Source organism: Streptomyces sp. NPDC088387 (assembly GCF_044753385.1).
Classification (GTDB): Bacteria; Actinomycetota; Actinomycetes; order Streptomycetales; family Streptomycetaceae; genus Streptomyces.
The window spans coordinates 340689-397598 of sequence record NZ_JBIVNC010000008.1 but is presented as its reverse complement, the minus strand read 5'-3'; the positions used below and the strand labels follow the sequence as shown (position 1 = coordinate 397598).

The 56910-nt window shown below is 73.0% G+C and carries 50 protein-coding genes and 2 pseudogenes (2 of these 52 running past the window's edge); 34 read left to right on the top strand and 18 right to left on the bottom strand.

The features are described 5' to 3' along the window. Positions 1–737 carry the final stretch of a TIGR03086 family metal-binding protein gene (locus ACIQAC_RS23525; RefSeq protein ID WP_402193895.1) on the top strand. 844 nt of this gene lie to the left of the window's left edge, so the window shows 737 of its 1581 coding nt (coding positions 845–1581); its start codon lies beyond the left edge, outside the window; the stop codon is at positions 735–737. Between the two features lie 23 nt (positions 738–760). Here the strand turns inward: ACIQAC_RS23525 and ACIQAC_RS23520 are convergent, their stop codons facing one another. Beyond that, positions 761–2257 (bottom strand): serine/threonine-protein kinase, encoded by a 1497-nt coding sequence (locus tag ACIQAC_RS23520; protein WP_402193894.1) that lies wholly within the window; start codon positions 2255–2257, stop codon positions 761–763. Between the two features lie 278 nt (positions 2258–2535). On the opposite strand from ACIQAC_RS23520, the gene ACIQAC_RS23515 reads away from it, so the two are divergent. Then, positions 2536–5805, top strand: coding sequence for an amidohydrolase family protein (locus ACIQAC_RS23515; protein WP_402193893.1), 3270 nt, complete (start codon positions 2536–2538; stop codon positions 5803–5805). Here ACIQAC_RS23515 and ACIQAC_RS23510 read toward each other — a convergent pair. Beyond that, a complete protein-coding gene (locus ACIQAC_RS23510; protein ID WP_402193892.1) occupies positions 5750–6820 on the bottom strand; it encodes a LuxR C-terminal-related transcriptional regulator in 1071 nt (356 codons plus the stop codon). The two genes, ACIQAC_RS23515 and ACIQAC_RS23510, sit on opposite strands and share 56 nt — an antisense overlap. 142 nt (positions 6821–6962) lie before the next feature. Here ACIQAC_RS23510 and ACIQAC_RS23505 point away from each other — a divergent pair, with 142 nt between their 5' ends. The 3 genes and pseudogenes from ACIQAC_RS23505 (at position 6963) to ACIQAC_RS23495 (ending at position 8390) form a co-directional block, all read left to right on the top strand. After that, on the top strand, positions 6963–7535 hold the full coding sequence (locus tag ACIQAC_RS23505) for a cupin domain-containing protein (RefSeq protein ID WP_402193891.1): 573 nt from the start codon (positions 6963–6965) through the stop codon (positions 7533–7535). Further along, a complete protein-coding gene (locus ACIQAC_RS23500) occupies positions 7532–7906 on the top strand; it encodes a nuclear transport factor 2 family protein (RefSeq protein WP_402193890.1) in 375 nt (124 codons plus the stop codon). Before ACIQAC_RS23505 ends, ACIQAC_RS23500 begins: the two co-directional genes overlap by 4 nt. A 69-nt stretch (positions 7907–7975) precedes the next feature. Further along, a pseudogene (locus tag ACIQAC_RS23495) lies at positions 7976–8390 on the top strand (VOC family protein). A 144-nt stretch (positions 8391–8534) separates the two neighbouring features. On the opposite strand, the gene ACIQAC_RS23490 reads toward ACIQAC_RS23495, so the two are convergent. Continuing rightward, positions 8535–8723 carry a hypothetical protein gene (locus tag ACIQAC_RS23490; protein WP_402193889.1) on the bottom strand — a complete coding sequence of 63 codons (189 nt, stop codon included), beginning with the start codon at positions 8721–8723 and terminating at the stop codon, positions 8535–8537. A 126-nt stretch (positions 8724–8849) separates the two neighbouring features. Further along, on the bottom strand, positions 8850–10040 hold the full coding sequence (locus ACIQAC_RS23485; protein WP_402193888.1) for a 4-hydroxybenzoate 3-monooxygenase: 1191 nt from the start codon (positions 10038–10040) through the stop codon (positions 8850–8852). A 162-nt stretch (positions 10041–10202) separates the two neighbouring features. Between ACIQAC_RS23485 and ACIQAC_RS23480 the strand changes: the two genes are divergently transcribed. The 9 genes and pseudogenes from ACIQAC_RS23480 to ACIQAC_RS23440 all read left to right on the top strand — a co-directional run bounded on the left by ACIQAC_RS23480 (position 10203) and on the right by ACIQAC_RS23440 (position 20065). After that, on the top strand, positions 10203–11918 hold the full coding sequence (locus ACIQAC_RS23480; RefSeq protein WP_402193887.1) for an IclR family transcriptional regulator C-terminal domain-containing protein: 1716 nt from the start codon (positions 10203–10205) through the stop codon (positions 11916–11918). A gap of 390 nt (positions 11919–12308) precedes the next feature. Next, the gene (locus tag ACIQAC_RS23475) at positions 12309–13424 is read left to right on the top strand and encodes a Gfo/Idh/MocA family protein (RefSeq protein WP_402193886.1); all 1116 of its coding nucleotides are present in this window, start codon (positions 12309–12311) and stop codon (positions 13422–13424) included. Beyond that, entirely contained in the window at positions 13421–14344 is a 924-nt protein-coding gene (locus ACIQAC_RS23470) for a PmoA family protein (protein WP_402193885.1), read from the top strand. Before ACIQAC_RS23475 ends, ACIQAC_RS23470 begins: the two co-directional genes overlap by 4 nt. Continuing rightward, the gene (locus ACIQAC_RS23465) at positions 14338–15114 is read left to right on the top strand and encodes a cupin (RefSeq protein ID WP_402193884.1); all 777 of its coding nucleotides are present in this window, start codon (positions 14338–14340) and stop codon (positions 15112–15114) included. Before ACIQAC_RS23470 ends, ACIQAC_RS23465 begins: the two co-directional genes overlap by 7 nt. Positions 15115–15184: 70 nt before the next feature. Beyond that, positions 15185–16468 carry an ABC transporter substrate-binding protein gene (locus tag ACIQAC_RS23460; protein ID WP_402193882.1) on the top strand — a complete coding sequence of 428 codons (1284 nt, stop codon included), beginning with the start codon at positions 15185–15187 and terminating at the stop codon, positions 16466–16468. Next, the gene (locus ACIQAC_RS23455) at positions 16465–17406 is read left to right on the top strand and encodes a carbohydrate ABC transporter permease (RefSeq protein WP_402193880.1); all 942 of its coding nucleotides are present in this window, start codon (positions 16465–16467) and stop codon (positions 17404–17406) included. The genes ACIQAC_RS23460 and ACIQAC_RS23455 overlap by 4 nt, the downstream gene beginning before the upstream one ends. Further along, a complete protein-coding gene (locus ACIQAC_RS23450; protein ID WP_402193879.1) occupies positions 17403–18263 on the top strand; it encodes a carbohydrate ABC transporter permease in 861 nt (286 codons plus the stop codon). Before ACIQAC_RS23455 ends, ACIQAC_RS23450 begins: the two co-directional genes overlap by 4 nt. A gap of 5 nt (positions 18264–18268) precedes the next feature. Further along, positions 18269–18836 (top strand): annotated as a pseudogene (locus ACIQAC_RS23445) (hypothetical protein); the annotation flags it as partial. Positions 18837–19066: 230 nt separating this feature from the next. Further along, positions 19067–20065: a pyridoxal-phosphate dependent enzyme gene (locus ACIQAC_RS23440; RefSeq protein ID WP_402193878.1), complete on the top strand. Its 999-nt coding sequence runs from the start codon at positions 19067–19069 to the stop codon at positions 20063–20065. Positions 20066–20076: 11 nt separating this feature from the next. Here the strand turns inward: ACIQAC_RS23440 and ACIQAC_RS23435 are convergent, their stop codons facing one another. Further along, a complete protein-coding gene (locus tag ACIQAC_RS23435; protein ID WP_402193960.1) occupies positions 20077–20610 on the bottom strand; it encodes a CGNR zinc finger domain-containing protein in 534 nt (177 codons plus the stop codon). 105 nt (positions 20611–20715) lie between these two features. On the opposite strand from ACIQAC_RS23435, the gene ACIQAC_RS23430 reads away from it, so the two are divergent. After that, complete coding sequence (locus tag ACIQAC_RS23430) at positions 20716–20841, top strand: hypothetical protein (protein ID WP_402193876.1); 126 nt, start codon at positions 20716–20718, stop codon at positions 20839–20841. Between the two features lie 11 nt (positions 20842–20852). Here ACIQAC_RS23430 and ACIQAC_RS23425 read toward each other — a convergent pair whose 3' ends face one another. Together ACIQAC_RS23425 and ACIQAC_RS23420 are read right to left on the bottom strand one after the other, a co-directional pair. Continuing rightward, positions 20853–21428 (bottom strand): TetR/AcrR family transcriptional regulator, encoded by a 576-nt coding sequence (locus ACIQAC_RS23425; protein WP_402193875.1) that lies wholly within the window; start codon positions 21426–21428, stop codon positions 20853–20855. A gap of 189 nt (positions 21429–21617) precedes the next feature. After that, positions 21618–22937, bottom strand: a complete 1320-nt coding sequence (locus ACIQAC_RS23420; protein WP_402193873.1) for an alpha/beta hydrolase — start codon at positions 22935–22937, stop codon at positions 21618–21620. A 380-nt stretch (positions 22938–23317) separates the two neighbouring features. On the opposite strand from ACIQAC_RS23420, the gene ACIQAC_RS23415 reads away from it, so the two are divergent. From ACIQAC_RS23415 to ACIQAC_RS23370, 10 genes are all read left to right on the top strand, one after another. Beyond that, entirely contained in the window at positions 23318–24574 is a 1257-nt protein-coding gene (locus ACIQAC_RS23415) for an ATP-grasp domain-containing protein (RefSeq protein ID WP_402193872.1), read from the top strand. A gap of 278 nt (positions 24575–24852) precedes the next feature. Then, a complete protein-coding gene (locus tag ACIQAC_RS23410) occupies positions 24853–25650 on the top strand; it encodes a Rossmann-like domain-containing protein (protein WP_402193958.1) in 798 nt (265 codons plus the stop codon). Further along, positions 25647–26741 carry a PLP-dependent cysteine synthase family protein gene (locus ACIQAC_RS23405; protein WP_402193870.1) on the top strand — a complete coding sequence of 365 codons (1095 nt, stop codon included), beginning with the start codon at positions 25647–25649 and terminating at the stop codon, positions 26739–26741. The genes ACIQAC_RS23410 and ACIQAC_RS23405 overlap by 4 nt, the downstream gene beginning before the upstream one ends. Beyond that, positions 26738–27793: a mandelate racemase/muconate lactonizing enzyme family protein gene (locus tag ACIQAC_RS23400; protein WP_402193868.1), complete on the top strand. Its 1056-nt coding sequence runs from the start codon at positions 26738–26740 to the stop codon at positions 27791–27793. The genes ACIQAC_RS23405 and ACIQAC_RS23400 overlap by 4 nt, the downstream gene beginning before the upstream one ends. Further along, positions 27790–29040: an MFS transporter gene (locus tag ACIQAC_RS23395; RefSeq protein WP_402193867.1), complete on the top strand. Its 1251-nt coding sequence runs from the start codon at positions 27790–27792 to the stop codon at positions 29038–29040. The genes ACIQAC_RS23400 and ACIQAC_RS23395 overlap by 4 nt, the downstream gene beginning before the upstream one ends. An 11-nt stretch (positions 29041–29051) precedes the next feature. Beyond that, positions 29052–29831, top strand: coding sequence for a class I SAM-dependent methyltransferase (locus ACIQAC_RS23390; RefSeq protein WP_402193865.1), 780 nt, complete (start codon positions 29052–29054; stop codon positions 29829–29831). Positions 29832–29867: 36 nt separating this feature from the next. After that, positions 29868–31445, top strand: a complete 1578-nt coding sequence (locus ACIQAC_RS23385; protein ID WP_402193864.1) for an ABC transporter substrate-binding protein — start codon at positions 29868–29870, stop codon at positions 31443–31445. Positions 31446–31447: 2 nt separating this feature from the next. Then, positions 31448–32401, top strand: a complete 954-nt coding sequence (locus ACIQAC_RS23380; protein ID WP_402193956.1) for an ABC transporter permease — start codon at positions 31448–31450, stop codon at positions 32399–32401. Next, positions 32401–33228: an ABC transporter permease gene (locus tag ACIQAC_RS23375; protein ID WP_402193862.1), complete on the top strand. Its 828-nt coding sequence runs from the start codon at positions 32401–32403 to the stop codon at positions 33226–33228. Before ACIQAC_RS23380 ends, ACIQAC_RS23375 begins: the two co-directional genes overlap by 1 nt. Further along, positions 33225–34787, top strand: a complete 1563-nt coding sequence (locus ACIQAC_RS23370) for an ABC transporter ATP-binding protein (RefSeq protein ID WP_402193860.1) — start codon at positions 33225–33227, stop codon at positions 34785–34787. The genes ACIQAC_RS23375 and ACIQAC_RS23370 overlap by 4 nt, the downstream gene beginning before the upstream one ends. On the opposite strand, the gene ACIQAC_RS23365 is transcribed toward ACIQAC_RS23370, so the two are convergent. From ACIQAC_RS23365 to ACIQAC_RS23350, 4 genes are all read right to left on the bottom strand, one after another. Next, the gene (locus ACIQAC_RS23365) at positions 34745–35698 is read right to left on the bottom strand and encodes a methionyl-tRNA formyltransferase (RefSeq protein WP_402193858.1); all 954 of its coding nucleotides are present in this window, start codon (positions 35696–35698) and stop codon (positions 34745–34747) included. The genes ACIQAC_RS23370 and ACIQAC_RS23365 overlap by 43 nt on opposite strands. A 94-nt stretch (positions 35699–35792) precedes the next feature. Further along, positions 35793–37313: an amidohydrolase gene (locus ACIQAC_RS23360; RefSeq protein WP_402193857.1), complete on the bottom strand. Its 1521-nt coding sequence runs from the start codon at positions 37311–37313 to the stop codon at positions 35793–35795. A gap of 29 nt (positions 37314–37342) precedes the next feature. After that, complete coding sequence (locus ACIQAC_RS23355; RefSeq protein WP_402193855.1) at positions 37343–39175, bottom strand: glycoside hydrolase family 15 protein; 1833 nt, start codon at positions 39173–39175, stop codon at positions 37343–37345. Between the two features lie 159 nt (positions 39176–39334). Then, the gene (locus ACIQAC_RS23350; RefSeq protein WP_402193853.1) at positions 39335–40114 is read right to left on the bottom strand and encodes a DeoR/GlpR family DNA-binding transcription regulator; all 780 of its coding nucleotides are present in this window, start codon (positions 40112–40114) and stop codon (positions 39335–39337) included. Positions 40115–40258: 144 nt separating this feature from the next. Here ACIQAC_RS23350 and ACIQAC_RS23345 point away from each other — a divergent pair, with 144 nt between their 5' ends. Further along, positions 40259–41140, top strand: coding sequence for an SIS domain-containing protein (locus ACIQAC_RS23345; protein WP_402193852.1), 882 nt, complete (start codon positions 40259–40261; stop codon positions 41138–41140). Positions 41141–41299: 159 nt separating this feature from the next. Then, positions 41300–42208 (top strand): ketose-bisphosphate aldolase, encoded by a 909-nt coding sequence (locus ACIQAC_RS23340; RefSeq protein WP_402193851.1) that lies wholly within the window; start codon positions 41300–41302, stop codon positions 42206–42208. Here the strand turns inward: ACIQAC_RS23340 and ACIQAC_RS23335 are convergent. After that, a complete protein-coding gene (locus ACIQAC_RS23335) occupies positions 42198–43331 on the bottom strand; it encodes a methyltransferase (RefSeq protein ID WP_402193849.1) in 1134 nt (377 codons plus the stop codon). The two genes, ACIQAC_RS23340 and ACIQAC_RS23335, sit on opposite strands and share 11 nt — an antisense overlap. Before the next feature lie 92 nt (positions 43332–43423). Between ACIQAC_RS23335 and ACIQAC_RS23330 the strand changes: the two genes are divergently transcribed. Together ACIQAC_RS23330 and ACIQAC_RS23325 are read left to right on the top strand one after the other, a co-directional pair. Further along, entirely contained in the window at positions 43424–44089 is a 666-nt protein-coding gene (locus ACIQAC_RS23330) for an alpha-ketoglutarate-dependent dioxygenase AlkB family protein (RefSeq protein WP_402193954.1), read from the top strand. A 27-nt stretch (positions 44090–44116) separates the two neighbouring features. Next, entirely contained in the window at positions 44117–45361 is a 1245-nt protein-coding gene (locus tag ACIQAC_RS23325; protein WP_402193847.1) for an ROK family protein, read from the top strand. A 46-nt stretch (positions 45362–45407) separates the two neighbouring features. On the opposite strand, the gene ACIQAC_RS23320 is transcribed toward ACIQAC_RS23325, so the two are convergent. The 4 genes from ACIQAC_RS23320 to ilvY form a co-directional block, all read right to left on the bottom strand. Then, positions 45408–46172 carry an SDR family NAD(P)-dependent oxidoreductase gene (locus ACIQAC_RS23320; RefSeq protein ID WP_402193846.1) on the bottom strand — a complete coding sequence of 255 codons (765 nt, stop codon included), beginning with the start codon at positions 46170–46172 and terminating at the stop codon, positions 45408–45410. Positions 46173–46294: 122 nt separating this feature from the next. Further along, positions 46295–47659 (bottom strand): MFS transporter, encoded by a 1365-nt coding sequence (locus tag ACIQAC_RS23315; RefSeq protein ID WP_402193844.1) that lies wholly within the window; start codon positions 47657–47659, stop codon positions 46295–46297. A 144-nt stretch (positions 47660–47803) separates the two neighbouring features. Next, positions 47804–48388 (bottom strand): TetR/AcrR family transcriptional regulator, encoded by a 585-nt coding sequence (locus ACIQAC_RS23310; protein ID WP_402193843.1) that lies wholly within the window; start codon positions 48386–48388, stop codon positions 47804–47806. Positions 48389–48425: 37 nt separating this feature from the next. Beyond that, complete coding sequence (gene ilvY / locus ACIQAC_RS23305) at positions 48426–49313, bottom strand: HTH-type transcriptional activator IlvY (protein WP_402193841.1); 888 nt, start codon at positions 49311–49313, stop codon at positions 48426–48428. Between the two features lie 88 nt (positions 49314–49401). Between ilvY and ACIQAC_RS23300 the strand changes: the two genes are divergently transcribed. From ACIQAC_RS23300 to ACIQAC_RS23285, 4 genes are all read left to right on the top strand, one after another. Beyond that, the gene (locus ACIQAC_RS23300; protein WP_402193839.1) at positions 49402–50871 is read left to right on the top strand and encodes a ketol-acid reductoisomerase; all 1470 of its coding nucleotides are present in this window, start codon (positions 49402–49404) and stop codon (positions 50869–50871) included. 231 nt (positions 50872–51102) lie between these two features. Then, a complete protein-coding gene (locus ACIQAC_RS23295; RefSeq protein ID WP_402193837.1) occupies positions 51103–51396 on the top strand; it encodes an SHOCT domain-containing protein in 294 nt (97 codons plus the stop codon). Then, the gene (locus tag ACIQAC_RS23290; RefSeq protein ID WP_402193836.1) at positions 51393–52139 is read left to right on the top strand and encodes an ABC transporter ATP-binding protein; all 747 of its coding nucleotides are present in this window, start codon (positions 51393–51395) and stop codon (positions 52137–52139) included. Before ACIQAC_RS23295 ends, ACIQAC_RS23290 begins: the two co-directional genes overlap by 4 nt. Beyond that, positions 52136–54697 carry an ABC transporter permease gene (locus ACIQAC_RS23285; RefSeq protein WP_402193835.1) on the top strand — a complete coding sequence of 854 codons (2562 nt, stop codon included), beginning with the start codon at positions 52136–52138 and terminating at the stop codon, positions 54695–54697. The genes ACIQAC_RS23290 and ACIQAC_RS23285 overlap by 4 nt, the downstream gene beginning before the upstream one ends. A 385-nt stretch (positions 54698–55082) precedes the next feature. Here the strand turns inward: ACIQAC_RS23285 and ACIQAC_RS23280 are convergent, their stop codons facing one another. Continuing rightward, positions 55083–55688 carry an ATP-binding protein gene (locus ACIQAC_RS23280; RefSeq protein ID WP_402193833.1) on the bottom strand — a complete coding sequence of 202 codons (606 nt, stop codon included), beginning with the start codon at positions 55686–55688 and terminating at the stop codon, positions 55083–55085. 182 nt (positions 55689–55870) lie between these two features. Beyond that, positions 55871–56194, bottom strand: coding sequence for a hypothetical protein (locus ACIQAC_RS23275; RefSeq protein ID WP_402193832.1), 324 nt, complete (start codon positions 56192–56194; stop codon positions 55871–55873). A 472-nt stretch (positions 56195–56666) separates the two neighbouring features. Here ACIQAC_RS23275 and ACIQAC_RS23270 point away from each other — a divergent pair, with 472 nt between their 5' ends. Then, on the top strand, positions 56667–56910 hold the start of the coding sequence (locus tag ACIQAC_RS23270) for a PLP-dependent cysteine synthase family protein (RefSeq protein WP_402193831.1). Its footprint extends 881 nt past the window's final position; only the first 244 of its 1125 coding nucleotides appear in the window; the start codon lies at positions 56667–56669; its stop codon lies beyond the right edge, outside the window.

The following is a 56910-nucleotide window of genomic DNA, read 5'->3' as shown; positions in this document are numbered from 1 at the left end:
CCGCCGAACCCGCCGTCGAGCGCTTCTGGCAACTGCTGTGCGTTCTCGGCGGCCACCCCGCCCCCGCCGGCATCGCCGACGAAGGACAGTGGCTGATCACCGCACTGCGCGCCAACCCCGCGCCCGGCGAGCGCGACGCCCAGCTCGAAGCCCTCTACGCCGACCACACCGACCCCTGGCCGGGCGGTGTCCTGGACGCCTTCACACGTGTCCAGGACACCGTCGCCACGCTCGTACGCGCCGCCACGCCGGAGCACTTCGGCCTGCCGACCCCCTGCGAGGACTGGACCGTACGGGATCTGCTCGACCACCTCGTGTGGGAGAACATCATCTGGGGCGGCCTCGCCCAGGGCACGCCTCCCACCGACGGGCACGCCGAGGACCACCTCGGTGACGACCACATCGCCGCCTTCGACACCGCCGCCGCCGAGGCCCGCGCCGCCTTCCGCCAACCGGGCCTGCTGGAGCGCTCGTTCGGCCCCGCACCGGGCCGCCGTCTGGTCGAGCAGCTCCTCGTCGAGCTGCTGGTGCACGGCTGGGACCTCGCGGCAGCCCTGGGCCACGACCGCGACCTGGAGCCCGCCGTCGCGCGCGCCGCCCTGCCGGTCGTCCGCGAGATCTACGGCGCCCTGCCACGCACCCCCGGCGGGTCCCTCGCCCCAGCGCGACCTACACCTGACTCCGCCCCGGCCCTCGACCAGGTGGCCGCGTTCCTCGGCCGTGGCATCCCCCACTGACCAGCGCCCGTGAAGGTCGCGGTCTACTCCCGCGTGCAGCGTCCCGTCGGGCTGGCTGCCGGGGGGCGGCACTGGAGGTCGTAGTCGGAGGCGTTGGTGCTGAGGTAGCGGCCCATGCAGTCGTTCAGGGAGGTGCGGCCGAGCTTTGCGCAGTGGTCGAGGGCGGCTCGGCCGTCGGCGAACGGGCCCGGGGCGTAGATCACCCAGAAGCCGGGGCGGAGCGAGGCGTAGTCGTCACTGCGGACGTAGACCGCCTCGGGGACCGTCTCGCGGATCAGGGCCAGGCGCTTGTCGCGGGACGCGACACCCGTGGAGGTCGGTTCCGAGAAGAGCTGGGCGACCCAGCCGCCACCACCGGGCGGCGCGGACGCCGACGGCGACTCCCCGGCAGAGGGAGAGGACGACGGGGGTGATGTGGAGTCGCCGGGGTCCTTGGACGGTGTCGGCACCGAGCTGTTTCCGGTGCCTGCCGTTGTCTCGTTGGCGTTGTTCGCGCTGTCGTCCGGCGGGAGCAGCCCGATCACGAGCGCGCCGACCGCGCCGACGGCCAGCACCGCGGCACCGGCGATCAGCGCCGGGGCACGGCGGCGGGCCGGACGGGACGGCCGAGGTGTGTCCAGCTGGGTGGGCGTCGCCGTGGGTGTGGTGGCCGGTTCCGGGACCGGTGGCGTCGGCGAGGGGGTGATCAGCGTGGGGGCGGCGGCCCAGTAGGGCGTGGCGCCGGACTCGACCTGCGCCAGCATGTCGTCCAGCCGGGCGGCGTCGGGGCGGGCCGCCGGGTCGTGCACCAGGAGGGACTGGAGTACGGGGGCGAGCGGACCGGAGCGCACCGGCGGCGGCACCGCGTCCTCCAGTACGGCCGCAAGTGTGGCGAAGGTCGTCTGGCGGCGCAGCGGGCTCACACCCTCCACGCACACGTACAGGACAAGACCCAGGGACCACAGGTCGGACGCCGGTTCGCCGTCGTTGCCGCGCAGGCACTCGGGGGCCATGTACTCGGGGGAGCCCACGAGTTCGCCCGTCATGGTCAGCGCGGACGCGCCCTGGAGCGCGGCGATGCCGAAGTCGGTGAGGACGGCGCTGCCGTCGGGACGCAGCAGGATGTTGGCCGGCTTCACGTCCCGGTGCCGGATGCCGGCGGCGTGCGCGGCGCGCAGCCCGGCGAGTACCTGCCGGCCGAGACGGGCCGCCTCCGTCGGGCCCAACGGGCCGTCGGTGAGCCGTCGTTGCAGGGTTGTGCCCGGCACCAGCTCCATCACGATCCACGGGTGCGGGTCGGCCGCGATGATCTGGTGGATGGACACCACGTGCGGGTTGCTGAGCCGGGCCAGCGCCCGCGCCTCGCGCATCACCCGCTCGCGGATCGCCGGTGTGGCCTCGATGTCCGGGCGTACGGCCTTGAGGGCGACCTCGCGGTGCAGCACCAGGTCACGGGCGCGCCACACCGTGCCCATGCCTCCGCTGCCGAGCCGCTCCAGCAGCTCGAACCGTTCGTCGACCACGTCACCCGGTGTGTTCACGCGCCATAGATTAGGCCAGGTGTACGGGGTGCCGCGCACAGCCCTACGGGCCCACGCCGGTCGCTGCCGCCGACACCTGCCGGTCGGCCCCGCACGCTCCCGCCGGTCGGCCTCGGTCGACTCCCCGCGCCCCCGCCCTCCCCCCCACCCCCCGGCCCGCCAGGGGTGAAGATCGGCCGATATCCGTCGCCACGGATCCGTGAGTACGTCCCACCCCGTACGTTGCCCCCAGTGGTCTCTCCTGTCCGGCACCGCAACCCCGTGCACTGGGAGCATCCTTGGACTTCGAAGGCAGCTCAGACGTCCCCCCAATCGGCCCGCTCTCGCGTCGCGGATTCCTCCGGGCCACCGCGTCGGCCACGGCCCTCACCGCCGCCTCGGCCACAGCGCTCGCCACCGCCGGCGCGCCGACAGCGGCAGCCGCCACCAGCGGCGCCCCCACCGCGCCCGGCACGCCCACCGCGCCCGGCACCACCGCCACGACCCTCACCTTCACCGCCGCGACCGGCGGCTCCGCGACCCTCGCTCCCGCGGGCGGGCCCCTGGTCGCCGAGGTCCAGAGCGTGCTCTGGTCCGTCCCGCGCGACGGGGGCGACGCCGTGGCGCTCACCCCGGTCGGCCTCGAACCCACTCGCCCCCAGTTCTCGCCCGACGGCCGCACCCTTGTTGTGTGCGCATACCGCGGCGGCGGCTTCCACCTCTGGACGCTCAAGCCCGACGGCAGCGGTCTCCGGCAGCTCACGGACGGTCCGTTCGACGACCGGGCGCCCGCCTGGTCCCCGGACGGCACACGGATCGCCTTCGCCTCCGAGCGCGGCGGCGACACCGTGACCGGATCCCCGTACCGCGTCTGGGTCGTGGACGTGCGCTCGGGCGGGCTGACCCGGCTCACCGGCCGCCCCGGCCAGCAGGGCCCCGGCCAGGACGGCGGCTGGGAGGACTCCGATCCCGCCTGGTCGCCGGACGGCGAGCGGGTGCTGTTCGTCCGCGCCACCGTCACCGCCACCGGCGGACTCAACGCCGGCACCGTCGCCGCGGTGGCCGCCGACGGCTCCGGACCGGTCACCACCGAGCACACGGACAGCTCCGGCGCCCAGTTGACGACCCCCGCCGTCTCACCCGGCGGACGCCTCGCCTACCTGCGCACCACGCCCGCGCCCGCCGCCTCCTGCACGCTCGTCGTGGACGGCGAACGGGTCGCCGTCGACGGAGACGTCCTCCCGGCGCCGCCCCGCTGGACCGACGACCGGCGGCTGCTGCTCACGGTCGACGGACAGTTCCGCCTCGTCGACCCCGACGCGCCCGGCGACGGCGAGCCGATCCCGTTCACCGCCGCGCTCCCGGTGGACCGGCCCCGTTACCGCGACAAGGAGTACGACTTCGCAAGCGGCGGCGCCCGCGCCGTACGGTCGCTGCACCTGCCCGCCCTCTCGCCCGACGGCGACTCCGTCGTGTTCGCCGCGCTCAACGCGCTGTGGACCGCGGACACCACCGGCGGCACGGCACCCCGCAAGGTGTTCCAGGCCCCCGCCACCCGCTATGTGCTGGCCCCGACCTGGACGCCGGACGGCTCGGGACTGGTGTACGCCGACGACCGCGACGGCCTGTTCTCCGTACGCCGCCGCGACCTGCGCACCGGCAAGGAGACCGTGCTCGCCGACGGGGGCCGGGTCTTCCCCGCCCTCTCGCCCGACGGGAGCCGGCTGGCCTGTCTGGACATGGCCGGCAGTCTGCTGGTGCGCGAACTGTCCGACGGCACCGAACGGGTCCTCGCCGCCGCCCTCGGCACCGGCGGACTCCCCGGCCGGCCCAGCTGGTCGCCCGACGGCCGGTACGTGGCCCTCTGCGACCGCAACCGCCTCAACCGGCGGTTCCGCGAGGGCTACAACCTCATCCGGGTCGTGGATACCACCACCGGCACCGACGCCCTGCACGCGCTCGCCCCGCACACCTCGCTCTCCGACCGCTACGACTCGGGACCCGTCTGGTCACCGGACGGCCGCTGGATGGCCGTCGTCGCGGAGTCGGCGCTCTGGCTGCTGCCCGTGCGCCCGGACGGCACCCCCGACGGCGAGCCGCGCCGGCTCACCACCGAACCCGCCGACCACCCGTCCTGGTCCGGCGACGCCCGCACCGTGCTGTACCTCTCGGCAGGCCGGCTGCGGCTGATCGACATCCACAGCGGGAAGGCCCGTACGGTCCGGGTCCCGTTCGACTACCGCAGGCCGCGCCCCGCCGACACCGTCGTGCACGCGGGCCGCTTCTGGGACGGCACCGGGCCGCAGGTCCGCGAGGACATCGACATCGTGGTCCGTGACGGCCGGATCGCCGAGGTTTCCCCGCACCGCAGCGGCCGCGCCGCCACCCACCGCGTCGACGCGAGCGACCGGACCGTGATCCCGGGCCTGTGGGACGCCCACACCCACCCCTGGCAGTCCACCTACGGCGGACGCCAGACCGTCCTGCAACTCGCCTACGGTGTCACCACGGCCGTCTCCCTCGGCGGATTCGCCTACGAACAGGCCCGCATCCGCGAGGCCGTCGCCGCCGGCGCCCTCGCCGGACCCCGGCTGCTCGCCACCGGCGAACTCCTCGACGGGGCCCGCGTCGCCTACAGCATGGGCCGCGCCCACCGCACCCGCGAGGGCCTGCACCGCACCCTCGCCCGCGCCACCGCGCTCGACTGGGACTTCGTGAAGACCTACGTCAGGGCGCCCGGCTGGGTGATGAAGGAGGCCGCCGAACACGGGCACCAGCGGCTCGGTGTGCGCAGCGGCAGCCATCTGTGCAGTCCCGGCGTGCAGCTCGGCCAGGACCTGACGACCCATCTCCAGGCCACCCAGCGACTGGAGTTCGGACACGCCACCTCGGCCGGCGGCCGCTCCTACCAGGACCTGAAGGAGATCTACACCGCCACCGACTTCCACCTCGTCGCCACCCCGTTCACCGCCGGACCACTGCTCGGCGCCGACCCTGACCTCGCCGACGACCCGCGCGTCACCGCCCTGATGCCGCCGTGGGACGTCGCGCTCGTGAACCAGCAGGCCGCCGTGCCCCCGACGGCCGCTCAACTCGCCACGCTCGCACGGGAGATGGACATCTACCGGCGCATCCTCGCCGGTGGTGGCCTGGTCGCCGTCGGCACGGACCAGCCGCTCGTCGCGGTCGGCCTGCACCTGCATCTGGTGCTGCGCGCCCTGCACCGCGCGGGACTGTCACCGGCCGAAGTACTGCGCACCGCGACGCTGTTGCCCGCCCGGGTCTTCGGTGCCGACGCCGACCTCGGTACCGCGGAGGAGGGCAAGCTGGCGGATCTCACCATCGTGGACGGCGATCCGTTCACCGACTTCGCCACACTCGTCCGTACGGTCGCGGTGGTCCGCGGCGGCACCGTCTTCGAACAGGCCGACCTGGTCGGGGCGTTCGAGGGAGCCGAGGGGGACACCCTGCGCAGGGACACGTCCGTGGCAGGTGCCCCGGACTGGCTGGAGGTCAGCCGTGTGATGCGACGGGACGGCTGCTGCGATCCGGAACAAACACCCGGGTGACCAGCTCCCGTCGGCTGCGCACACCCGTCTTGGCGAACACCGACTTGAGGTGCCCCTGGACGGTGTGCGGTGAGATGAACAGACGCGTCGCGATCTCGCCGGTCCCGCAGCCCTGCAACACCAGGTCGACCACCTCGCGTTCGCGCGCGGTCAGACCGTAGGCGGCGGACAGCAGCGACTTGACCGACGGGGCGGCGGCGGACTGGAGGATCACGGCGATCCTGCCCGGTCCGCCGCCGGACGCCGGCGACGCGTGCAGTTCGACCCAGGTACCGGACGCGCCCCGCACCCGTACGCTCGCGTCGGCCCCGGCGCCACGGGCGTGTTCGGCGACCATCAGCAGCGCGTACGGGAGCGGGTCCTCGGCGACAACGCCGTGGAAGCCGAGTTCGCCGAGCCAGTGGTGTGCCGGGTCGGTCGCCGACTCGACCCGCCGGTGCTCGTCGAGCAGCAGCAGTCCGGGCCAGAGCCCCGCGCTGTCGCCGCCGCTCCTCGCCCGTACGACGGCGGCCCGGAAGCCACTGCCCAGCAGCGGGGCGAGATCGTGGGCGAAGCCCTGCTCGTCCTCGCTGAAGTCGGCCGGGGCCTCCCGGAAAAAGGCGAAGTTGCCCCAGCAGACGTCGTCCACGACGCAGGAGGTGCGCAGCTCGCCGGTGATGTTGTTGGGGCGCAGCAGCTCGCGGTAACGACGGCTGCGGTCCTGGTGGCCGTCGGTCGCCGTGCTCAGGACACCGCTGTGCCGGTCGGCCCGCGCGAGCGCGACGAACGAGTTGAAGTCGTCCGGCAGATAGGCGAGTGCGGCGACCTGCGCGTCCGGCGTCTTCGGCATGTGCTCCAGGTAGAAGCCCGTCTCGATCAGCGTCGCGGGGTCCATCGTGTGCCAGCAGGCCGCGTCGTGCGGCAGGGCCTTCGCGAGCAGCGCGGACGCCTCGTGGAGGAAGGTCGGCAGATCGAGTCGCGCGCCGGTGAGACCTGCCACCCGCTCGTGGGCGCGTGCCCGGGTGCTGTGGTTCACGCCTCCATCGTGGCACGGACGGGTCCCGGGCAGAACACCAGAAAAGTGGTATGGGAAGCGGCCCGGCCCGCCCCTACGGTCGTGAGCAGGCAGTTCTTGAGGGACTTGAGAAGTCCACGGGGGACAAGAGGAGAGGAACACGATGACCGCGATCAACCACATCAACTCGGTCAACCCGGTCTACGAGGAGCAGTCGGGGGCCCGTCTGGTCCGGTCCGGCGAGGGCCGGTCGCTGTGGGTGGTGGGGGACACCTACACGATCAAGGCGAGCGGTGACACGACGAACGGAGCGTTCGCGCTGATCGAGGGTTCGGTCCCGCCCGGCGGCGGACCACCGCCGCATGTGCACGGACGCGAGGACGAGGCGTTCTATCTGCTCGACGGTGAGCTGGAGGTGCTGACGGGGGAGTCCACGCTCCAGGCCCGCGCGGGCGACTTCGTATATCTGCCGCGGGGAATCGTGCACGGGTTCACCAACCGGGGTGTGCACCCGGCTCGGATGCTGATCCTGACCGCGCCGGCCGGCTTCGAACGCTACTTCGAGGAGGCGGGCGTACCCGCGCGGCCGGGGGAACAGGCACCGCCACTGGACCCGTCGGACTTCGGCCGCCTCGCGGAGTTGACCCGGGCGTACGGGGCGGACATCGCGGGTCCCGGTCCTGGCCCCGGTCCTGGTCCTGGTCCTGGTCCCGGTCCCGGAAAGGAGATGACATGACGACCGCCGACGCCACCATCACCGCAGACGTACTCTTCTCGAAGATCGACCGTCAGCAGCTCCACGAGGTCGCCGACCTCTTCGCCGAGGACGCCACCATGGTCTTCGGCAACGGCTCCCCGCTCGTCGGCCGCGAGGCCATCCTGGCCGGCAACGCCGCGTTTATGCAGACCATCGCCGGTCTGAGCCATCACATCCTCGACACCTGGACCGTCGACGGCACGACCATCGCCGTCACCGACGTCACGTACACACGGCTCGACGCCGGGGAAGCGACCCTGCCCGCGGTGACGATATGGCGGGTCGGGCCCGACGGACGGATCACGGACCTCCGGGTCGTACTGGATCTGGCGCCGGTTTTCGCACCCTGAGCGGCGAGTACCGGTGCGGCGCGCTAGCGTCCGAGGGGACGGCTTTCAGCCACGTTCCCGGGAGGAATCATGGCCTCGCGACTCAATCCGTACATCAGCTTCGACGGCGATGCCCGTCAGGCGATGGAGTTCTACAAGGGAGGTCTTCGGCGGCGAGCTGGCGCTGAACACCTTCGGTCAGTTCGGCCAGGAGGACACTCCGGACGCCGACAAGATCATGCACGGCATGCTGGAGGCGCCGAACGGCTTCACGCTGATGGGCGCCGACACCCCGCCCGGGATGTCGTACACCCCGGGCACCAACTACTCCGTGAGCCTCAGCGGGGACGACGAGACCGAGCTGCGCGGCTACTGGGAGAAGCTGTCCGACGGCGGCACCGTGGCCGTGCCGCTGGACAAGCAGATGTGGGGCGACGTGTTCGGCATGTGCCTGGACCGCTTCGGCGTCTCGTGGATGGTCAACATCACCGAACAGAACGGCTGAGCGCGGGCCGGGTGCGTGGAGCCCGGCGGACGGCGGTGAACGGACCGGCGGCCCCGCCGCCACCCGCCGTGCCCCGCGCGCCCGTCACCTGCCGGAAGCCGCACGCGTATCCCCGGCGCCCCCGCCACCCGTGCCCGCCACCCGTCAGCTGTCGGCGTAGCCGGAGTTCGACCGCGAACGGTTGCGGCGGTTCGACTTGCGGACCAGCTCGCCCGCCGCCAGCGTCACCGTGGCCACTCCGCGTGCCCAGCGAGGGCCGCCGCGTGCCGCCCAGACAACACAGGCGCACCCTCCGGCGACGACGACGAGCACGCCGATCAGGACCAGTATCACTACACGCTCCCTCTTCCCCCGGTCTCTCGTCCGGGCCGCTCGCGGCCGCCCGTCCCTCCGGTCCGCGTCATCCTCCCAGCAGGCGGAGCGGCAGGTCGCAGCGGGGCCGGGCTCAGCACGGGATGTTCACGGCGTGCCCGGCAGCGGCACCCCGGTGTAGTTCTCGGCCAGTTCCGCGGCCGCGTGCGGTGACGAGGCGATCCGGTCGAGCTGGGAGAGCTGGAGCCGGGTCCCGAAGGGGCTCTGGTCCGGGTCCGTGTGCAGGGTCGTGGTCATGAAGTAGGAGAAGTGCTCGGCCCGCCACACCCGCCGCAGACAGGTGTCGGAGTACGCGTCCAGCAGCTCGGTCGAGCCGGTGTCCTTGAGGTGGGCGAAGGCGCGGGCCAGGACCACCACGTCGGCGGCGGCGAGGTTGAGACCCTTGGCGCCGGTCGGCGGCACGATGTGCGCGGCGTCCCCGGCGAGGAAGAGCCGGCTGTGCCGCATCGGCTCGGTCACCGAACTGCGCATCGGCAGCACCGACTTGCTCGTCACCGGCCCGCGCTTCAGCCGCCACCCGGGCTCCGCGTCGAGTGCGAAACGGGCGTCCAGCTCGTCCCAGATCCGCTCGTTCGGCCAGTCGTCCGGGTCGGTGCCGTTGGGCACCTGGAGGTAGAGCCGGCTGACGGTGGGGGAGCGCATGCTGGCCAGGGCGAAGCCCCGCTCGGAGTGGGCGTAGATCAGCTCGTCGTAGACCGGTGCCGCGTCGGCGAGGATGCCGAGCCAGGAGTAGGGGTACGTCCGCTCGTACGTCGTCCGTGCCCGCTCCGGGAGCGCGGTGCGGGCCACGCCGTGGAAGCCGTCGCAGCCGATGACGTAGTCGCAGGTCAGGGTCTGTTCGTGGCCGTCGTGGGTGTAGCGGATCAGTGGGCGGTCGGTGTCCGCGCCCTCGATGCCGTGCACCTCGGCCTCGAAGAACAGGGGCCCGCCCTCGGCGAGTTGCAGCGCGACGAGGTCCTTCACCACCTCGGTCTGGGCGTAGACCCACACACGCCGGCCGCCGGTCAGGGCCGGGAAGTCGAGGCGGTGGGCGCGGCGGCCGAAGCGCAGCTCGATGCCGTCGTGCGGGATCCCCTCACGCTCCAGGCGTGCTCCGGCGCCCGCCGCGATCAGCACGTCCGTCGTGGCCTGCTCCAGGATTCCGGCGCGCTGGCGCTGCTCGACGTAGGCGCGGTCGCGCCGCTCCAGAACCACGCTGTCGATACCGGCGTTGTGCAGCAGGCGGGCGAGCAGCAGCCCGGAAGGGCCGCCGCCGACGATCCCGACGGTGGTGTGCATGAGGCCTCTCCTCGTCGTCGAACAGCCGGACACCCACTGTTCGTATGGTGAAAAATAGTTCACACTGTACGAGGGTGAGTCTGCGCGTGGCCCTCGGCCCTGTCAACGGTCCCGCGGCCGCGTGCCGCCCGCTCGCCGCCCCGACGCCGACACGGAGATCCCATGCCGCCCAGCCACCCCCGGTCGTCGTCCCCCGCCACCGCGACACCGCCGCCTCCGGCCCCCTCGCCGTCCCCGTCTCCGGCCCCGTCCCCGGAGGCCGTCACCCCCCTGATCCGCGGCATCGCGGTCCTCCGCCGGCTCACCGACGCGGGCGGCTCCGCCGGACTCGGTGAGCTGGAGCGGGCCACCGGACTCGCGCGGTCCACCGTCGACCGGATCGTCTCGACGCTCGCCCGAATGGGTTACGTCCGCCAGGACGGCCGTGACGTCGTCCTCGCCCCGCGCCTCATGGAGCTGGGCAACGCCTATCTGGACGCGCTGCGGCTGCCCGCCCTGCTGAGCGCGCACGCCGACGCGCTCGCCGACGAACTGGACGAGTCGGTGTCGCTCGCGGTGGCGGACGGCGACGGCATCCGCTTCATCCACCAGGCGACCCGGCGCCGCGCGCTGTCCCTCAGCTTCCGGATCGGCGATCTGCTGCCCGCCGAACGCACCGCGCCCGGCCCTCTGCTGGCGGTCGAGTGGGCCCCGGCGGACTGGGAGCGCTGGCACGAGCGCCGGGCCGCCGACCCGGACGACCGCGGCTTCCCCGCCGTACCGCCGCGCCGGCACCCGTTGTCACCTGGTGACTTCGAGGCCGCGGTGAAGGAGGCGGAGGCGCACGGCTGGGCCCTCGACGACCAGTTGATCGAGCCCGGACTGATCGCCCTGTCCGCGCCGGTGCGGGCGGCGGACGGCCGGGCCGCCTGCGTGGCCAGCGTCGTGAGCCACACCAGCCGGCACAGCGCCGACTCCCTGCGCGAGACCCTGCTGCCCCGGCTGCGGACGACGGTCGCCGCCATGGAGCGCGAACTGTCCGCCGCTCGCACCCCCGCGGCCCCGCCCGCCCCCTCGGGGCTGGCCGGCTGGACGGGCGCCTCCAAGCAGGAACTGGGCCGGGAGTTCGTCGAGTCGCTGGCGCGCGGTCTGACCGTCGTGACGGCGTTCGGCGCGGGGCGGGACGAACTGACGCTCACCGCCGTCGCCGAGGCCACCGGACTCGCCCGCGCCACCGCCCGCCGCGCCCTGATCACCCTGGAGCACCTCGGGTGCGTCACCGCGCACGGCCGGACCTTCCGGCTCACCCCGCGTGTCCTCGCCCTGGGCTTCCCGTGCCTGTCGCGCACCACGCTCACCCGGGTCGCCCACCCCCATCTGGTGGCCCTCAGCAGGCGGGTCGGGGACGCGACCGCGCTCGCGGTGCCGGCCGGCGAGGACGTGCAGTACACGGCGTGGGTCACCACGGGCCGGATCATGGACGTCGACATCGCGGTGGGCGCGCGGCTGCCCGCGTACGCCACGTCCGCGGGCCGGGTGCTGCTGGCGGCGCTGCCGCCCGGGGAACGCTCGGCGCTGCTCGGACGGTCGAGCAGGGACGCGCTGACCGCCCGCACGGTCACCGGTACCGCCGATCTGGCGGCCGTCCTGGACCGGGCCGGGGCCGACGGGTTCTCGCTGGTCGACGGGGAGCTGGAGGAGGGCCTGCGTTCGATCGCCGTACCGGTCCGGGACCGTACGGGCGCCCCGGTGGCGGCCGTCAACGTCACGTTGCACAGCAGCCGGCGTACCCCCGAGCAGTGCCGCGGCGAGGTGCTGCCCGAGCTGCGGGACACCGCCGCCGCCATCGAGGCCGACCTGCACGTCGCCGAGCGCTTCACCCGCGTACCGGCCCTCTGATCGGCGGCCCCCCTCGCACGGCCCCTGCCCGAACTGGGGCAACGCAGAGCCCGCGCCCTACCTGGGGCAACGCAGAGCCCGCGCCCCACCTGGGAAAACGTAGGGCCCGCGCCCCACCCAGGGGGACGTAGAGCCCGCGCCCCATCCAGGGCAACGTACGGCCCGCGCCCAACCCGGGGAAACTCACGGCCCGCGCCCCGCCCATGGGGACGTACGGCCCCGAACCCCCAGAAGTGGTCCGCCCCGGCTGCCCGTCCGGGCAACTCCTCGTCGATTTCGCCGCACAGGGCTTGTCCTGACATTCGGTCGCGCCTATGGTCCTCGGAAGAGCTGGGAGCAAGCGCTTTCTGCCAGTTTGTGCTCTGTTCTCCGGACGTCTAGGAGTGCCCCATGTCCGTGCCCCCAGGCCGCCGCCGGGTCGCCGTCGTCGGGACCGGTTCCATCGTCAGCAGCAGCCATCTGCCCGCGCTCAGAGCCCATGCCGACCGGGTGGAGCTGGTCGCCGCCGTCGACGTGGACGAGACCCGGCTGGACGCGTTCCGGGCCGAGGCGGGCGACGGCGTCGCGGGGTACGGGTCCGTCGAGGCGATGCTCGACGCCGTACACCCGGACCTCGTGGTCATCGGCACACCCCCCTCGCTGCATCGCGAACAGACCGTCGCCGCCCTCAAGGCGGGCGCCTGGGTGCTGTGCGAGAAGCCGCTGTGTCTGTCCCTCGCCGAGTACGACGACATCGCCGCCGCCGAGGAGGCGTCCGGCGCGTACGCCTCGGTGGTCTTCCAGCACCGCTACGGCTCGGGCGCCCGGCACGCGCGCGAGCTGATCGCGAGCGGCGAGCTCGGCGCCCCGCTGGTCGCCCACTGCCAGACCACCTGGCACCGCGACACCGCGTACTACGAGGTGCCGTGGCGCGGTCGCTGGGCCAGCGAGGGCGGCGGGCCCACCATGGGACACGGCATCCACCAGTACGACCTGCTCCTGCATCTGCTGGGGCCATGGGCGGAGGTGCGGGCCATGGCCGGACGGCTGGTGCACACCACCGAGAGCGAGGACGTCTCCTCCGCGCTCGTACGGTTCGAGAGCGGCGCCCTCGCCACTGTCGTCAACAGCGTGCTCTCGCCCGACGAGATGAGCCGCATCCGCGTCGACTGCGCCCACGCCACCGTGGAGCTGACCCACCTGTACGGGCACCGCAACGACGACTGGGTCTACACCCCGGCCCCGGACGTCGACCCCGCGCGCGCCGCCGCCTGGCGCGCCCCGGCCGACGACGTGCCCAGCTCGCACGCGGCCCAGCTCGGCGCCGTACTCGACGCCCACGACCGCGGCGTACGGCCGCCCGGGAGCGGGCCCGACGCCCGCACCACCCTCGAGTTCGCCGCCGCCCTCTACAAGTCGGCCTTCACCGGCAGCCCGGTGCACGCCGGTGAGATCGCGCCCGGCGACCCCTTCCACCGGGCCATGCACGGCGACCACCCCGACTGGGCACCCAAGGAGACCGTATGACCATCCGCGTCACCCACGCACACGGCGACCATGTCGCCGTGGCGGCGGGGAACGGCACCGAGATCCTCCGCTACGTCTACCGGCCCGACCCCGACGCCTTCGAGGCCCGCAAGCCGTACGCGCACCCGCTGCGCACCCTCGCCGGGCGCACCGTCTCCGGCTACCGCCCCAGCGACCACCGCTGGCACAAGGGCCTCCAGATGACGGCGAGCCATCTGTCGGGGCAGAACTTCTGGGGCGGCAACAGCTACGTCCACGGCGAGGGCTATCTCGTCCTGCGTGACCGGGTCGGCTCGATGCGGCACGACGGCTTCCCCGAGTTCACCGTCGAGGACGACCGCCTCGCCTTCACCGAGGACCTGACCTGGGTCGAGAACGGCGGCGCGGAATGGGCGCGCGAAGTGCGCCGGGTCACCGTGCACTCCGTCGACGAACAGGCCGGCGCCTGGGCCCTGGACTGGGCGATCCGCCTCACCAACGTCCGCGACGAGCCGCTGCGCTTCGGCTCTCCGACCACCGAGGGCCGCGAGGCCGCCGGCTACACCGGGCTGCACTGGCGCGGGCCGCGCGACTTCACCGGCGGCACCGCGTTCGCCCCGGACGGCGAGGGCGCCGAGAAACTGATGGGCAGCCAGGGCCCCTGGCTCGCCTACACGGCGGAACACGACGACGTCGACGGCCACTCCACGCTGATCTTCGCGCACGCCCCGGACAACCTCGACGAGAAGACCGCGATCCACGCCTCGCACTGGTTCGTGCGCGCCGACCCGATCCCCACGGTCGCCTTCTCCTGGGCGTTCTTCGACGAGTTCGAGCTGGCGCCCGGACAGTCCTTCGCCTACCGCTACCGGGTGGTGTTCGCGGACGGCGCCTGGGACCGCGACCGCGTCGCCGCCCACCTGGAGGGACTGCCGTGGTGACCGGACCCGGACCTGGACCTGGACCTGGATCCGGACACAGCGCCCTGCCCGGCGCGATCGGTCTCTCCCATCTCAGCGCCTACACCTGGGAGGCCGCCGACGGCGTCTGCGGCGGCAGCCCGCATCTGCACCTGGTGTGCACCGAGGCCTACGTCGTCACCGGCGGCCGGGGCGCGGTGCAGACCCTGAGCCCCGACGGCTACCGGGACATCCCGCTGGAGGCCGGCTCCGTCGCCTGGTTCACACCGGGCACCGTGCACCGCATGGTGCAGGGCGGCGATCTGCGGATCACCGTCCTCATGCAGAACAGCGGACTGCCCGAGGCCGGCGACGCCGTCTTCACCTTCCCGCCCGAGGTGCTCGCCGACCCGGACCGATACGCCGCCGCGGCGACACTGCCGCCCGGCACCGGACCGGACACCGAGACCGCCGCACGCCGCCGCCGCGATCTCGCCGTCGAGGGCTATCTCGACCTGCGGCAGGCCATGGAGAACGGCGACCCCGGCCCGTACGCCGAGTTCCAGCGCACGGCCGCCCGCCTCGTCCGCGACAAGGTGCCCACCTGGCGCGAGCTGTGGAAGGCGGGAGCCCTGGCCACGGCCGAACGCACCGGCGCCCAGCTCGACGCGCTCACGGACGGCGAACCGGCGTACCTCGCGGACGCCACCGCGTTCCGCGCCACGCCCAGCAGGACCGGCGGCTTCGGGATGTGCGGCCGCCGCGACGAGTACGCGCTGCCGGGAACCACGCTCCCGTACGGCGAGGAGTAACCACCCGCCCGTCCCACGGGCTTCCAGGGGGCTTTTCAACAGAACGTTCCACGAGAGGAGTGGCCCTGGCATGCCCGGACACAGGACAAAGGGGTTCTGCGCGTCCGCCGCCGCGCTGGCGCTGTGCGCCGTGCTGGCCGGATGCGGGGGATCCGGGGAGTCGGCCGGCGGCAAGGTCGTGCTGCGCTACACGTGGTGGGGCAACCCCGACCGCGCCGAGCGCACCGAACAGGCCGTCGACCTCTTCGAGAAGAGAAACCCCGACATCGACATCCAGACGTCGTTCTCCGGCTACGACGCCTACAAGCAGAAACTCGCCACCCAGGCCGCCGGCGGCGACGCACCGGACGTGATGCAGCTCGACTACCGCCAGATCGACCAGTACGCCTCCGGTGACGTCCTGCTCGACCTCGGCACGCAGCGGGACACGCTGCGCACCGACGAGATCGACCCCGGCCTGCTCGCCACCGGCAACGTGGCCGGCACGCAGTACGCCGTCCCGCAGGGCCGCGGCACCGAGACCGTCGTCTACGACGTCAAGACGTGGAAGGAGTCCGGCGTCCCGCTCCCCGACGGCGAGTGGACCTGGGACGAATGGGCCGACGCCATGCGGGCCCTCGCGAAGAAGACCGGCAAACCCGGCGCCACCGACCCCGGGCAGAGCGAGGACGCCTTCGAGGTCTGGCTGCGCGGCCAGGGCAAGTCCCTCTACACCGAGGACGGCAGCGCGCTCGGCTTCACCACGGCCGACCTGACCCGCTGGTGGACGTTCACCGACCGGCTCCGCCGCGACAAGGCCGTCTCGCCCGCCGAGCAGACCACCCAGCTGGAGGGCAGCGTCGAGAACACCCCGCTAGGCCGGGGCCTCGCCGTCACCGACTCCAACTGGGACGCGCCGGCCGGCGGCTTCCAGGCCCTCGTCGAAGGCGGCATCGCCCTCACCCCGATGCCGACAGGACCCGACGGCAGACGCGGCCAGTACTTCAAGCCGTCGATGTTCCTCGGCGCCTCCGCCGAGACCGGACACCCCGACGAAGCCGTCCAGTTCATCGACTTCATGATCAACGACCCGCAGGCGGGCGACATCCTGCGCGCCACCCGGGGCATCTCCGTCAACGAGTCCGTCCGCAAGGAGATCGACCCCCAGCTCACGGACTTCGACCGGATCATCTCCGACTACCAGGCCACCGTCGAAGGCAGGCTGGAGGACCCGCCCCCGGCCCCGCCGTCCGGCGACAGCGCCCTCCAGACCACCTTCCAGCGCGACTACGACCAGGTGTCGTACGAGCTGATGAGCCCCCGCGAGGCGGCCGAGAACTACATCACCGAAGCGAAGGCGGAGCTGAGGTCATGACCACCACCGACATCCCCCCGGCCCCCGCCGGGCCCCGCCCCGCCACCCCCTCGCCACGCCGCCCCCGGCGCCGGCGCGAGGGCGCCGCCTGGGTGTTCCTCTCGCCCTGGGTGCTCGGCGCCGTCGGGCTCACCGTGCTGCCCATGGCCGTCTCGCTGTACCTGTCGTTCACCGACTACGACATGTTCAACCCGCCCCAGTGGATCGGCCTGCGCAACTACACGCAGATGTTCACCGAGGACCCGCGCTACTGGCGCTCGGTCACCACGACCCTCACCTACGTCGTCATCGCCGTCCCCCTGCAACTCGCCCTCGCCCTCGCCGTCGCGCTCGCCCTGAAGTCCATGAAGCGCGGCAAGGGCTTCTACCGCACCGCCTTCTACGCGCCCTCGCTGCTCGGCGCCTCGATGTCCGTCGCCCTGGTCTGGCGGGCGATCTTCAACGACGGCGGCCCGGTCGACAACCTCCTCGGCACCGGCGGCTGGGTCAGCCAACCCGGCTGGGCCCTGCTCGCCGTGGTCCTGCTCACCGCCTGGCAGTTCGGCGCCCCGATGGTCATCTTCCTCGCCGGCCTCCAGCAGATCCCGGGCGAGCTGTACGAGGCGGCGGCCGTCGACGGCGCCGGGAAATGGCGGCAGTTCCTGTCCGTCACCGTGCCCATGCTGTCACCGGTGATCTTCTTCAACCTGGTCCTCCAGAGCATCCAGGCCTTCCAGGTCTTCACCCCTGCCTTCGCGATCAGCGGCGGCGAGGGCGGCCCCGCCGACTCCACCCTCGTCTACACCATGTACCTCTACGACCGCGGCTTCGTCGCCTCCCACATGGGCTACGCCTCCGCCATGGCCTGGGTGCTGCTGATCGTGATCGGCGCCGTCACCGCGGTGCTGTTCCGCACCTCGCGCTCCTGGGTCTTCTACGCCTCCGAGGGGGACCGATGAGCTCAACGACCGTCGCGGACAAGCCCGTTCGCTGGGGACGCGTCGCCCTGCACCTCGGCTGCCTCGCCGCGCTCCTGGTGATGCTGTACCCGCTGGCCTGGCTGCTCGCCACCTCGCTCAAGCCCGCCGACGAGGTCATCGCCAGCCTCGACCTGCTGCCCAGCACCCTGGAGTGGTCCAACTACACCACCGCCCTGGACGGCGTGAACGACATCTCCATCTGGCGGCTGCTGTCCAACTCGGTACTGATCGCGGGCGGCGCCGTCCTCGGCAACGTCATCAGCTGCTCGCTCGCCGCCTACGCCTTCGCCCGGCTGCGGTTCCGGATGCGCGGCCCGCTGTTCGCGTTCATGATCGCCACGATCATGCTGCCGCACCACGCGGTACTGATCCCGCAGTACATCATCTTCAACCAGCTCGGCATGGTGAACAGCTACTGGCCGCTGATCCTGCCCAAGTTCCTCGCCACCGAGGCGTTCTTCGTCTTCCTCATCGTGCAGTTCATGCGCGGACTGCCGCGCGAACTGGAGGAGGCGGCCCGCATCGACGGCTGCGGCCCGTTCCGCATCTTCTACCGGATCATCCTGCCGCTCACCCGGCCCGCGCTGATCAGCACCGCCATCTTCACCTTCATCTGGACGTGGAACGACTTCTTCACCCAGCTGATCTACCTCTTCGACCCGGACAAGTTCACCCTGACCCTCGCCCTCAGGTCGTTCGTGGACGCCTCCAGCCAGTCGTCGTTCGGCCCGATGTTCGCCATGTCGGTGATCGCGCTGCTGCCGATCGTGCTCTTCTTCCTCGCCTTCCAGCGGTTCCTGGTGGAGGGCATGGCCAGCTCCGGACTCAAGGGGTGACCGGCATGCGGACACGCGACACGGGCGAGGTGTTCGGCCCGCGCATGACGCTCTTCGCCGACGTACTGAGCGTCGGCCTGGCCACGGCGGTGTCCTGTCTGCCGCTGGTGACCGCACCGGCCGCGCTGTCGACGGCCTGCGCGGTACTGCGGGGCGCGGGCGAGGACCGGCCGGCCACGGCGGGCCGTTACTTCACCCTGCTGCGCCGCCGGTTCCGGGCGGGCGAGCCTGCTCGCCGGTGCCGTCGCGGTGGCGGGTGCGCTCTGGTTCGCCGCCGACCTGGCGCTCGCCCGCGCCGGACTGCCCGGCGCACCCCTGTTCGCCGTGACGGCCGCCGCGATCGGACTCGCCGCGCTGGTCGTGGGCCTGCGGGCCTGCGCCCGCCCCGAGTCCGTCACCGACTGGCGGGCCGCACTGCGCGCCGCGGCACACGACACGGCCGGGGACGCGGGCGGCAGCGCCCTGATCGTGCTGGCGGTGGCGACGGCCGCGGCCTGCGCGTGGATGATGCTGCCGCTGGCGTTCCTGGCACCGGGGCCACTGGCGTTGGCGCTCACGGCGGTCGATGTGCGGCGGGGGAGCGCGAGGGTTGTAGTACGGGGGCCCGCACCCGCACCCGGCCACGGACCCGCACCCGGCCACGGACCCGCACCCGGCCACGGACCCGGACCCGGCCACGGGGCTCGGATACGGACAACTGTGCGTCACTCGTTGGTTGCCTTGTGTGCCCAACTCCCCAGCGCGTCCCGCCTATTCGGCACTTACCTCGCATTAGCATCGGGGCCCGCACGAAGGAGGTGGGCATGGCACACGAACGCGCTGACAAGGCCCCGAGCGCCTGGGCACGCCGGGCGACGGATCTGCTGGTGGCGGACCGGGCGGCCGAACCGTCCACGCCACTGGACCCGATCCCGCTGCCGGGTCGGCCCGGGACGGCGCTGTTCCTGAAGGACGAGTCCCGGCGCCCCAGCGGCAGTTCGGAGCACGGCCCCGCCCGCGATCTGCTGCTCGACGCACTGGGCGAGGGTCGTGTCGACCGCGGTACGGCCCTGTTCGACGCGGCCGTCGGTGACACGGCGGTGGCCCAGGCGTACTTCGCCCGGCTCCTCGGCCTGGAGTACACCGCGGTGGTCCCGGAACGGACGGACCGCGCCGAACTGCGCAGGATCGAGGCGTGGGGCGGCCGTTGGTACACCGCGGCCTCTCCGTCGGGTGCGGCCGAGCGGGCGCGGGAACTCGCCGAACTGAGCAACGGCCACTTCCTCGACCACGTCCACCGGGCCGACGACGCCGTGGACTGGAGTGGTCCGTACGCCCTCGGCGCGGAGATCCTCTCCGACGCCACACCGGCCTGGGTCGTGATGACAGATGGCCTCAACTCCCTCTCCGTCGGCCGGTGTCTGCGCCTGCTCCGCCCCACGGCCCACCTCGCCCTGGCCACCCGGCCCGGCGCCGAGCCCGCCCTCGCCCAGGACGTCGGCGACCTGACGATCCCCGTGCCGGACACCTCCGCCCTGGCCGCACTGCGTCATCTGCACGCCGTCACCGGCCACTTGGCGAGCCTGTCGGCCGGACACGGCCTGTGGGCCGCCTTCGAGGTACTCAACCGCATGCGGCGGGCCGGCGTGCAGGGGTCCGTGGTCGTCGTCGCCGGAGGCGAGGGGGAGGTGTTCGGGGCGAGGTCGCCCTGGACGGCACGGGCGGAGGATCGCGGTCTCGAACTTGCGGGGCGAGCAGGGGAGTTGGACCTGGCGCAGCTCACCCGTACGCAGGGTCGTCGTCGGTCCGTGACCGTCGGCTGAGCAGGGCCGTCTCAGCGTGCCGCGTGTGTACGCCGGTGGGCCGCGACACGCTCGCGTGTGGCACACCGTCGTGAGCAGTACCGGCGCTCCGGCCCGCTGCCGTGGGCGATGAAGACATCGCCGCAGGCGTGCGAGGCGCAGGCACGGCCCGGTGGGCGCTGGTGGTCCCAGAGCAGGACGGCCAGCGCCATGCAGGACGAGGCGAGCAGCCACTCGTCCCAGGGGCCGTCGTCGTCGCGGTCGAGATGCGGATGCCACGGAGTGCCGCCGCCGTGTGCGGTGAGCCGCAGGGGCCCGGTGTGCTCCCGCAACAGGCGGTTGAGCGTGCCGGCCACTTCGTCCACACCCTCGTGGGTGAAGACCTCCCGGAGCAGGCCGGCCGCCGCACGCATCGCCGTGACGTCCTCGGGCGTGAGCGCGAGGGGGCCGGTCTCGCCGTAGGCACGCAGTACGCCGACGACCGCGTCCGTATCGGCGTCGTCGTCGGCCGCCCGGCCCTGCTGATCGCCGCCGCGATCCTGCTCGGCGTCGGCGAGGGCCCGCAGCTGACGGCTCTGTTCGCGGTACGGCACCGGGACGCCCCGGAGCGGCTGCGGGGCCAGATCTTCACCACGGGGGCCAGCCTGAAGCTCACCGGGTTCGCCCTGGGCGTGGCCACCGCCGGAGCGGCGTCCGGCTGGTCACTGCCCGGAACTCTGGCCCTGGCGTCAGCCGTCGCGCTCCTCGCCGCGACCGCATACGCGGCCGTCGCGAGGGAGCCGGTCGCCCGTGACTGACCCCGGAACCCTCACACCACGACGATGCGCTCCACCGCCGCCGTCACCAGCCGCTCCCGTTCCGCCTCCGACAACACGTCCGGCAGCGTGAGCTGTTCGACGATCAGCCAGTTGAGGGCGAGGTACAGCAACTCGACGGACGTGGAGTCGCCGGGCAGCCCCGACGCCAGGTGGTAGGAGATGTTGGCGTCGAGGTCGGCCCGGACCCGCTGGGTGAGGATCTTGCGCAGCTCGGGACGCCGGGTGGACTCCAGCCGCAGCTCCAGCAGCGCGAGATATCCGCTGCGGAACGAGCTGACCCGGCCCACCAGTTCACGCATCAGCTCGGCGTACGTCTCCCGGTCCGGCGCGGCCACGCGCTGGCGCTCGTAGGTCGCGTCGTCGGGTACAAGCCGCTCGTAGACGCGGGCGCCGGCCTGGGTGAGGAGGTCGTCCCGGTTGGCGAAGTAGTTGGAGGCCGTACCGGCCGGTACCCCGGCCGTGGTGTCCACCGACCGGAACGTCAGCCCCCGCGCCCCCTCGGCGGCCAGCACCTCGATCGCGGCATCGACGAGAGCGGTCCGCCGCTGCGGGTTTCTGCGCACCATGGAGCCACTCCGGGGGTCGGTCGCACGAGTCAAATCACTACGGGCAGAGTACTACGTCCGCCCCTGTCAGGACCCAACGAGGCCGCCCCCTCCAGGCTCACCGCCCGGCCACCCCCAGCCGCCTCCGGCTCCTCGGCCGAGAGCCGGCCAGGCCCGGTCCCATGGCCCACGCCCGGTGACCCCAACCCCTCAGCTCACCCCCGGCAACCCCGCCCCCGCACACCGGACGTCCGCCTCCGGCACGGTCCCGCCCACCAGATACGCGGCCACCGTCCCGTCCACACACGCGTTGCCCCGACTGGCGAACACCCCGTGAGAGTAGTCGTCGTCGAGTGTGACGAGACGGGAGCCCGGCAGTTCCCGGCGCAGTGCGCGGGCCCCCGCGACGGGCGTCACGGGGTCGTGCGCCGACGCGACCAGCAGCAGCGGCGGCGCCTCGGGACTGCCGAGCGGGGTGCGCCGGGCGGGCCGGTAGGACCAGTACGCGCACGTGGAGGCCTCCATGCCGGTCAGTACGGGCTGTGGATCGACCGCACGGGTGCGCGCGACGTCGGCCAGGATCCGGCCCGGCTCGGGCCCGGGACCGTCGGCGCACTTCACCACGCGGTTGGCCGCCTCGTAGTTGCGGGAGTCCGCGCTGTCGAAGGCGGTCGAGGGCCGCAGCCCCGCCACCGTGCCGTCGCGGAGATACGTCCGTATGCCGTCGACGAGCCCGGCCCAGCGTTCCGTCCGACCCAGCGCCCGGTACACGGCCCGGTCGAACTCGGCCGCGCCGAAGCTGTCCACGGGTGCCGCCCCGAGCCCCCGCCTCGCCCGCAGATACGCGTCCCGCACGGTCTCCGCGTCGCTGCCCAGCCCGAAGCGCTCTGCATGCCCGGCGGCCCATCCGAAGAGCGTGTCGCGCTGCCGCAGCAGTGCCCGGCTCTGGATCACGTCGAAGTCGTACCAGTCCCACGGCCCGACCACGCTGTCCAGCACCATGCGCCCCACCCGCTGCGGAAAGCGCGCGGCGTAGGCGGCGCCGAGGTAACTCCCGTACGACACACCCAGGAAGTTGGTCCTCCGCTCGCCGAGCGCGGCCCGGATCGCGTCCATGTCGCGCGCGGTCTGCTCGGTCGACAGATACGGCAACACGTCCCCGGCGCCCGCCGCGCAGTCGTCGGCGAGGTCCTTCAGAGCGCCCAGGTAGGCCCGTTCGGCCGTCGGTCCGACCGGCACGGGCTCCGTTCCCGGGGCTGCGAAGAGACCGCCCATCGGCCCGCAGTCCACGGGCGCGCTGCGGCCGACGCCGCGCGGGTCGAAGCCGACGACGTCGTACGAACGCCGCACGCTCTCCGGGAGTTTGGCCCGCTTGGTGACCGCGTACGGCAGTCCGGAGCCGCCGGGGCCGCCCGGGTTCACGAGGAGTGCGCCGCGTCGCTCGGCCGGCGTCCCCGTTGCCCGCACGCGCGAGACGGCTATCTCGATCCGTGGTCCGCGCGGGCGGTTCCAGTCCAGGGGCACGGTCACGCTGCCGCACTCCACGCGCTCCGGTGCGGGTGGGGCCGGGACCGAGTCCGGGCAGGCGCCGAATCGCAGCGAGGTCGTTGGGGCGGCGGTGGCTCCGGCGGTTGAGGTGGGGGTGAGGGTGGCGGCTCCGGCCACGAGGGCACATAGCAGGGCCGTGCGGCGAGGCGCAGGGATCACAGGAACTCCGGGACAAGTTTTTACGGCTCAGATGACAATGGGAATCATTATCGATAACGTGTGCGGCGCACAACCGGGTGCGTGGACCGAATGCGCACCGGGGCGGGAGCGCGTGGGGGACCGCGTGCGCCCGGAGCCATGTCCGGACGCGACCGGATGCACGTCAGGCCGCACCTGCGGTCACGAAAGCGAAATGGGGAGTTGTGGGTCATCTGCTGGTGGTCGAGAGCTGGGTCGGCTCGATGAGCAGGCTGCTGCCACGCGCGATTCGGGAGGCGGGCCACGAGTTCACCTTCCTCACTCGTGACCTGCACCACTATCTGCGCTCGGCGCCGGAGGGGACCGCGCATCCACTGCTCGGGGCGCGCCATGTGCTCACCGCCGACACCAACGACCCGGCGACCCTGCTGCCCGAGGTCGAGCGGCTGCACGCGGTACTGGGCTTCGACGGGGTGGTCACGTCCTGCGACTACTACCTGCCGACGGTCGCGCGGATCGCCGGCCGGCTCGGGCTGCCGGGACCGGGCCTCGAGGCCGTCGAGAACGCCTGCCGCAAGGACGCCACACGCCGCGTTCTCGCCGAGGCCGGGGTGCCCGGTCCGCGGTTCGCCGTGCACGCCGAGTGGGCCGAAGTGGATCGGGCCGCACGCGAGATCGGCTATCCGCTGGTGATCAAGCCCGTGGACCTGTGCGCGGGCATGTTCGTGCGCAAGGTGGCCGACGAGACCGAACTCGCCGCTGCCTTCCGTGCGTTGGCCGAGTTCCCGGTCAACGCACGCGGCCAGCGCCGCGACCCGGCCGTACTCCTCGAAGAGCTGCTGGACGGGCCCGAGGTGAGCGTCGAGACCGTGTCGTACGGCGGTACGGTCGAGGTGATCGGTGTGACCGACAAGAGTGTCGGCGGCGCGCCCGCGTTCATCGAGACGGGCCACATGTTCCCGGCCGCTCTCCCGCCCGCCGATCTGGACGACGCCGAACGCACCGCGCTGGACGCGCTGAAGGCGCTCGGCCTCATGGACGGCGTGGTCGCGCACACCGAGATCAAGCTGACCTCCGCCGGACCCCGTCTCGTCGAGGTCAACCCGCGTCCCGCCGGCAACCGCATCACCGAGCTCGTACGCCATGTCACCGGCATCGATCTCGCCGCCGCCTGCGTCGACGTGGCCCTCGGCCGGACACCCGACCTGCGGCGCACGGACACCGGGCTGCGCAGCGCGGCCATCGGCTTCCTCGTCCCCGACCGCACGGGCACCCTCCACACCCTCGACGCCGACGGACTCGTCAACGCCCCCGGCGTTCTGGAGGTGCAGCTCGCCGAGCCCGGCAAGGCGGTCAGGGCGGCGGGCAGCAACAACGAGTACCTCGGGCACGTGATGGCGGGAGACGCCGACGGGCCCGGCGCACGGGCCCGCGTCGAGGAACTGCTGGACGGACTGCGGGCGGGACTGGTGATCCGGTGACGACCGCCGACCTCTGTACGTCCACCACCCCTGACCCTGCCTCGGGCTCCGGCGGCGTCCAACTCCCAGCATCCGACGCTGCCGCGGGCTCAACCCCTGCCCGCGTCCCGGCCCCTGCCGCCGTCCCCCGCCAGGACTCCGCCCTCGCCCTCGTCCCCGGCGCCCACCCCGAGGTGCTGGCCGCCCTCGCCCTCGCCCCCGGCGCGGACTCCGCCCCCGCCCCCGTCCCCGGTACGGACTCCGCCCCCGATTCGGCCAACCTCTCCCTCCCCGCCCTCATCGCCCGCGTCCGCTCCGGTGCCCACGGACCCGACCCCGCCACCACCCGTATCTCCGTCGCCTTCACCACCCGGCAGGCCGTCCGGCACGACGGACGGGCCGGTGGATACCGCAACGAGGTGCTCAGCGTCCGTCTCGCCGAAGCCGTCGGCTCCTGCGCGGTCGAGCCGGGCGAGCTGCCCGACGACGCGCTCGGCGACTGTGTCGGCGCGGATGTGGCGAGCCTCCTGGAGCACCCGCTGACCCCGGTCCGCGTGGCCGCCCTCGACGCCTACCTCATGCACGTCCGCCCCCACACGCCCGCGCACGGAGCCCACCCGGTGCGCCTGCCCGCCGGGTCGTCCCTGGAGAAGTCCCGGGCCCGCGCGCGTGCCGTGGTGGACCTGATCGACCTGCCCGCCGGGGCCACCGTGCTGGTCGTCGGGGTCGTCAACTCTCTGCTGGAGGCGCTGCGTTCGCGTGGCCTCGGCACGTTGCCGTGCGACCTCAAGGGCGGGGTCACCGAGTGGGGCGACCCGGTCGTCACCGACGCCCTCGCCGCCGCCGACCACTGCGACGCGCTGCTCGTGTCCGGGATGACCCTCGGCAACGGCACCTTCGACGCCCTGCGCCGCCACGCGCTCACCCACCACAAGCAGCTCGTCATGTTCGCCCAGACCGGCAGCGCCGTCCTGCCCCGGTTCCTCGGCCACGGCGTCACCGCGGTCTGCGCCGAGCCCTACCCGTTCTTCTGGCTCGACGGCGGCCCCGGCGTCATCCACCGCTACACCGGACCGGGACCCGGAGGCGCACGATGACCGTCACCGACGTACACGTCACGGCCCGGCCCGAGCTGCTCGCCCTGCTCGGGCGGACCCCGCTCGCGCGCATCACGGCCCAGCTGCCGCAGCCGCACCCGGGTTTCTGGGCCAAGCTCGAAGGGCTCGGCGCCGGCGGGATGAAGGCGCGGGCCGCCGTGTCGATGCTGCTCGGCGCCCGTGAACGCGGCGAACTGCGGCCCGGCGCCCCCGTGGTGGAGTCCACCTCCGGCACCCTCGGTGTCGGCCTGGCCTTCGCCGGACAGGCCCTCGGCCATCCGGTCGTGCTGGTCGCGGACAGTGAACTGGAGCCGTCCATGCGGCAGTTGCTGCGCGCCCACGGCGTCCGTCTGGAGATCGTGGACCGCCCGGCGGCACAGGGCGGCTGGCAGGCGGCCCGCCTCGCCAGGACGCGCGAACTGCTCGCCGTACTGCCCGACGCCTACTGGCCCGACCAGTACAACAACCCCGACAACGCCGCCGGTTACGCCTCCCTCGCCGCCGAACTGGCCGTCGAGCTGGACCACCTGGACATCCTGGTGTGCAGCGTCGGCACCGGGGGACACAGCGCGGGCATCGTCGCCCCGCTGCGCCGTCACTGGCCGCGGCTGCGGCTCGTCGGCGTCGACGCGACCGGCTCCACCATCTTCGGCCAGCCCGCCCGACCCCGCCTCATGCGCGGCCTGGGCAGCAGCATCCATCCGCGCAACGTCGCCTACGACGCGTTCGACGAGGTGCACTGGATCGGCCCCGCCGAGGCCGTGGACAGCTGTCGCCGGCTCGCCCGGGACAGCTTCGTCACCGGCGGCTGGAGCACCGGCGCGGTCGCCCGCGTCGCCGCCTGGGCCGCCCGCGTCCACCCCGGCGCGATCGTCGCCACCGTCTTCCCGGACGGCCCGCACCGCTACCTCGGCACGGTCTACGACGACGACTTCACCACCGCGCACGGACTCGACCCCGCCACCGCCGCCACCCGCCCGGTGGAGATCCCGCACCCGCACGCCGCCGAGGCCACCGGCTGGGTCCGCTGCACCCGAGTCGCCGACCCCCTCGACACCGCCACGCTCCACACCACGAAAGACACCCTGTGAAGGCCACCCGGCGCACCGTCCGGCTCGAACTCACCGAGCCGCTGCGCATCTCCCGCTCCACCATGTCCGCCCGCGACGCCGTATGGCTGACCCTCGAACACGACGGGCTGTACGGCCATGGAGAGGCCGTCACCAGCGTCTACTACGGCCTCGACGCCCGTTTCCTGGAAGGGCGGTTCGCCGCCCTGGACCCGGCGCGGTTCCCCGACCCCGAGAGCGCCCTCGAAGCCCTGCGGGCGGGGGAGTGGGCCGCGGGCGACACCCCGCCCGCCGTCACCGCCGCCGTGGACGCGGCCCTGCTCGACCTGGTCGGCAAGCGGGCCGGCCGCCCCGTCCACACCCTGCTCGGCGCGCCCGCCGCGCCGGTCGCCGCCACCGCCCGCACGATCGGCATCACCGACCCCGTGCACGCCGCCGCCCAGGCACGCGCACTCGCCGCGAACGGCTTCCGGATCCTCAAGCTCAAGGCCGGCACACCCGACCCCGAGGACGACATCGAACGGGTCCGCGTGGTCCGCGACGCCGCCCCCGCCGTCCGGATCCTCCTCGACCCCAACGGCGCCTGGACCGTCCCACAGGCCGAGGCGCTGCTGCCGCGCTACGCCGAACTCGGGGTCGAGGCCGTCGAACAGCCCCTCGCCCCCGGCGACCCGGAGGCCCTGGCCCGGCTCGCCGAACGCTCACCACTGCCCGTCGTCGCCGACGAGGACGCCGTGAGCCTCGACGACGTCCGCCGGCTCGCCGGACGAGTCCACGGAGTCAACGTCAAACTCGCCAAGTGCGGTGGTGTGCATGCCGCGTTGCGCATCGCCGAGACGGTCGAGGGCAGCGGAACCGAGCTGATGCTCGGCTGCCTCACCGCGAGCAGCCTCGGCCTCGCGCCCGCGGTCCACCTGGCCGACCGGGCCCGCTGGGCCGACCTCGACGGCCATCTGCTGCTCGCGCACGACCCGTGGACCGGCATCGGAGGCACCGACGGACTCGTCCGCGCAAGTGACCGGCCGGGCCTCGGAGTCGAGGAGATAACCCGGCAGGAGGTGTCGGCCGCGTGAGCACCCTCTCCGAGATAGGCCGCTTCCCGCTCGCCGTACGGCTCCTCCTGGTCAACCAGCTCGGCGTCAACATCGGCTTCTACCTGCTCATCCCCTACCTGGCGACCCATCTCACCGAGAACCTCGGGATGTCCGCCGCGGTCGTCGGCATCGTGCTCGGCGTACGCAACCTCAGCCAGCAGGGCCTGTTCATCATCGGCGGCTCCGCCTCCGACCGGCTCGGCGCACGCGGCGTCATCATCGCCGGGTGCGCCCTGCGGACCGTCGGCTTCGGACTGTTCGCGCTCGGCGACAGCCTGACCGTGCTCCTCGCCGCGTCCGTGCTGAGCGGACTCGCGGGGGCGCTGTTCAACCCGGCCGTGCGGGCCTATCTCGCGCAGGAGGCCGGGGACGACAAGGCCGAGGTGTTCGCGCTGTTCAACGTGTTCGCCACCACCGGCGCCCTGATCGGCCCCCTGCTCGGCAGCGCGCTCCTGCTCGTCGACTTCCGCACCTCGGCGCTCACCGCCGCCGCCGTCTTCGCCGTGCTGACCGTCGCGCAGGCCCTGGTCCTGCCCGGCCGGGAGGTCCAGCCGGGCAAGGCCGGGGTCCTCGCCGACTGGCGCGAAGTCCTCGGCAACCGGGCCTTCCTCGCCTTCGCACTCGCCATGGTCGGCATGTTCACCCTGGAGAACCAGCTCTACCTGCTGCTCCCCGCCGGCGCCCGGCACGCCACCGGCTGGGACGGCGCGGCCGGCCTGGTCTTCCTGGTCGGCACCCTCGCCAACCTCGCCCTGCAACTGCGCATCACCAGAGCGCTCAAGAGCCGCGGCAGCAGGGCCCGTTGGATCTCCGCCGGACTCTCTCTGATGGCCCTGGCCTTTCTCCCACCGGCCCTGGTCGGCAACGCGTCCGGTGGTCCCGACGGCACCGCCGACGCCGTACTGCGCGCCCTGCCCGTCCTGACCGGCGCCCTGCTCCTCCACGTCGGCGTGATGATCGCCCAGCCGTTCGTGATGGAACTGATCCCCGGCTTCGGCCGCCCCGAACTCACCGGCACCTACTACGGGATCTTCTACGTCGTCTCCGGCATCGCCGCCGCCGTCGGCAACACGGTCGTCGGCTGGGCCATGGACGCCGGCGAGAGCGGCGCCGGATGGCTGCCCTGGGCGGCCTGCGCCCTGTTCGGACTGGCCTCCGCCCTCGGCGTCGGATGGCTGCACCGCCGCGACGCCCTGCCCCGGCCCGCCGTACCGGCCGTCGTGTGAGGGGGAGCCGGATGACCGCGCACAACCTGCTCACCGACAACCCCGAGCTGTACGAGGCCCGCTTCCCCGACCCCGACCGGCTCGCGGCACGCTGGACCGAGGACTGTCTGCGCCGCCACCGGGCGGGCCCCCGCGTCCTCGACCTCGGCTGCGGCACCGGCCGGGACGCCGCCCACCTGCACGGCGGCGGCCGTACGGTCACGGGCGCCGACCTGTCCGAGGCGATGCTCGACCACGCCCGCACCCACCACCCGGGGCCGTCCTACGTCCACGCCGATCTGCACGACTTCGACCTGGGCGAGTTCGACGCCGCCACCTGCCTCGACAGCGCGCTGCTCTACTGCCACACCAACGACCAGCTCGCCGGCTTCCTCACGGCCTGCCACCGCGCACTCGCCCCCGGCGGGCTGCTCGTCGCCGAGATGCGCAACGGCGCCTACTTCCTGGGCCGTACGGACCTGCTGGACACACCGGCCGTCAACTCCTTCACCTGGCACGGCGTCCACTACCGCTCCACCACGACCCTCACCGTCGACCGCACCGCCCAACTGCTGCGCCGCGTCCGCGTCTGGACCTCCGCCGACGGTATGCCCCCGGTCGAACAGCGCTCCGCCTGGCGCCTGTTGTTCCCACAGGAAGCGCACGCCCTGCTCGCCGCACACGGCTTCGAGGTGCTCGAACTCCACGACGGCCCCGGCCCGCGCACCGAACCGCCCTGGCGCGAGGGACTGCTCCCGGGCTCCACGACGGACGCCGACCGGCTGCACCTGGTCGCCCGCCGCGCCCGCTGACCACCTCCCAAGTCCTCCGACACACAAGGAACCCTCATGCACGACAAGAACAGCCTCCCCGGCCTGCGCCGCCGGGGCTTCCTCGCCGCCACCGGCGCCGCCTCGCTCGGCGCGCTCGCCCTGACCGGCTGCGGCTCCACCGAGAACACGGCAGACGGCGGCAAGGACGACGGCACACCCAGGAAGGGCGGGCGACTGCGCGCCGCGTTCGCCGGCGGCGGCGCGAGCGAGACCCTCGACCCCCACCTCGCGAACCTCTTCCTCGACGTGGCCCGCGCGAAGGCCCTCTACGACAAGCTCGCCGACTACGGCCCCGACCTCGCCGCCCGGCCCCGCCTCGCCGAGAAGTGGGAGTCCAACAAGACCCTGGACCGCTGGCAGATCACCCTGCGCGACGCCACCTTCCACAACGGCACACCGGTCACCGCCGCCGACGTCCTCTACAGCTACCGCCGGATCGCCGACCCCGCCGGCGCCTACCGGGCCAAGGCCTCGCTGGAGCCCATCGACCTGGAGGCCAGCCGCGCCACCGGTGAACGGGGCATCGAGTTCGTCCTGAAGCGGCCGACCGCCGAATTCCCCAACATCCTGGCCGCGTTCGGCGCGTACATCGTCCCGGACGGGGCGAACGACTTCGACAAGAAGCCGGTCGGCTCCGGCCCGTTCCGGTTCGTCTCCTTCGCGCCCGGCCGCTCCGCAGTCTTCCGGCGCAACGACGCGTACTGGGAGGGCGCCCCGCACCTGGACGAGCTGGAGTTCGTCGTCGCCAACGAGGAGACCGCCCGGATCAACGCACTGCTCGGCGGCCAGGTGGAGTACGCCCACGAACTCAACCCCACCACCGGCCGCGCCCACGAGGGCAAGGGCCGGATCGAGATCGTCCGGCTGCGCAACAGCGCCATGCAGGCCTTCGCCATGAAGACCGACCGGCCGCCCTTCGACGACAAGCGGGTCCGCCAGGCGTTCTTCCTCATCGCCGACCGCCAGGAACTCCTCGACGGCGCCCTCTCCGGTGCCGGCGAGATCGGCAACGACCTCTTCGGCAAGGGCTACGAGTACTACGCCGACGGCCTGCCCCAGCGCGAACAGGACCTCGACAGGGCCCGCGCCCTGCTCAGGCAGGCCGGCGCCGAGGACCTGAAGGTCACCCTCGACACCTCCGCGGTCGCCGCCGGATTCACCGAGGCCGCCGGGATCTTCCGCGACCAGGCCAAGAAGGCCGGCGTCACCATCGACGTCAGAATGGGCAGCAAGGACTCCTACTGGAGCGACATCCTCGACTCCGGCACCCTGTCCTGCTACCGCTCCGGCGCCATGCCCATCGAGGCACACATCTCCCAGCGGCTGCTCACCGACTCCTCCACCAACGCCACCAAGTGGGCCCACAAGGACTTCGACGCCCAGTACCAGCAGGCCCAGTCCACCCGCGACGAGCAGGACCGCGCGGCCGTCTACGAGCGGATGCAGCGCCGCCTGTACACCGAGGGCGGCTTCCTGATCTGGGGCTTCGCCGACTGGATCCTCGGCACCGCCCGCACGGTCCGGGGCGTCGCCCGCGAGGCCCCCGCCAACACCCTGGACTGGGCCCGGTTCGACAAGGTGTGGCTCGCGTGACCCTGAGCCCCCGGGGCTCCTTCGTCGCCCGGCGGCTGCTGCTCGGCGCCGCCCAGACCGTGGCCGTGGTGCTGCTGGTCTTCGCGCTCACCGAGGCGCTGCCGGGCGACGCGGCCGTCGCGCTGGCGGGCGACCAGCCCGACCCGGCCCGGATCGCGGCGATCCGGGAGACCCTGCACCTGGACCGGCCGGCCCACGAACGGCTCGCCGACTGGGCGTACGGCCTGGCGCACGGCGACTTCGGCACCTCCCTGATCTCCGGCCGGCCCGTCGCCCAGTACCTCACCGACGGCTTCGGCCCCACCCTGCTGCTCGCCGGCCTCACCCTGGTCCTGCTGGTCCCGATCGGCTTCGGCCTCGGTGTGCTCGCCGCCCGCCACGAGGGACGGCCCGCCGACCGGCTGATCAGCTCCGCCACGCTCGCCGTCTACGCCGTACCGGAGTTCGCCCTCGGTGTGCTGCTCGTGACGGTCTTCGCGCTGCGCCTGGGCTGGCTGCCGCCGACCGCCGTCGGCCACGGCACCGACCTGCTCGCCCAGCCCGCCGTCCTCGTCCTGCCGGTCCTGGTCCTGCTGTCCCGGCCGGTCTGCTCGATCGCCCGCCTGGTCCGGGCCGGCATGGCCGAGGCGCTCTCCGCCCAGTACACCGTCCACGCCACGCGCCACGGCATCGGCGGTGCCCGGGTCCGCTACACCCACGCCCTGCCGAATGCCCTGGCACCGGCCGTGCAGCAGCTCGCCCGCACGGTGGACTGGCTGCTGTGCGGGGTGATCGTCGTGGAGGCCCTGTTCGTGATCCCCGGGCTCGGCACGGTACTGCTCAACGCAGTCGCCGAACGGGACGTGCCGGTCGTGCAGGGTCTCGCCGTGGTGTTCGGCGTACTCACCGTTGTGCTGAACCTGGGCGCCGACCTGGTGGCGCACCGGCTCACGCCACGGACGGGGGTGACCGCGTGATGTCCACGGCGGGCAGCAGGCCGTGGCGGTTCGCGGTGGCCGGGGTGGTCGTCGCCGTGCCGCTGGTGCTCGCGCTGTTCGGGCCACTGCTCGCGGGCGAACCCGGGCCGCGCTCCACGTCGTTCATGCTCGGCGACGGGCACTGGCTCGGTACCGACTTCGTGGGCCGGGACGTCTGGCAGCAGGTGCTGCACGGGGGGCGCCCTGTGGTGCTGACCGCGCTCGCGGCCACCGTGCTCGCCTACCTCGTGGCGTTCCCGGTCGGCGTCGCCGCCGCCCTCACCCGGCGCCGGGCGTGGGAGGAGCTGCTGATGCGGCCGCTGGACGTGCTGATCGCGGTGCCGTCGCTGCTGCTGATCCTGCTCGTGGCGTCTGTCGTCACGCCCGGTGCGGTGGGGCTCGCCCTGCTGGTCGCGCTGGTCAACGTGCCCGACGCGGCGCGGATCGTGCGGGTCGCCGCCGCGGAGGCCGCCGCCCGCCCCGCCGTCGAGGCGCTGCGGATGCAGGGGGAGACCTGGCGGCGGATCGCGGTCGGCCATGTCGGCCGGGCCATGCTGCGCACCCTCGCCGCCGACGCCGGCACCCGGCTCACCGGCGTGCTGTACCTGGTCGCGACGGCCGCCTTTCTCGGCGTCGGGGTCGCACCGGACGCCGCCGACTGGGCCGTGATGGTCGACCGCAACCGCACCGGGCTCTTTGTGCAGCCCTGGGCCGTGGTGGTGCCCGCCCTGCTGATCGTCGCGCTGACCATGGGCGCCAACCTGGTCTTCGACGCGGCACTGGAGAGGCCCGGCCCCGACCGGGCACGGAAGGGACAACGCCGGTGAACGAACCCCAGACGCCCCTCGCCGAAGTGCGCGGCCTGCGCGTCGAGACCGACGGACGGACCCTGGTCGACGGTGTGCACCTGCGGATCCTGCCCGGCCGGGTGACGGCCCTGGTCGGCGCCTCCGGCAGCGGCAAGACCACTACCGGCCTTGCCCTGCTCGGCGAGTACCCGCCCGGCGCCCGCGTCACCGGCGACGTCGACGTGCCCGGCGGCCGGGTCGGATACGTGCCCCAGCACCCGGAGGCGGTCCTCAACCCGGCCCGCCGTGTCTCGGCGCTGCTCGACGACATCGCCCGCACCCAGGTCCGCGCACTGCCCCGCACCCGGCGCCGGGCAGCGGCCCGGGAGCGGGTCCTGCGAGCCCTGGAGGACGCACAACTACCCGACGGCGAGGAGCTGTTGAGGCGCTATCCGCACCAGCTGTCCGGCGGACAGCAACAGCGAGTCGTGCTGGCCCAGGCGCTGCTGTGCGGGGCCCGGATCGTCGTTGCCGACGAGCCCACCACCGGCCAGGACCCGCTCACCAAGAACCGGGTCGTTGGCGAACTGACGGCCCTGGCGGCACGCGGGGTCGGTGTGCTGCTCCTCAGCCACGACCTGGACGTCGTGCGCAGGCTGGCCGACGACGTCCTCGTGATGCGCGAGGGCCGGGTCGTGGAGTCGGGCCCGCCCGAACGGCTCTGGTCGGCACCCCGGCACCCCTGGACGCGACAGCTGCTCGACTCCCACGCACCGCCGCCCGAGCAGGAGCCCCGCGCCGGCGCGCAACCGGTACTGGAGGTACGGGAGTTGAGGGCACGGCACCACAACACAGTGGTCCTGCGGGTGCCCGGCCTCCACCTGAACGCCGGCGAATGCCTGGCCGTCGTGGGGCGTTCGGGCAGCGGCAAGACCACACTCGGGCGCTGTCTGGCCGGGCTCCACCGGGACCACGACGGGGAGGTCCTGCTCGACGGCGAGGCGCTGCCGCACAGCGTCCGACGACGTGACCGGGGCCAACTGGCCGCCGTGCAGTACGTGTTCCAGGACGCGAGGGCCGCCTTCGACGAGTTCCGCCCGGTCCTCGACCAGGTCGCCAGGACCGCCGTACGGCTGCGCGGCCTGGACCGGGAGAGTGCCGGGCGCGAGGCCCTCACCACGCTCGCCGCGCTCGGTCTGACCGCCGAACTGGCAGGTCGCCGCCCCGGCCGGCTCTCCGGCGGGGAGCTGCAACGTGCCGCCCTGGCACGGGCCCTGCTGGCCCGGCCCCGGGTCCTGGTCTGCGACGAGATCACCTCGGGACTGGACACCGTCACCCGGCGAGGCATCCTCGACGTCCTCACCGGTCTCGTCCGCGGGCGCGGCGATCTCTCCCTCGTGCTGATCACCCACGACCTGGACACGGCCCGGCTCGCCCACCGGATCGCCGTACTGGATGCGGGTGAAGTCGTCGAGGAGGGCCCGGCCCGGCGGATCCGCACCGGACCACGGCACCCCTTCACCGTCGCGCTGCTGGCGACGGCGGACGACCCGGGTCAGGGACGGGACGTGAGGTACCCGCCCATCGTGCGGAAGTAGTCGTTGGCCGCGTACTCCGTGCCGTCGTCCGTGCGCACCCGGCGGACCAGCAGCCCCCGGCACCGGCCGCTGTACGCCTCGGCGCCGGCGACGATCACCACACCGTCGCCCTCGCGGATGAAGATCCGGCCGGGTGTGCCGCCGTAGTACCCCTGCGACACGGCGGCCGACACGATCCGCAGCCGCTCCCCGCGGTGGAAGGCGTAGGCGTTGGGGTACGGGTCGGACTGCGCGCGCACCAGCCGCTCAAGGCGCTCGGCGGGCCAGGTCCAGTCGATCCGGCTGTCCTCGGCCGAGCGCTTGTGGAAGAACGTCGCCCGGGTGCGGTCCTGCGGTACCCACTGCCCGGCGTCCTGACCGGAGGCGATGAGGTCGAGGGACTCGCGGACGATCGGGGAGATCAGCGCGACCGTCCGGTGGAACAGGTCGGTCGCCGTGTCCTCGGGTCCGACCGGCACCGAACGCTGGACGAGGATGTCGCCCGCGTCCAGTTCGCCGTTCATCCGGTGCGCGGTCACGCCCACCCGCTGCTCGCCGTTGATCAGCGCCCAGATGATGGGGGAGAAGCCGGCGTACTGCGGCAGCAGCGAGTCGTGGACGTTGAGCGTGCCGTGCGGCGGGAGGTCGAACACCTCCGGCGGCAGCCAGGTACGCCAGTTGTTGGCGACGATGATGTCCGGGCGGGCGTCCCGCAGCGCGGTGAGCAGCTCCGGGTCGTCGGGGCGGTTGCGCAGCAGGACGGGAATGCCGTTCTTCTCCGCGAGTTCGGCGACCGAGTCGTCCCAGATTTTCTCGTACGCGTGCTCGCTCTTGGGGTGGGTGACGACGAGGACGGTCTCGTGGTCGGAGTCCAGCAGGGCCTGGAGCGTGCGGTGGCCCCAGGTCTGGTACCCGAACATGGCGACACGCATGACGTGTTCTCCCCTCCGGAGCAAACATTGCAAGGTAAGGCTTACCTTAACTAACAAGAGGCTGCGGGAGGGAGACCCCCCTCCCGCTTTCCCGTCACGACGTCCCGGGGCCCGGCCCGTGGGTGAACCGGCCGCCCAGCAGGGTCGCGTGCACCGGCATCGCGCGGAGCGTCGCCGCGTCGGCCTTCGGCGGATCCACGTCCACGACCACCAGGTCGGCCACGTCCCCCACCCGGATCGCCGCGCGCCCCCGCGCCGACGCCGTCAGCGCCGCGTCGAGCGGGACACGCTGCTCCGGATGCCAGGCCGGCCGCTCGTCGTCGGTACGGGTGACCGCCGCCGCGATGCCCAGCCACGGGTCCAGCGGCGAGACCGGCGCGTCCGAGCCGAACTCCAGCCGGGCGCCCGCGGCCAGCAGATCGCCGTACGCGAAGGCCCGTCCGGTGCGCCCGGCCCAGTGCCGGTCCGCCACGTCCCGGTCGTCCGTCGCGTGCGCCGGCTGCACACCCGCCGTCACCCCCAGCGCCGCGAACCGCGGCAGATCCGCCGCGGTGAGCAGCTGCGCGTGCTCGATCCGGCCCCGGCAGCCGACCTCGGCGAACGCGTCCAGGGCCACCGTGTTGGCGCGGTCGCCGATCGCGTGGACGGCCGGTTCGATGCCGTGCTCCGCCGCCCGCCGCATCAGCCGTACGAGATCGTCGTACGCGGTCTCCGCGATGCCGTACGCCTCCTCGGTGCCCTCCAGGCCGGGGTACGGGTCGCAGCACAGCGCGGTACGGGTGTTGAGCGAGCCGTCGGTGAACAGCTTGAGCGGGCCCACCCGCACCAGGCCGCCGGTGCCGGGCAGCACGTCACCCGTGCGGAGACCGGCCGCGACCGCCGCCTCCAGGTACCGGGGGTAGACGGTCGCGTCCACGCGGACGGCAGGAGTCCGGGTGGCCGTACGCCGGGTCCAGTCGGCGATGTTGTCCGCGAAGTGGAAGTCGACGACCCCGGTGACGCCACGGGCGGCCGCCGCCGCGCAGGCCTCGGCCACCCAGCGGTCCAGCACCTCCACCGGCACCTCGGGCAGCGCCGACACCGCCTCGAACGCGTCCCCCTCCCGCAGCAGACCCGTCGGATGCCCGCCCCGCCCGACGAGCGCCAGCGCGGCCGAGTTCAGCCACGCCGCGTGCAGATCCCCGCTGACCAGCGCCACCGGACGGGCCGGACTCACCACGTCGAGGAGGTCCTTGTGCGGCACGTCGGACCACAGCCCGTCCCGGAACCCGTAACCGACCAGCACCTCCGAGTCCGGCAGCCCGTCCGCATGACCCCGTACGGCCTCGGCGACCGCCCGCGCGGACTTCGGGCCCGCCAGATCGAGCCGGTGCCGCACACTCGCCCACTGCCCCAGATGCACATGCGCGTCCCACAGCCCCGGCAGCACGGTCCGCCCGTCCAGATCGAGTACGGCCGCCCCGTCGCCGGAGACGTCCTCGCCGACGGCGGTGATCCTGCCGTCCTCCACGCGCAGGGCGCCCAGCGGTCCGCCCGCACCCAGACGGACACGCGTCAGAGTCAGGGCCTCCTGGGGACGGTCGGCGCGTGCGGATATGCCGTCGGTGCTCGTCAACTGGGGCTCCAATGCGATGACGTGAGACTTCAGCCGAGTGCGCGGTCCAGGTTGAACGCCGCGCTGATCAGGGCGAGATGGGTGAAGGCCTGCGGGAAGTTCCCCTGCTGCTCACCCGTGTGACTGATCTCCTCGGCGTACAGACCCAGATGGTTCGCGTACGTCAGCATCTTCTCGAACGCCAGCCGCGCCTCGTCCACCCGGCCCGCGTGCACCATCGCCTCGACGTACCAGAAAGAGCAGATCGAGAACGTGCCCTCGTCGCCCTGGAGCCCGTCCGGGCTCGCCGCCGGGTCGTAGCGGTACACGAGCGAGTCGGAGACCAGCTCCTGGGTCAGCGCGTCCAGCGTCGACAGCCACTTCGGGTCGGTGGGCGCGATGAACTTCGTCAGCGGCATCATCAGCACCGCCGCGTCCAGCACCTCGCCGTCCTCGTGCTGAACGAACGCCTGCCGCCGCTCCGACCAGCCACGGCTCATGATCCGCCGGTAGATCGTGTCCCGGACCTCACGCCAGCGGACCAGATCGGCGGGCAGGCCACGCCGGTTGGCCATCCGCACTCCCCGCTCGATCGCCACCCAGCACATCAGCCGCGAGTACAGGAAGTTCTTCCGGCCGCCCCGGGTCTCCCAGATGCCCTCGTCCGGCTGGTCCCAGTTCGCGCACACCCACTCCACCAGCGCGCACACGTCGTCCCACTGGTCACTGGAGATCGGCGTCGCCCACTTGTCGTACAGATAGATCGAGTCGATGAGGGCGCCGTAGATGTCGAGCTGGAGCTGCTCGGCCGCAGCGTTCCCCACACGCACCGGAGCCGAGCCCAGATGGCCCTCCAGATGCTCCAGTTCCTGCTCCGGCAGGTCGGTGCGGCCGTCGATGCCGTACATGATCTGGAGCGGACCCGACGGCCTGCCGTCCCCCGGACTGATGTGCCGGGTGAGGAACTCCATGAACTCCCGGGCCTCCTGGGTGAAGCCCAGCCGCAGCAGCGCGTACACGGCGAAGGCGGCGTCACGGACCCAGACATAGCGGTAGTCCCAGTTGCGCTCGCCGCCGAGCTGCTCGGGCAGGCTCGTCGTCGGCGCCGCCACGATGGCACCCGTCGGCGCGTACGTCAGGAGCTTCAGCGTGAGCGCCGAGCGGTGCACCATCTCCCGCCAGCGGCCCCGGTACTTGGACGAGGAAAGCCAGTGCCGCCAGTACGCCACCGTCGTCGCGAACTGCTCCTCCGCCTCACCGCTCGCACAGCCGCGCGGCGGCACCTCGTCACCGACCTGGTCCAGCGCGAACACCGCCGTCTCGCCCTCGGCCAGCTTGAACTCCGCCCGCGCGTCCGGGCCGTCCGCCTCCAGCGGGACCGTGGCGGTCAGCGCGATCGACAGCTGCGCGCACCGGAAGACGGCCGTGCCGTCCACCATGTGCAGGGTGTGCGGCTGAGCGCCGTACTCGAAACGCGGGGCGACCCGCGCCCGGAACGCGACCGAACCGCGCACACAGACCACACGCCGGATCAGCCGATGCCGGTCCGTCTTCTCCTCCCCACCGCCGACCGGCATGAAGTCCTGCACTTCACCGACGCCCTCCTCGGTGAAGAACCGGGTGATCAGGACGTTGGTGTCCGGGAAGTAGAACTGCCTGGTCCGGGCCGCGCCGACGGCCGCCAGCTCGAAGGCGCCGCCGCGCTCGGCGTCCAGGATCGCGGCGAAGACGCTGGGGGCGTCGAAGGAGGGGCAGCAGTACCAGTCGATCGTGCCGTCCGTGCCGACCAGGGCGACGCTGCGGAGGTCGCCGATCAGGCCGTGTTCGGAGATCGGCACGTAGCGGCTGCCGCCGGGGGCGTCGGTCGTTGTGGTGCCGGTCATGGGGTGCCTTCCCTGTCGGGGGTGTACAGGCTGTTCCAGCTTAGGTGGCAATCCTTGTCGGGGCCGGGTGCCGGGATCGGGCAGGGGGTGGAGCTGTAACGCGGGGTGCGGGTCGTGGGCGGCCGGTCGCGCAGTTCCCCGCGCCCCTTGGCGGCGTTGTCATACCGCCAGTACGGAGATGCCGGCGTCTTCGAAGCGGCTGAGTGTCTGGGGGTCCGCCGCCGTGTCGGTGACCAGGGTGTGGATCGTGTTGGTGGCGCAGATGCGGGCGAAGGCGCGGCGGCCCAGTTTGCTGGAGTCGGCGGCGACCACCACCCGCTCGGCCCGCTCGCACAGCAGCCGGTTGACCGCGGCCTCCGCCTCGTCGTGGGCCGCCGCGCCGTGCGTCACGTCGAAGGCGACCACACCCAGCACCGCGACATCGAGGGTGACTTGGGAGAGCACCCCGTCGGTGAGCGGGCCGATGAGCTCGTACGACTGTGCCCGGGCCACCCCGCCGGTCACCACGATCTTGAACTGCGGGCGGACGGCCAGCTCGTTGGCGATGTTCAGCGCGTTGGTGACCACGGTCAGCGCGGGCGAGCCGGACGCGAGATCGCTGCGGACCGCCAGCGCGCGTGCCACCTCCGTGGTGGTCGTGCCGCCGGTCAGGCCCACCGCCTCGCCGGGCGCGAGCAACTCGGCGACCGCCTTCGCGATGCGCTGCTTCTCGGAGGCGTGGCGGGCGGTCTTGTAGCGCAGCGGCAGTTCGTAGGAGACACCGTGCACCACCGCGCCGCCGCGGGTGCGGATCAGCATCTGCTGCTCGGCGAGCTGGTCGAAGTCACGGCGGATCGTCGCGGCCGACACCTCAAGGACGGTGGCGGCCTCCTCGACGTCCAGCCGGCCGCGCTCGACGAGCAGCTCCAGCAGCGCCTTCCAGCGGGCGTCGCGCGACATCCGCACCTCCAACCGATCGCCGATCTTCCGGTGACCCTAGCGCACCGCACAGAACCAGCCGGATGCTTGATAATGCTCGAAAACTCACGCTATCTTGCAGGAACAATCATCGCTGGACAGGGTGGCACGAGGAGGGGTACGGCCATGACACATGTCGAGGACGAGCTGCGCAGCCAGCCGGAGTGCTGGCAGCGGGCCGCCGCACTGGCACCCGAACACCGCACGGCACTGCCGGCACCGGGGGAACGGGTCGCGATCGTCGGCTGCGGCACCTCGTACTTCATGGCCCAGGCGGTCGCCGCCCTGCGCGAGACCGCGGGCGCGGGGGAGACCGACGCCTTCGCCGCCTCCGAGTTCCCCGCCGGCCGCCGCTACGACCGGATCGTCGCCCTCACCCGGTCCGGCACCACCACCGAGGTGCTCGACCTGCTCCGCCGGGTGCGCGGCACCACCCGTACGACCGCCGTCACCGCCGACCCGCACACCCCGGTGACGACCGCCGCGGACGAGACCGTCGTCCTCGACTTCGCCGACGAACGCTCGGTCGTGCAGACCCGCTTCGCCACCACCGCCCTCACCCTGCTCCGCGCGCATCTCGGTCTCCACCCGGACACGGCCGTCGCCGACGCCCGCACCGCGCTCGCCGCCGATCTGCCCCAAGGCCTGGTCGGATGCGGCCAGTTCACCTTCCTCGGGCGCGGCTGGACCGTGGGTCTGGCCAACGAGGCCGCCCTCAAGATGCGCGAGGCCTCGCTGTCCTGGACCGAGGCCTACCCGGCGATGGAGTACCGGCACGGCCCGATCAGCATCACCACCGCGGGCCGGGCCACCTGGATGTTCGGCGAGGCCCCCGAAGGACTCGCCGACCAGGTACGCGCGACGGGCGGCCTCTGGATCCCCGGCGACCTCGACCCCCTCGCCGAACTCGTCCGCGCCCAACGCCTCGCGGTAGCCGTAGCCGCCGCACGAGACCTGAACCCGGACACCCCCCGCCACCTGACACGGTCCGTGATCCTGGCCCCCTGACGCACGGGGGCTCGCCCCCTGCTGGGCCCCGCAGGGGCGCCCGCCAGGGGCGCGGGGAACTGCGCGACCAGCCACGACGGACCCGCAGCCGGCCACCTCCTGTCGTCCCCCCCCCGGCCCCCCCGGTCGTTCCCAGCCCCACCGAGAGGATTCGCCCCCGTGTCGCTCACCACCACCGGCGAGCTGGTCGCCCGAGCCTCCTCCACCCGCGCAGCGGTCGGTGCCTTCAACGTCATCACCCTGGAGCACATCGAGGCCGTCATCGCCGGCGCCGAGACCGTCAACACCCCCGTCGTCCTCCAAGTCAGCGAGAACACCGTCGAGTTCCGCTACGGACGCCTGCTGCCCCTGGCCCGCGCCGCGGTCGCCGCCGCCGAACGCTCCACCGTGCCCGTCGCGCTCCATCTCGACCACGTCGTCAGCGACCGCCTCCTCAGACAGGCACCGGACGCCGGGTTCAGCTCGGTGATGTACGACGCCTCGCACCTGCCGTACGGCGAGAACCTCGCCTGCACCCGTGCGGCCGCCGACTGGGCGCATGCCCAAGGGCTGTGGATCGAGGCCGAGTTGGGCGAGGTCGGCGGCAAGCACGGCCGCCCGCCGCTCGACGCGCACGCCCCCGGCGCCCGTACCGACCCGCGTCAGGCGCGCGCCTTCGTGGCGGACTCCGGCGTCGACGCCCTCGCGGTCGCCGTCGGCAGCGTGCACGCCATGACCACCCGCACCGCCACCCTGGACCACACTCTGCTCAGGAACCTGTCCGGCACCCTGAGCGTCCCGCTCGTGCTGCACGGCTCCTCCGGCGTCCCGGACGACCAGCTGACCGCGGCGGTCGCGGGCGGCATAGCCAAGGTCAACGTGGGCACGGCCCTCAACGTCGCCATGACCGCCGCGATCCGCGAGTTCCTCGCCGCCCGTCCGGACGCCGTCGACTCCCGCAAGTACCTGGGTGTGGGCCGCGAGGCGATGGCCCGGACGGTGGCGGGAATCATCCGGGTACTGGCGCCCGGCGGCGACAAAAAGGCCCAGGACCCCGGAGAGGAAACCCCCCGAGCCGCTACTTCTTGACGGCCCGCAACACCACGAACTTCGGGTCCCCGGCGACCACTTCACTGTTCCCGAACAGCCGCCGCAGCTTCACGTGGTACCCGAGATGCCGGTTGCCGATCACCCACAGCTCGCCGCCCGGCCGCAGCACCCGCCGCGCCCCGCTGAACATCCGCCATGCCGTGGAGTCGGTCGTCGCCTGGTGGGAGTGGAACGGCGGATTGTTCAGCACCAGGTCGGCACTGCCCGAGGCCACCCCGGCCAGCCCGTCCCCGACACGGAACTCGGCGTGCCCCGGCACCCCGTTCGCCTTGTACGTCGCCTCCGCCGAGGCCATCGCCTGGAACGACTCGTCGACGAAGAGCACCTCGGCCTCGTGGTTCGCCAGCGCCACCGACGTACCCACGACCCCGTTGCCGCAGCCGAGGTCCACCACCCGCCGGTCGCCCCGCGTGTCCGGCAGATGCGTGAGGAAGAACCGCGTGCCGATGTCGAGCCGGTCGGCACAGAACACCCCGGCGTGGTTCACCACGGCGTGCCCGGAGGCCGGGCCCACGGCCTCGGGGAGCGCGTACCGGTACGGCCAGGGATTCTCCGGCCGAGCACGGGACGGGTCCGGCGTGCAGTAGACCAACCGCGCCTTCTGCTCGGCGAGCGACGTGCGGGTCGGCCCGAGGATCCTCTCGAACAGCGCCAGCGTCGAGGTGTGGATCTCCTTGACCATGCCCGTGCCGACGACGACCGTGTCCTCGTGCACCGCGGGCGCCAGCCGCAGCAGCTGGTCCTCCAGGAGCGCGAGGCTCTTCGGCACCCGCACGAGCAGCACGTCGATCCGCTCCGGCGGCGCGTCCTGCGTGGTCAGCAGCCGCACGGCACCCGGTTCGACCCCGGCCCGCGCGAGGTTGGCGCGGGTCGCCTCCTGCGCCAGGAACGAGTCCGTGATCTGCGTCGGTCCGTGCGCCGCGAGCGCCGTGACCAGCGCGCCCCACCGGTCGCCGACCACCACGACCGTGCCGGTCAGACTGTTCTCCCGCTCCGCCAGGTGCCGCAGCAGATACGCGTCGGAGGCGTCCCAGGCACGCAGCCGCTCACGCGGGTCCTCGGGAAACCGGGAGAGTTCGAGCTCGCCCCAGGGGGTCGTCATACGGTCTTTCATCGTGTGTCCAGGCTAGCGGAGCCGCAGCTCAGGGCAGGTGGGGGAGGATGGAGGGCAGATTCGCCAGGAGGATGGTCGGCATGGACGCCGAGTTGTTTCCCCGAGACCGTACGCGGCTCGCGCCCGGCGCGGTACACGTACCGGACTGGCTGGCGCCGCAGCGGCAGACCACGCTGGTCGCCGCCTGCCGCGACTGGGCCCGCCCGCCGGCCGGGCTGCGCACGGTCCGCACCCCCGGCGGCGGCACCATGACCGCCCGCCAGGTCTGCCTCGGCCTGCACTGGTATCCGTACGCGTACGCCCGCACGGTCGTCGACGGCGACGGGGCACCCGTGAAGCCGTTCCCGGCCTGGCTGGACGCGCTGGCGCGCGACGCGGTGGCCGACGCGCTAGGCCCGGACGCGGTGCCGCCGGAGCCGTACGACATCGCGCTGATCAACTTCTACGACGGTGACGCCCGGATGGGTATGCACCGCGACGCCGACGAGAGGTCCGACGCGCCGGTGGTGTCACTGAGCCTCGGCGACACCTGTGTCTTCCGGTTCGGCAACACCGGGACCCGCACCCGCCCGTACACGGACGTGGAACTGCGCAGTGGCGACCTGTTCGTGTTCGGCGGCGCCTCGCGGCTCGCCTTTCACGGGGTGCCGCGCGTCCACCCGGGCACCGCGCCCCCGGGACTCGGCCTCACCGGCCGGCTGAACATCACCCTGCGGGTCAGCGGCCTGCCGGGAGAGGCCACCTGACGGGCGGATCATGGGAGACTCGCCCTCATGACCGGCAAGGCGGACCCCCGGCAGGCGGGGGATGGGACCACGTCGAGGACACGGCTGGACCGGGGGCGCGGCGCGCTCGGACCCGCGCTGGAACTCGTGCACACCGGACGCGCACCGACCCGCGCGGTGCTCACCGCCGAACTCGGCGTCACCCGGGCGACCGCGGGTGCGGTCGCGTCCGAACTGGAGGCGCTGGGCCTGATCCGCGTCGACGCGCGGCCGACCGCCGCCGCCGGCTCCCAGGGCCGCCCCTCGCACCGCCTGGAACTCGCCGAGGACGGGCCCGTCGCGCTCGCCGCCCAGGTGCACGCCGACGGCTTCCGGGCCGCTCTCGTCGGCCTCGGCGGACGGATCGTCGCCACCGCGCCGGGCTGCGAGACCGTCGACGCCGACCCGGCGAAGGTCCTCGGATCCGTTGTGGAGGCCGGTGCCGCACTGCTCAGGGAGACCGGGCGGACCTGCGTCGGCGCCGGGCTCGCCGTGCCCTCGGCGGTCGCCGAACCCGAGGGCCTCGCCCTCAACCCGCTGCATCTCGCCTGGCCCGCGGGCGCCCCGGTCCGCGAGATCTTCGCCGAGCAGGTCCGCGCGGCCGGCATCGCGGGGCCCGCCTTCGCCGCCAACGACGTCAACCTCGCCGCGCTCGCCGAGCACCGGCACGGCGCCGGACGCGGCTCCCGCGACCTGCTGTGCGTGGCCACCGGACACCGGGGTGTCGGCGGCGCGCTCGTGCTCGACGGCCGTCTGCACACGGGCAGTTCGGGCCTGGCCCTCGAAGTCGGCCACCTCACCGTCAACCCCGAGGGCCGGCCCTGCCACTGCGGCAGCCACGGCTGCCTCGATGTCGAGGCAGACCCGCTGGCCTTCCTGACCACCGCAGGCCGGGACCCCGGCCCCGAGGTGTCGCTGCTCCAGCAGGCCAACGACCTGATCCGGCACGAGTTCGGCGACCCCGGTGTCCGCACGGCCGTCGAGGTCCTCATCGACCGGCTGGGCCTCGGACTCGCCGGCCTGGTGAACATCCTGAACCCGGACCGGATCATCCTCGGCGGCCTGCACGGCACACTGCTCGACGCCGACCCGGACCGGCTGCGCGCGGTCGTCGCCGACCGCAGCCTGTGGGGGCGCAGCGGCGGCGTACCGATCCTCGCCTGCTCGCTGGACCACAACAGCCTGGTCGGCGCGGCCGAGTTGGCGTGGCAGCCGGTCCTCGACGATCCGCTGGGGGCGCTGGCGGTGGCCTGAGGACGGCGACGGTCGGAGGACGGCGATGGTCAGAGTGTGGCGACGGTCAGAGTGTGGCGCCGCCGTCGATCACCAGGTCCGTGCCCACGACCGACGCGGCGGCGTCCGACGCCAGGTACAGCACCGCCTCCGCCACCTCCCCGGTCGTCGAGATCCGCCCGAGCGGCGACTCCTCCTTGATCCGCACGGCCCGCTCGGCCTCCGTCTCGCCGCCGCGCAGCGACATCGTCGTGTCGGACGGGCCGGGGCTGACCGCGTTGATCCGCACACCGTCGCAGATGTACTCCAGGGCGGCTCCACGGGTGAGCGAGGTGACGGCCGCCTTGCTCGCCGAGTAGGCGGCCGTGCCGGGCACCTGCCGGTGCCGGCCCAGGTTGGACGAGACGTTGATGATCGCGCCGCCGTCCTCCTGCGTACGCATCCGGCGGATCTCGGCCGACATCGCGAGGAAGACGCCCGTCACGTTGATGTCGAACACGGTCCGCCAGTCGTCCTCGGACAGCTCGGCGATCGGCCCGCCCCGGAAGACCCCGGCGTTGTTGACGGCCACGTCGAGCGAACCGAACCGCTCGACGACGGCGTCGACCAGCGCGCCCACGTCCTCGGCCCGGGAGACGTCGGTGACCTCGGCGACCGCCGTGCCGCCGGCCGCGCGGACCAGCTCCACGGTCTCGTCGAGCGCCGCCCGGCCGCGTCCGGCGACGACGACCCGGGCCCCCTCGGCGGTGAACGCGAGGGCGAGGGCCCGGCCGATCCCGGAGCCACCACCGGTGACGAGGACGGCCCGACCGGAGAAACGGTTGCTGGACATGGATGAAATCCCTTTCGGTTGAGGAGAGTTGGCGGTACGGAGGAGAGTTGGCGGTACAGAGGTAATCCGGACTGCGGCGGACCTCTGGACTGGGGAGTGCGGACCGGGGTCAGGGTCAGGGGTCAGGGGTGGGCGGCAACGCGTCCCGCGACGGCGACCAGCGCGACCAGCCCGGCAGCCAGGGCGAGGCTCGACGCGTCGCTCCCGACGGCGAGCAGCACGGCGAAGACGACGGTCGGACCGACCTCCATCGCCGTGTTGTGCACACCTCCGGCGAGCCCGGTCCGCCCGGCGGGCACCCGGTCGGTGGCGAGTACGGCGGCCCCGGCGAAGGAGGCCGCCGCTCCCGCGGGGAGCAGCAGGAACCCGGGCAGGACTCCTACGGCGTACGGAGTCCCGGTGTCGAAGCCGCTGAACGCCAGCAGCCCAAGACCGGCGGCGCCGAGCGCCAGTCCGCCGCCGGTGACAGCACTCGGCCCGTAGCGCCCCACGAGCCGGCCCGCCACCCGCCCGGAGACCAGCAGGACTGCCGCGACCGGCAGGAACGCGGCCGAGGTCCGCAGCGCCGACCAGCCCCGCTCGTCCTGGAGGTGCAGCGAGAACAGCACGAACACGGTGCTGGTACCGGCGGCCGTGCACGCGGTCGCCACGAGCCCGAGCACCCTGCGCCCGTCCCGCAGGAACCCGGACGGCAACAGGGGCTCACGGACCCGGCGTTCGACCACGACGAACGCGCCGAGCAGCACCACCCCGGCCGTCAGCGGGCCGAGCACCCGGGCGGAGTCCCAGCCCCACGCGTCGGTGACGACCAGGCCGTAACTGGCGGCGAGGAGACCACCCGTGGCGAGCACCGCGCCCGGCACGTCCAGACCGCCGACCCGGCGCGGCCCGGCGTCGGCGGGCAGCAGCCGCGGCGCGAGCAGCAGCGCCGTGAGCGCGACGACCGGCGACACGGCGAGCGCCCAACGCCACGACAGCAGCGCCGAGATGACACCGGACAGCAGATGCCCCGCAGTGGCCCCGAGCACGGACAGACCACCCCACGTGGCCATCGCCCGCCGGTACGCGGCGGGTTCGGGGAACAGCGTGCGCAGTACGGCCATCGCGGCGGGCGCGACCACGGCCGCACCGGCGCCCTGCGCGAACCGGGCCGCGAGCAGCGGGACGTACCCCGGGGCGAGTGGCGCGGCGACCGAGGCGACGGCGAAGAGCGACAGCCCGGCGAGCAGCGCCCGCCGGCCGCCGTACCGGTCCGCGAGGCGGCCCCCGAACAGCAGCAGCCCCGCGAAGGTGAGCCCGTAGGCGGCACTGAGCAGGATCAGCTCGTCCCGGCCCAGGGCGAACCGGTGACCGATCGCCGGGAGCGGCACGGCCGGTGCGGCGAGCGTGAAGATCAGGACGACCTGGAGAGAACCGAGCAGGACGAAGGTGCGGGTGAGCGTGGGGCGGGAGGGGGCCGGCGCGGGGGCGTCGTGGATCACGCTCATGAGGCCCTTCTTTTCGGAACGATCGGTCAATTATCAGAGCAAGAAGAAGTGCAGGGCATGGGTGTGGAGATGGGTAGGGGTGTTGACCGGCCGGACGCCGCCGGAGTGCGGTGTCGGCCCTGCGTGACGGGCGGACGCGTGTCCTCAGTCCAGCAAGCTCAACGCCTGTTCCGCCGCGTCCCGCACCCTCGCCGGGTCCGACGACGCCTTGCCCACCACCCGCAGGCCCTGCATCAGCACCAGCAGCATCCGGGCCAGTGCCCGCGGATCACGTTCTTGCGCCAACTCGCCCTGCGCCTGGGCGCGGACGAGCGCGGAGTGCAGCAGCGTCTCCACGTGTTCCCAGCTCAGCTCCACCTTGCGGGCGGCGCCGGAGTCGTGCGGGGCCAGCTCGTTCGCCGTGTTGGTGACGAGGCAGCCCATGGAGCCCCGGACCTCGTCCGCTGCCTCGGCGGCGAACCTGCGGATCACCGTGCGGACGGCCGGCAGCGCGGGGCCCGGTTGGGACAACTCCCGGGTGAGGGCGGGGTTCTGGGCCTCGCCGTACCGGTCCAGGGCCTTGAGGTACAGGTCCCGCTTGTTGCCGTACGTCGCGTAGATGCTGGCGCGGCCGATCCCGAGGCGCTCGACGAGATCCGCCATCGAGGTCGCCTCGTAGCCCCGCTCCCAGAACAGTTCGAGCGCCGACTGGAGGGCGGCTTCCGGATCGAATTCCTTGGTCCTGGCCATGGCCCCGACTTTAAGGGATACAAGAACGATCGGTCAATTAAAGGTCTCGGGGCTCCCCGGCCGACCGGGTCGCCGTACCGCCCGCCAGGCTCCACAGCGCCGCCACCACCGGCCGGCGCAGATCCCCCCGCCGCACACACATCCCGATCGGGAACGGCTCCGGCTCCGGTTCGACCGCCACCTCCGTGAGCCGGTCGCGCACCGCGCTGTGCTCCAGGACGAGGCGGGGGACCACGCCCGTGCCGCAGCCCAGGGCGACCAGGGCCAGCAGCCCCTCGTGGCCGTCGGGCTCGCAGGACACCTCCGGTGACCGGCCCCGCGCGCGGAACCATCGGTCGGCCGCGTCCCGGACCAGTCCCCGGTGCGGCAGGACGAAGGGTCCCTCCAGCGCCGGGTCCGGCCGGTCCCGGGCCGTGACGAACGCCAGGCCGGTCACCGCGATCGTCCGGCTCACCAGTGGCTCGGGGAGCCGTGCCGGGAGTCCCGCGACGGTCACGTCGACCTCGCCCTCGTCCAGCCGCGCCAGCGCGGCGGCCGCGTCACCGGTCCGCAGGTCGAGCCGGACCTGGGGATGTGCCGCGCGGAAGGGCGCGAGCAGGTCCGGCAGCAGTGCCTGGCAGGCGGTCACCGTGGCGAACACGGCCAGCCGGCCCGTGAGTTCGGAAGGATCGGGGTGCTCCTCGCGGTAGGACCGCCAGAGCTCCAGGGCCTCGACGGCGTAGGTGCGGAACCGGTGCCCCTCCGCCGTCAGCGACACCCCGCTCGGCCCCCGGTCGAACAGCCGGTGTCCGAGCTCCGCCTCCAGGCGCTGCACGGTCCGCGTCAGCGTCGCCGGGCTGACATGGCAGTCCAGACTCGTCCGCCCGAAGTTCAGCGACTGCGCCAGATGAAGGAAGAGCCGCAGCTCCCGGTGGCCCGCACGCACCCTCCCACCACGTCCTTTCGCCTGCTGAAACGGCCCGCTGCACATGTTGCGCTTGTCGCAAGATGTCCGCGGAGCCTACAACTCGGACATGACCCCGACCACGTACACCTCCCGTGTCTTCACCCTCGAATCCCTGGACGTGCCCGGTGGCACGGAGACCGTCCTGCGGGGCGGCCGGAACCTCTTCCCGCTGCTGCCGGACGCCTTCGCCGGGATCCGCCGTATCGGCGTGATCGGCTGGGGGCCGCAGGGCCGCGCCCAGGCCCTCAACCTCCGTGACTCGCTCGCCGGCACCGGCATCACCGTCGCCGTCGGCCTGCGCCCCGGCTCCCGCTCCGCCGCCGACGCCCGCGCCGAGGGCTTCACCGAGGAGAGCGGCACACTCGGCGACTGGCTCGCCGTGACCGCGGACAGCGACCTGGTGATCCTCTTGATCGCCGACTCCGCGCTCGCCGCCCACCATCGCGAACTCTTCGCCGCCCTCAAGCCGGACGCCGTCATCGGCCTCTCCCACGGCTTCCTGCTGGGCCATCTCCGCGAGAGCGGCGGCGAGTTCCCGGCGGGACACGCCGTGATCGCCGTGTGCCCCAAGGGCATGGGGGACTCCGTACGGCGGCTCTACGTGCAGGGCGCGGAGGTCAACGGCGCCGGGATCAACAGCAGTTTCGCCGTGCACGCCGACCCCGACGGCCGCGCCACCGACCTCGCGCTCGCCTGGTCGGTCGCCATCGGATCGCCGTACACGTTCGTCACCACCCTCGACGGCGAGTACCGGTCCGACATCGTCGGTGAACGCGCCATCCTGCTCGGCGCGGTCCACGGCATCGTCGAGAGTCTCTACACCCGGCAACGGCTCGCGGGCGCGGCCGAGATCACCGCGTACGAGAGGTCCTGCGAGAACGTCACCGGGCCGATCGCCCGGACCATCTCCCGGGCCGGACTGCTCGCCGTGCGTGAGGAGTTGGACGCACCGGGCCGTGACATCTTCGACGGCGCCTACACGGCGGCCTACGGCCCCGCGCGGGAGATCGTCGCGGAGGTCTACGACGAGGTCGCCGACGGCACCGAGCTGCGCAGTGTGATCCTCGCCGAACAGCGGCTCGGCGCCCGCCCGATGAGCCGGATCGGCGGATCGCCCATGTGGGCGGTCGGGGAGAGCGTGCGGGCGCTGCGGGCCGAACGGGAGCTGTCCGTCGACCCGTTCGCGGCCGGGGTCTTCGTCGGCACGATGATGGCCCAGGTCGACGAGTTCGCCGAGCGCGGCCACGCGTGGTCGGAGATCGTCAACGAGTCGGTGATCGAGGCCGTCGACTCCCTGCTGCCCTACATGCACGCGCGCGATGTGGCTCACATGGTCGACAACTGCTCCCGCACGGCCCGGCTCGGCGCCCGCCGCTGGGGCCCCCGCTTCCAGGCCGCCTACGAGCAGATCGCCTACCCGGCGGCCGACGACCCGGCCGACGCGGCACTGCTCGCCGCCTTCACCACCCACCCCGTGCACGAGGCCCTGGCGACGGCGGCGAAGCTGCGCCCGCCGGTGGACATCTCGGTCGCGTAGCGCCCCGTTCCTCGGCAGCTCCGTCCGCCGCCCCCTGCATGATCGACGGTGGTCAGGCTGCCGGGCGCAGCGACCGGCTCCGGAGAGGCGATCAACGAGGAGCAGCCGGCGTGCTCGCCGGTACTCCCGGGGAGGTACCCGCAGTACCGCTGGCCGTACGACGACCCGGACCCCCTCGCGGGGCGAGTCTCAAGTCATCACCGCACATCACCACTGGGGAGATGACTTGAGATGCAGACCATCGCAGCACACTGGGACGGCGGCCCCGGCCCGTGGATCCTTCTGTTCCCGCTGATCTGGGCGGCCGTGGTCGTCGGCGGTGTGGCCCTGCTGCGGCGCACCGTGTGGCGCGGCCGTCGCGGTCCCTGGTCCGCCGCGCACGACGCCCGGCCCACCGGCGACTCGCCGATCGCGGTCCTCGGCCGCCGGTTCGCCTCCGGCGAGATCGACGAGGACGAGTACTGGCGCCGACTGTCCGTCCTGGACGAGCAGTTCGGCCGTACCGGCAAGGGTGGCGCGGCATGACGACGACCGCCACCCGCACGGCCGCCCGGGTCGTCAACGCCGAGAAGGTCTACGGTCGAGGCGACACCGAGGTGAGGGCCCTGGACGGGGTGAGCGTCGGCTTTCCGGCCGGACGCTTCACCGCGATCATGGGGCCCTCGGGCTCGGGCAAGTCCACACTCATGCACTGCGCGGCGGGACTCGACACGCTCAGCTCCGGCGCCGCCTTCATCGGCGACACCGAGCTGGGCACCCTCGACGACCGTCGGCTGACCCTGCTGCGCCGGGACCGCGTGGGCTTCGTGTTCCAGGCGTTCAACCTGGTCCCGACACTGACCGTCGCCGAGAACATCTCGCTGCCGCTGGATCTGGCGGGCCGGCACGGTGACGCGGAGTGGACCGACGCGCTGATCGACGTCGTCGGCCTGCGCGACCGGCTCCACCACCGGCCCTCCGAACTCTCCGGCGGACAGCAGCAACGCGTCGCCGTGGCACGGGCGTTCGCCGGCCGTCCCGACGTCGTCTTCGCGGACGAGCCGACCGGCAACCTGGACTCCCGCTCCGGCGCCGAGGTCCTCGGACTGCTCGGCCGGGCCGTACGCACCATGGACCGCACGGTCGTGATGGTCACCCACGACCCGGTCGCCGCCGCCCACGCCGACGAGGTCGTCTTCCTCGCAGACGGCCGCCTCGTCGACCGGATGGAAGCCCCGACCGCCGACAAGGTCCTGGACCGCCTCAAGGCCTTCGAGGTGCCCGCATGAACGCCTCCGTACGTCTCAGCGCGGCCTCGCTGTGCGCCCACAAGCGCCGCTTCGCCGGTACGTTCCTCGCCGTCTTCCTCGGTGTGGCGTTCCTCGCCGGGACGCTCGTCATGGGCGACACACTCCGCGCCGGCTTCGACACCATGTTCGGCAACGCCACGAGCGGCACCGACGCCGTGGTGCGCGGCGCCGACGCCATCACCACGCCGGGCGACAGCCAGGGCGTGCGGCAGGCGGTCGGCACCGACCTGGTGGAGACCGTCGAGAAGGTGCCGGGCGTCGCCGCCGCCGTGCCCAACATCGAGGGCGCCGGGCAGCTGATCGGCGCCGACGGCGACCCCGTCGGGGGCCAGGGCCCGCCCACCCTCGCCGGCAACTGGATCACCGACCCGCAGCTCGGCTCGTACCAGCTCGCAGAAGGCCGGATCCCGCGGAAGTCCGGTGAGGTCGTGGTGAACCGGGGGGCCGCCGAGACCGGCGGTCTGCACATCGGGGACACCACGGTCCTGCGCACACCCGACCCGGTCGAGGTCACCGTGGTCGGACTCGCGACCTTCGGCGGCGAGGACGGCATGGCCCAGGTCACCTACACGGGCATGACCCGCGCCGACGCCGAGAAGTACCTGACCGCACGGCCCGGCGAGGCCTCGGAGATCCGGGTGCGGGCCGGTCCCGGCGTGAGCGAGAGCGAACTCGTCGCACGGCTGTCCGCTGTGCTGCCGGCGGGCACCGAGGCGATCACGGGCCAGGAACTGGCCCAGGAGAACACCGACATGATCTCCGGTCAGTTCCTCTCCATTTTCACCACACTGCTGCTGGTGTTCTCCGGCATCGCCCTGCTGGTCGCGACCTTCTCCATCCACAACACCTTCGCCATCGTGGTGGCCCAACGCACTCGCGAGAACGCCCTGTTGCGCGCGCTCGGCGCCTCCCGCGGGCAGGTCACCGTCACCACCCTCGTCGAGGCGGTCGCCGTGGCCGTCACCGCGTCCGTGGCGGGCCTCGCCGGCGGAATCGGGGTCGCGGCCGGACTTCAGGCGCTGTTCCCGGCCATCGGATTCCCCTTCCCCGAGGGCGACTTCGTGGTCGGCGCGCTGTCCATGGGCCTGCCCCTCGCGGTCGGCGTCGTGGTCTGCCTGGGCTCCGCGCTGCTGCCCGCCGTACACGCCGGACGCACCGCGCCGCTTGCCGCGCTGCGCGAGACGGCCGTCGACACCTCCGGCGCCTCCCGGCTCCGCGCGATCACCGGTGCCGCGCTGATCGCGGCGGCCCTGGCCGTGACCCTGACCGGCGTCCTGGTCTCGCCGTCCGTCTGGCTGGCGGGCACCGGAGCCGTGCTGGCCCTGGTCGCCTTCGTGGTCCTCGGCCCGGTCGCCTCCAACACGGCCGTACGGATCCTCGGCGGACCCCTGGACCGGCTGCGCGGTGTCACCGGCGGCCTCGCCCGGCGCAACGCGCTGCGCAGCCCGAAGCGCACCGCCGCCACGGCGAGCGCGCTGATGATCGGCGTCGCGGTCGTGTCGCTGTTCACGGTCTTCGGTGCCTCGCTCAAGGCCACCATGGACCAGACGGTCTCCCGGTCGTTCGCGGGTGACGTCGCGATCAGCACACCCTCGTTCGGGGCCGGCGGCAGTGGACTCAGCCCCCGCCTCGCGGGCGAGATCGCGAAACTGCCCGAGGTGGACACGGCGGTCGGACTCGGGCGCGGTGTCGCCGAAGTCGACGGCCGGGGACGGTCGTTGACGGTCGCCGACCCGGTGGCGCTCGCCCGCACCTTCGACCTCGGTGACGTACGCGGTGACCTGAACCGTCTCGGCGCGGACGGCATCGCCATCACACGGAGCGAGGCGGAGAAGGACGGCGTTGACACCGGCGACACGGTCCGGCTCACCTTCACCGACGGCGAGCGCCGGGACTTCACGGTCCACGCGGTCTACGGGCGGTCCGAACTGGCCGGGGACTACGTCATCACCCGGGACGCGTGGGCCCCGCACCGTACCCAGGACTCCGACACCCTGGTCGCGGTCTCCTTCGCCGACGGTGTCGCTGCCGACGCCGGCAAGGCCGCCGTGGAGCGGGTCGCTGACGGGTACGGCAACCCCGAGGTGCAGACCCGCGACGAGTACGCGCAGTCCTCGGCGGGCGGCATCGACATGATGCTCACCCTCGTCTACGCGCTGCTGGCCCTCGCCGTACTGATCGCGCTGCTCGGCATCGCCAACACCCTGACCCTGGCCATCCACGAGCGCACCAGGGAACTGGGGCTGCTCCGGGCGGTCGGACAGACCCGGTCCCAGCTGCGGGCCATGGTCCGCTGGGAGTCGGTCCTGGTCGCCGCGTTCGGCACCGCCGGCGGGCTCGGCCTCGGCGCCTTCCTCGGCTGGGTGCTGGTGCGGGCCTCCGACGGCGCGAGCGACAGCGCGTTCGCCTTCGCGATGCCGCCGCTGCAACTCGTGGTGGTCACCCTGGTAGGCCTCACGGCCGGCGCCCTGGCAGGCCTCAGGCCCGCGGGCCGCGCAGCCCGCCTGGACGTCCTACGAGCCATCGCCACGGAGTGAGCCCCCTCCGGGGGCCTGTACGAAGGCCGTCGCCGCGGTGCCCGCACGGAAGCGGGCACCGCGGCACGTGTGCTGGAGCACGGCTGAACTCGTACGGCTCCCGTGCCGGGGCGGGCGTCGAAGCGCCAGGGCCGGAGCCCGCCCCGAGGCCGGCTCTGGGGCGAGGGCGGTGCTTGGGCCGAATCCCGTCCGGAGGCCGGCTCCGGGGTGAGCGCGGCTCGGCCTCGCGCGGCAGTTTGGTGCTGCCGCACCCGTGCCGGAGTGGGCGCAGAAACGCCCCGCCCAAAGGCCGGCTCCGGATTCAGCCCCGCAGGGCCCGTGTCGGAGGTGGCGTCTGCCGCCCGTCACCTCCGGCACGGGTCCTCAAGGTCCGGTCACCGCCCGGTCAGCCGGCAACGGCTGAGGGGGCGGGAGCGCGTCCGGACCGCTCGGCGTCGGCGGCGAGACCGGCATGTTCGACCTCCGCGACCTCGGCGAACTCCACTGTTTCGGCGACGTCCGCGACATCCGCGACCTGCGCGAAGTCCGCGAAGACCGGCACCGGCGGCTCGGCGGCCGGGCGGCGCGAGGGCGCGGCGGCCCCCGCGACAGCACGGGAGGACGTGGGCAGACTGAACCACACGACCTTGCCGTCGTCGCCGTCCGGCTTGGCGCCCCAGCTCTCGCTGACGGCCGCCACCATGGCGAGCCCACGCCCGCAGGTGGCCAGCGGATCCGCGTCCTCCACCACCGGCAGGCGCGGATCGTGGTCCCGCACCGACACCGTCAGCCGGTCGAGCAGCAGCTCGATCTCGACCGTGCAGGTCTTGTCGGGCTGGGCGTGCCGGTGGACGTTGGTCAGCAGCTCGGTGACACCGAGTGCGGCCCCCTCTATGAGGGGATCCAGATGCCAGTAGCGCAACTGCGCAGATACGATTCTGCGGACCTGGCCGATCCGCGACGGCAGAGCTTGGAGCTCCACCGTGCAATGTCTGCTCGGGTAAGTGATCACGGCTGCGACTCCCCGACGTTGAGGTCCGGAAGAACACGGAGTTCGGATCCAGTGGGTGCCTCGACGAGACGGCCGCCCGCTGTCGTGCCCGGCGGGCTGGTTCGCAGCGTCATCGCCGGTAAACCCTAAGTGACGTGTGACAAGCGTGACCCAAGGGGTTCCGTACCGCAACTCGCGGTGACTCAGTCGTCACGCCCCGCGGCCCTGCGGACCGCCTCGATGAACCGGCGCGCCGCCGGTGGCCCCGGCCTGCCGGGCGCCGGATCGTGCTCGCCCAGGGTCAGCAGGTAGCGCTTGCCGTTGAGGTCCGCGAGCGCCCGGTCGTCCGGCACGAACCACGGCTTCGACGCGCGTACGGCCTGCACCGGAGCGCTGTCGATCTCGCTGCCGTAGCTGGTGAGCAACTCGAGCCTGCCGTCGCTGATCCGGACCTGCCCCGCCCTGGTGAGCGACCGCAGCCCCTTCCCTATCCGCACGCCGCTGGCCGTGAACTCCGGTTCCGCCATGCCCTCCGCCCCCTCACTCGCTCTCTCCCGGTGCCTGCCGCCTTCGCGGGACCGGCCGCGCGTTCCGCGCCAGGCGCATCCCGGATCCCGGCGACACCCCGGCCCACCCGCGGCCGTACTCCAGTATCCGTCCCCGGACCCACCGGTCGACCGGCCCGGGATCCGATGTACCGGCCGGCACACCGGACCACGTCTGCCGAGACACCGCGCCTTCGCCCGGCCGTCCGTCCGGCCCCGCGCCGTGCAGTCTGCCCGCACCCCGGCCCGCGCACCAGTGCGCACGGCCCCTTCGCGCCGGGCGCCAGGCGCACTCGTACGAATGCGCCCCCAGGAGTCGCACGCCCGTGCCCAGGGTCGCCTTTGAGCCGCCCAAAGATGCGTTTATGCAGGTGAGGCGGGCGAAGAGGCGTGCCTATGATCGGTGTGTCGGCCGCCCGGCGAGAGCGTCGGCGCGCAGCGTAAGGAGCCCGCCGTGAGCACCCCCCAGCAGATCCGCCCCGGCGCGACCCTCGACGTGGACCGCACCGACCCCACGTACCGCGACTGGCTCAAAGAAGCCGTCCGCAAGGTCCAGGCCGACGCCAACCGCTCGGCCGACACCCACCTGCTCCGCTTCCCGCTGCCCGAGGCGTGGGGCATCGACCTCTACCTCAAGGACGAGTCGACCCACCCCACCGGCAGCCTCAAGCACCGCCTCGCCCGCTCCCTCTTCCTGT

Coding starts and splice junctions, on each gene's coding strand:
- ACIQAC_RS23505 (WP_402193891.1), top strand. CDS start 6,963: ATGACCGCGATCAACCACATCAACTCGGTCAACCCGGTCTACGAGGAG.
- ACIQAC_RS23500 (WP_402193890.1), top strand. CDS start 7,532: ATGACGACCGCCGACGCCACCATCACCGCAGACGTACTCTTCTCGAAG.
- ACIQAC_RS23485 (WP_402193888.1), bottom strand. CDS start 10,040: ATGCACACCACCGTCGGGATCGTCGGCGGCGGCCCTTCCGGGCTGCTG.
- ACIQAC_RS23480 (WP_402193887.1), top strand. CDS start 10,203: ATGCCGCCCAGCCACCCCCGGTCGTCGTCCCCCGCCACCGCGACACCG.
- ACIQAC_RS23475 (WP_402193886.1), top strand. CDS start 12,309: ATGTCCGTGCCCCCAGGCCGCCGCCGGGTCGCCGTCGTCGGGACCGGT.
- ACIQAC_RS23470 (WP_402193885.1), top strand. CDS start 13,421: ATGACCATCCGCGTCACCCACGCACACGGCGACCATGTCGCCGTGGCG.
- ACIQAC_RS23460 (WP_402193882.1), top strand. CDS start 15,185: ATGCCCGGACACAGGACAAAGGGGTTCTGCGCGTCCGCCGCCGCGCTG.
- ACIQAC_RS23455 (WP_402193880.1), top strand. CDS start 16,465: ATGACCACCACCGACATCCCCCCGGCCCCCGCCGGGCCCCGCCCCGCC.
- ACIQAC_RS23450 (WP_402193879.1), top strand. CDS start 17,403: ATGAGCTCAACGACCGTCGCGGACAAGCCCGTTCGCTGGGGACGCGTC.
- ACIQAC_RS23440 (WP_402193878.1), top strand. CDS start 19,067: ATGGCACACGAACGCGCTGACAAGGCCCCGAGCGCCTGGGCACGCCGG.
- ACIQAC_RS23425 (WP_402193875.1), bottom strand. CDS start 21,428: ATGGTGCGCAGAAACCCGCAGCGGCGGACCGCTCTCGTCGATGCCGCG.
- ACIQAC_RS23405 (WP_402193870.1), top strand. CDS start 25,647: ATGACCGTCACCGACGTACACGTCACGGCCCGGCCCGAGCTGCTCGCC.
- ACIQAC_RS23390 (WP_402193865.1), top strand. CDS start 29,052: ATGACCGCGCACAACCTGCTCACCGACAACCCCGAGCTGTACGAGGCC.
- ACIQAC_RS23385 (WP_402193864.1), top strand. CDS start 29,868: ATGCACGACAAGAACAGCCTCCCCGGCCTGCGCCGCCGGGGCTTCCTC.
- ACIQAC_RS23375 (WP_402193862.1), top strand. CDS start 32,401: ATGTCCACGGCGGGCAGCAGGCCGTGGCGGTTCGCGGTGGCCGGGGTG.
- ACIQAC_RS23365 (WP_402193858.1), bottom strand. CDS start 35,698: ATGCGTGTCGCCATGTTCGGGTACCAGACCTGGGGCCACCGCACGCTC.
- ACIQAC_RS23355 (WP_402193855.1), bottom strand. CDS start 39,175: ATGACCGGCACCACAACGACCGACGCCCCCGGCGGCAGCCGCTACGTG.
- ACIQAC_RS23350 (WP_402193853.1), bottom strand. CDS start 40,114: ATGTCGCGCGACGCCCGCTGGAAGGCGCTGCTGGAGCTGCTCGTCGAG.
- ACIQAC_RS23345 (WP_402193852.1), top strand. CDS start 40,259: ATGACACATGTCGAGGACGAGCTGCGCAGCCAGCCGGAGTGCTGGCAG.
- ACIQAC_RS23335 (WP_402193849.1), bottom strand. CDS start 43,331: ATGACGACCCCCTGGGGCGAGCTCGAACTCTCCCGGTTTCCCGAGGAC.
- ACIQAC_RS23330 (WP_402193954.1), top strand. CDS start 43,424: ATGGACGCCGAGTTGTTTCCCCGAGACCGTACGCGGCTCGCGCCCGGC.
- ACIQAC_RS23325 (WP_402193847.1), top strand. CDS start 44,117: ATGACCGGCAAGGCGGACCCCCGGCAGGCGGGGGATGGGACCACGTCG.
- ACIQAC_RS23320 (WP_402193846.1), bottom strand. CDS start 46,172: ATGTCCAGCAACCGTTTCTCCGGTCGGGCCGTCCTCGTCACCGGTGGT.
- ACIQAC_RS23315 (WP_402193844.1), bottom strand. CDS start 47,659: ATGAGCGTGATCCACGACGCCCCCGCGCCGGCCCCCTCCCGCCCCACG.
- ACIQAC_RS23310 (WP_402193843.1), bottom strand. CDS start 48,388: ATGGCCAGGACCAAGGAATTCGATCCGGAAGCCGCCCTCCAGTCGGCG.
- ACIQAC_RS23300 (WP_402193839.1), top strand. CDS start 49,402: ATGACCCCGACCACGTACACCTCCCGTGTCTTCACCCTCGAATCCCTG.
- ACIQAC_RS23295 (WP_402193837.1), top strand. CDS start 51,103: ATGCAGACCATCGCAGCACACTGGGACGGCGGCCCCGGCCCGTGGATC.
- ACIQAC_RS23290 (WP_402193836.1), top strand. CDS start 51,393: ATGACGACGACCGCCACCCGCACGGCCGCCCGGGTCGTCAACGCCGAG.
- ACIQAC_RS23285 (WP_402193835.1), top strand. CDS start 52,136: ATGAACGCCTCCGTACGTCTCAGCGCGGCCTCGCTGTGCGCCCACAAG.
- ACIQAC_RS23275 (WP_402193832.1), bottom strand. CDS start 56,194: ATGGCGGAACCGGAGTTCACGGCCAGCGGCGTGCGGATAGGGAAGGGG.